Origin of the sequence: Pedobacter nanyangensis, assembly GCF_003313505.1 — a bacterium.
Lineage (GTDB): Bacteria > Bacteroidota > Bacteroidia > Sphingobacteriales > Sphingobacteriaceae > Pedobacter > Pedobacter nanyangensis.
The window spans coordinates 1-57,391 of record NZ_QMHO01000018.1; the positions used below are offsets into that span (position 1 = coordinate 1).

At 41.5% G+C, this 57,391-nt stretch carries 42 protein-coding genes; 18 read left to right on the plus strand and 24 right to left on the minus strand.

The window, feature by feature from the left end:
• The first annotated feature begins 537 nt into the window (after positions 1-537).
• Positions 538-693: a hypothetical protein gene (locus DUT71_RS20300; protein ID WP_162796123.1), complete on the plus strand. Its 156-nt coding sequence runs from the start codon at positions 538-540 to the stop codon at positions 691-693.
• Between the two features lie 698 nt (positions 694-1,391).
• Here the strand turns inward: DUT71_RS20300 and DUT71_RS18940 are convergent.
• The 4 genes from DUT71_RS18940 to DUT71_RS18955 form a co-directional block, all read right to left on the minus strand.
• Positions 1,392-1,907, minus strand: coding sequence for a transposase (locus DUT71_RS18940; protein WP_113664117.1), 516 nt, complete (start codon positions 1,905-1,907; stop codon positions 1,392-1,394).
• Between the two features lie 110 nt (positions 1,908-2,017).
• Positions 2,018-2,251, minus strand: a complete 234-nt coding sequence (locus DUT71_RS18945; RefSeq protein WP_113664118.1) for a putative signal transducing protein — start codon at positions 2,249-2,251, stop codon at positions 2,018-2,020.
• An 18-nt stretch (positions 2,252-2,269) separates the two neighbouring features.
• Positions 2,270-3,604 (minus strand): GH1 family beta-glucosidase, encoded by a 1,335-nt coding sequence (locus tag DUT71_RS18950; RefSeq protein ID WP_113664119.1) that lies wholly within the window; start codon positions 3,602-3,604, stop codon positions 2,270-2,272.
• Between the two features lie 173 nt (positions 3,605-3,777).
• Positions 3,778-5,589 carry a MutS-related protein gene (locus DUT71_RS18955; RefSeq protein ID WP_113664120.1) on the minus strand — a complete coding sequence of 604 codons (1,812 nt, stop codon included), beginning with the start codon at positions 5,587-5,589 and terminating at the stop codon, positions 3,778-3,780.
• A 108-nt stretch (positions 5,590-5,697) separates the two neighbouring features.
• Between DUT71_RS18955 and rlmH the strand changes: the two genes are divergently transcribed.
• Both rlmH and DUT71_RS20415 read left to right on the plus strand, forming a co-directional pair.
• Positions 5,698-6,171, plus strand: a complete 474-nt coding sequence (gene rlmH / locus DUT71_RS18960; protein WP_113664121.1) for a 23S rRNA (pseudouridine(1915)-N(3))-methyltransferase RlmH — start codon at positions 5,698-5,700, stop codon at positions 6,169-6,171.
• A gap of 109 nt (positions 6,172-6,280) precedes the next feature.
• Positions 6,281-6,421: a hypothetical protein gene (locus DUT71_RS20415; protein WP_205313997.1), complete on the plus strand. Its 141-nt coding sequence runs from the start codon at positions 6,281-6,283 to the stop codon at positions 6,419-6,421.
• 57 nt (positions 6,422-6,478) lie between these two features.
• Here the strand turns inward: DUT71_RS20415 and DUT71_RS18965 are convergent, their stop codons facing one another.
• The 5 genes from DUT71_RS18965 to DUT71_RS18985 form a co-directional block, all read right to left on the minus strand.
• A complete protein-coding gene (locus DUT71_RS18965; RefSeq protein ID WP_113664122.1) occupies positions 6,479-7,015 on the minus strand; it encodes a DUF5606 family protein in 537 nt (178 codons plus the stop codon).
• 74 nt (positions 7,016-7,089) lie between these two features.
• Positions 7,090-7,548 (minus strand): peptidylprolyl isomerase, encoded by a 459-nt coding sequence (locus DUT71_RS18970; RefSeq protein WP_113664151.1) that lies wholly within the window; start codon positions 7,546-7,548, stop codon positions 7,090-7,092.
• Positions 7,549-7,786: 238 nt separating this feature from the next.
• Positions 7,787-9,784, minus strand: a complete 1,998-nt coding sequence (locus DUT71_RS18975) for a glycoside hydrolase family 2 protein (protein ID WP_162796124.1) — start codon at positions 9,782-9,784, stop codon at positions 7,787-7,789.
• Between the two features lie 102 nt (positions 9,785-9,886).
• A complete protein-coding gene (locus DUT71_RS18980; protein ID WP_113664124.1) occupies positions 9,887-10,156 on the minus strand; it encodes a hypothetical protein in 270 nt (89 codons plus the stop codon).
• 108 nt (positions 10,157-10,264) lie between these two features.
• Positions 10,265-11,680, minus strand: coding sequence for a right-handed parallel beta-helix repeat-containing protein (locus tag DUT71_RS18985; RefSeq protein ID WP_113664125.1), 1,416 nt, complete (start codon positions 11,678-11,680; stop codon positions 10,265-10,267).
• 171 nt (positions 11,681-11,851) lie between these two features.
• Here DUT71_RS18985 and DUT71_RS18990 point away from each other — a divergent pair, with 171 nt between their 5' ends.
• The 6 genes from DUT71_RS18990 (at position 11,852) to DUT71_RS19015 (ending at position 21,189) form a co-directional block, all read left to right on the plus strand.
• Complete coding sequence (locus tag DUT71_RS18990) at positions 11,852-15,925, plus strand: hybrid sensor histidine kinase/response regulator transcription factor (protein WP_113664126.1); 4,074 nt, start codon at positions 11,852-11,854, stop codon at positions 15,923-15,925.
• A 276-nt stretch (positions 15,926-16,201) separates the two neighbouring features.
• On the plus strand, positions 16,202-17,386 hold the full coding sequence (locus DUT71_RS18995) for an asparagine synthetase B (RefSeq protein WP_113664152.1): 1,185 nt from the start codon (positions 16,202-16,204) through the stop codon (positions 17,384-17,386).
• Positions 17,387-17,747: 361 nt separating this feature from the next.
• Positions 17,748-19,337, plus strand: a complete 1,590-nt coding sequence (locus DUT71_RS19000) for an ABC-F family ATP-binding cassette domain-containing protein (RefSeq protein WP_113664127.1) — start codon at positions 17,748-17,750, stop codon at positions 19,335-19,337.
• A gap of 240 nt (positions 19,338-19,577) precedes the next feature.
• Positions 19,578-20,291, plus strand: a complete 714-nt coding sequence (locus DUT71_RS19005) for a porin family protein (protein ID WP_113664128.1) — start codon at positions 19,578-19,580, stop codon at positions 20,289-20,291.
• A 102-nt stretch (positions 20,292-20,393) separates the two neighbouring features.
• On the plus strand, positions 20,394-20,747 hold the full coding sequence (locus DUT71_RS19010; RefSeq protein ID WP_113664129.1) for a DUF4180 domain-containing protein: 354 nt from the start codon (positions 20,394-20,396) through the stop codon (positions 20,745-20,747).
• Positions 20,748-20,766: 19 nt separating this feature from the next.
• Entirely contained in the window at positions 20,767-21,189 is a 423-nt protein-coding gene (locus DUT71_RS19015) for a hypothetical protein (RefSeq protein WP_113664153.1), read from the plus strand.
• Positions 21,190-21,718: 529 nt separating this feature from the next.
• Here DUT71_RS19015 and DUT71_RS19020 read toward each other — a convergent pair.
• From DUT71_RS19020 to DUT71_RS19055, 8 genes are all read right to left on the minus strand, one after another.
• Complete coding sequence (locus DUT71_RS19020; RefSeq protein WP_113664130.1) at positions 21,719-23,725, minus strand: putative porin; 2,007 nt, start codon at positions 23,723-23,725, stop codon at positions 21,719-21,721.
• On the minus strand, positions 23,725-24,540 hold the full coding sequence (locus tag DUT71_RS19025; RefSeq protein ID WP_113664131.1) for a purine-nucleoside phosphorylase: 816 nt from the start codon (positions 24,538-24,540) through the stop codon (positions 23,725-23,727). The genes DUT71_RS19020 and DUT71_RS19025 overlap by 1 nt, the downstream gene beginning before the upstream one ends.
• The gene (lpxK, locus tag DUT71_RS19030; protein WP_113664132.1) at positions 24,512-25,564 is read right to left on the minus strand and encodes a tetraacyldisaccharide 4'-kinase; all 1,053 of its coding nucleotides are present in this window, start codon (positions 25,562-25,564) and stop codon (positions 24,512-24,514) included. The genes DUT71_RS19025 and lpxK overlap by 29 nt, the downstream gene beginning before the upstream one ends.
• Positions 25,565-25,588: 24 nt before the next feature.
• Positions 25,589-28,654, minus strand: a complete 3,066-nt coding sequence (locus tag DUT71_RS19035; protein WP_113664133.1) for an efflux RND transporter permease subunit — start codon at positions 28,652-28,654, stop codon at positions 25,589-25,591.
• A 31-nt stretch (positions 28,655-28,685) separates the two neighbouring features.
• A complete protein-coding gene (locus tag DUT71_RS19040) occupies positions 28,686-29,735 on the minus strand; it encodes an efflux RND transporter periplasmic adaptor subunit (protein ID WP_113664134.1) in 1,050 nt (349 codons plus the stop codon).
• 3 nt (positions 29,736-29,738) lie between these two features.
• Entirely contained in the window at positions 29,739-31,091 is a 1,353-nt protein-coding gene (locus tag DUT71_RS19045) for a TolC family protein (protein WP_113664154.1), read from the minus strand.
• A 23-nt stretch (positions 31,092-31,114) separates the two neighbouring features.
• A complete protein-coding gene (locus DUT71_RS19050; RefSeq protein ID WP_113664135.1) occupies positions 31,115-31,759 on the minus strand; it encodes a TetR/AcrR family transcriptional regulator in 645 nt (214 codons plus the stop codon).
• A 110-nt stretch (positions 31,760-31,869) separates the two neighbouring features.
• Positions 31,870-37,353 (minus strand): T9SS type A sorting domain-containing protein, encoded by a 5,484-nt coding sequence (locus DUT71_RS19055; RefSeq protein WP_113664136.1) that lies wholly within the window; start codon positions 37,351-37,353, stop codon positions 31,870-31,872.
• Positions 37,354-37,703: 350 nt separating this feature from the next.
• Between DUT71_RS19055 and pruA the strand changes: the two genes are divergently transcribed.
• Both pruA and DUT71_RS19065 read left to right on the plus strand, forming a co-directional pair.
• Entirely contained in the window at positions 37,704-39,338 is a 1,635-nt protein-coding gene (gene pruA, locus DUT71_RS19060) for an L-glutamate gamma-semialdehyde dehydrogenase (protein ID WP_113664137.1), read from the plus strand.
• A gap of 141 nt (positions 39,339-39,479) precedes the next feature.
• A complete protein-coding gene (locus DUT71_RS19065; RefSeq protein ID WP_113664138.1) occupies positions 39,480-40,889 on the plus strand; it encodes an amino acid permease in 1,410 nt (469 codons plus the stop codon).
• Positions 40,890-41,506: 617 nt separating this feature from the next.
• Here the strand turns inward: DUT71_RS19065 and DUT71_RS19070 are convergent.
• The 3 genes from DUT71_RS19070 to DUT71_RS19080 all read right to left on the minus strand — a co-directional run bounded on the left by DUT71_RS19070 (position 41,507) and on the right by DUT71_RS19080 (position 44,171).
• Complete coding sequence (locus DUT71_RS19070) at positions 41,507-42,142, minus strand: carbonic anhydrase (protein ID WP_113664139.1); 636 nt, start codon at positions 42,140-42,142, stop codon at positions 41,507-41,509.
• Positions 42,143-42,155: 13 nt separating this feature from the next.
• Positions 42,156-43,754, minus strand: coding sequence for a SulP family inorganic anion transporter (locus DUT71_RS19075; protein WP_113664140.1), 1,599 nt, complete (start codon positions 43,752-43,754; stop codon positions 42,156-42,158).
• Positions 43,755-43,832: 78 nt separating this feature from the next.
• Positions 43,833-44,171, minus strand: a complete 339-nt coding sequence (locus DUT71_RS19080) for a hypothetical protein (RefSeq protein ID WP_113664141.1) — start codon at positions 44,169-44,171, stop codon at positions 43,833-43,835.
• A gap of 182 nt (positions 44,172-44,353) precedes the next feature.
• On the opposite strand from DUT71_RS19080, the gene DUT71_RS19085 reads away from it, so the two are divergent.
• Genes DUT71_RS19085 through DUT71_RS19100 form a run of 4 tightly spaced genes read left to right on the plus strand, consistent with a single transcriptional unit; the run spans position 44,354 to position 48,761 of the window.
• The gene (locus DUT71_RS19085) at positions 44,354-45,589 is read left to right on the plus strand and encodes a porin (protein ID WP_113664142.1); all 1,236 of its coding nucleotides are present in this window, start codon (positions 44,354-44,356) and stop codon (positions 45,587-45,589) included.
• A gap of 44 nt (positions 45,590-45,633) precedes the next feature.
• Positions 45,634-47,175, plus strand: coding sequence for an acyl-CoA carboxylase subunit beta (locus DUT71_RS19090; protein ID WP_113664143.1), 1,542 nt, complete (start codon positions 45,634-45,636; stop codon positions 47,173-47,175).
• Between the two features lie 7 nt (positions 47,176-47,182).
• Entirely contained in the window at positions 47,183-48,340 is a 1,158-nt protein-coding gene (locus DUT71_RS19095) for an MFS transporter (RefSeq protein ID WP_240186989.1), read from the plus strand.
• Between the two features lie 4 nt (positions 48,341-48,344).
• Positions 48,345-48,761, plus strand: coding sequence for a GNAT family N-acetyltransferase (locus DUT71_RS19100; protein ID WP_162796125.1), 417 nt, complete (start codon positions 48,345-48,347; stop codon positions 48,759-48,761).
• Here DUT71_RS19100 and DUT71_RS19105 read toward each other — a convergent pair.
• Positions 48,751-49,152 carry a flotillin family protein gene (locus tag DUT71_RS19105; RefSeq protein ID WP_113664145.1) on the minus strand — a complete coding sequence of 134 codons (402 nt, stop codon included), beginning with the start codon at positions 49,150-49,152 and terminating at the stop codon, positions 48,751-48,753. The genes DUT71_RS19100 and DUT71_RS19105 overlap by 11 nt on opposite strands.
• Positions 49,153-49,268: 116 nt before the next feature.
• Between DUT71_RS19105 and DUT71_RS19110 the strand changes: the two genes are divergently transcribed.
• The 3 genes from DUT71_RS19110 (at position 49,269) to DUT71_RS19120 (ending at position 51,523) form a co-directional block, all read left to right on the plus strand.
• Entirely contained in the window at positions 49,269-50,387 is a 1,119-nt protein-coding gene (locus DUT71_RS19110) for a M42 family metallopeptidase (RefSeq protein WP_113649064.1), read from the plus strand.
• Between the two features lie 152 nt (positions 50,388-50,539).
• Complete coding sequence (locus tag DUT71_RS19115) at positions 50,540-51,028, plus strand: GNAT family N-acetyltransferase (RefSeq protein ID WP_113664146.1); 489 nt, start codon at positions 50,540-50,542, stop codon at positions 51,026-51,028.
• Between the two features lie 6 nt (positions 51,029-51,034).
• Entirely contained in the window at positions 51,035-51,523 is a 489-nt protein-coding gene (locus DUT71_RS19120; RefSeq protein ID WP_113664147.1) for a MarR family winged helix-turn-helix transcriptional regulator, read from the plus strand.
• 17 nt (positions 51,524-51,540) lie between these two features.
• Here the strand turns inward: DUT71_RS19120 and DUT71_RS19125 are convergent, their stop codons facing one another.
• The 3 genes from DUT71_RS19125 to DUT71_RS19135 form a co-directional block, all read right to left on the minus strand.
• On the minus strand, positions 51,541-54,429 hold the full coding sequence (locus DUT71_RS19125; protein ID WP_113664148.1) for an outer membrane beta-barrel protein: 2,889 nt from the start codon (positions 54,427-54,429) through the stop codon (positions 51,541-51,543).
• A gap of 12 nt (positions 54,430-54,441) precedes the next feature.
• Positions 54,442-55,263: a hypothetical protein gene (locus DUT71_RS19130; RefSeq protein ID WP_113664149.1), complete on the minus strand. Its 822-nt coding sequence runs from the start codon at positions 55,261-55,263 to the stop codon at positions 54,442-54,444.
• Between the two features lie 117 nt (positions 55,264-55,380).
• Positions 55,381-57,147, minus strand: coding sequence for a S8 family peptidase (locus DUT71_RS19135; RefSeq protein ID WP_113664150.1), 1,767 nt, complete (start codon positions 57,145-57,147; stop codon positions 55,381-55,383).
• Between the last annotated feature and the right edge of the window lie 244 nt (positions 57,148-57,391).

Genomic DNA, 57,391 nt, shown 5'->3' on the forward strand with positions numbered 1-57,391 from the left:
TGCATTCAAGAAAGGACGGAACAAAAGCGAACATCAGCCCGTTCCTCTTTGAACAACATACCCAATCGACATAGCCTGTTAGCCATTGCAGGGTTTGGCAGCATACCATAGTTAGCACCATGCCTTAGCTGGCAACATGCCGAATTTGGTACCCTGCCGTAGTTGGCGTCCTCGCCAACGGCAAATACTTCAATCTTGATAAATGAGAGGGCTTACAACCAGCAGTTGGCGGGGACGACAACTACAGCCAACCTATAAGCTAAAGCTGCATTCAGGAAAGGACAGAACAAAAGCGAACATCAGCCCGTTCCTCTTTGAACAACATACCCAATCGGCATAGCCTGTTAGCCATTGCCGGGTTTGGCAACATGCCATAGTTAGCAACCATGCCTTGGTTAGCAATATGCCTTAGCTGGCAACATACCATAGTTAGCACTATGCCGAATTTAGCACCATGCCTTAGCTCGCACCATGCCGGATTTGGCACCATGCCGTAGTTGGCGTCCCCGCCAACGGCAAATATTTCAATCTTGATAAATGAGAGGGCTTACAACCAGCAGTTGGCGAGGACGCCAACTACAGCCTACCTACAACTACAGCCAACCTATGAAGCTAAAGCTGCATTCAAGAAAGGACGGAACAAAAGCGAACATCAGCCCGTTCCTCTTTGCACAACATGCCCAATCGGCATAGCCTGTTAGCCATTGCAGGGTTTGGCAGCATGCCATAGTTGGCTCCATGCCTTGGTTAGCACCATGCCGTAGCTCGCACCATGCCGAATTTAGCACGATGCCGTAGTTGGCGTCCTCGCCAACGGCAAATATTTCAATCTTGATAAATGAGAGGGCTTACAACCAGCAGTTGGCGAGGACGCCAACTACAGCAGCCTATGAAGCTAAAGCTGCATTCAGGAAAGGACAGAACAAAAGCGAACATCAGCCCGTTCCTCTTTGAACAACATACCCAATCGGCATAGCCTGTCAGCCATTGCAGGGTTTGGCAGCATGCCATAGTTAGCTCAATGCCTTGGTTGACAACATGCCTTAGCTGGCAACATGCCGTAGTTGGCGTCCTCGCCAACGGCAAATACTTCAATCTTGATAAATGAGAGGGCTTACAACCAGCAGTTGGCGGGGACGACAACTACAGCCAACCTATAAGCTAAAGCTGCATTCAGGAAAGGACAGAACAAAAGCGAACATCAGCCCGTTCCTCTTTGCACAACATACCCAATCGGCATAGCCTGTTAGCCATTGCAGGGTTTGGCAGCATGCCATAGTTAGCTCAATGCCTTGGTTGGCAACATGCCTTAGCTGGCAACATGCCGGATTTAGCACCATGCTGGATTTAGCACCATGCCGTAGTTGGCGTCCTCGCCAACGGCAAATACTTCAATCTTTATAATGAGTTAAAAACTTAAAGGGGTTTTCCTTTTGCATGTAAAAAGAAGCCGAAGACCAATAATACTCTTCGGGCAATGCTGCTAAATTCCAGTGCCGCTGCAACGGATTTTGATGGATATAATCTAGTTTTTCCTCTAAAAACCATTCGCTCCAACACTCCTTCACCATACAATCCTTTTGCCAAAATTGGAAAGTCCTATCCTTTAAGTCGACACGATATGGAGCTAGGGCCTTAAGTCCAGCAGAAGACAATTCTCGCTTAAAGACATGGGCCGTATAGCTTAACAATGCGCCCTGTACCTGCGACCTTTCAAAATCATCGGAAATCTTCCATAACAGATGCAAGTGGTTGGGCATAATGACAAATCCAAATATCACGCATCTCCCGTTTGAAGTTAACCATTCCATAGTGTTTACTATCAGCATCTTAAAATTATCGTCCAAAAGATGTTTCCAGTCTAAAATGGTAGCCGTTAAAAATTCGACATGATATGAATTATTCATAACAAAATTCTGAGCATAGGTAAAACATAGAACCTGTTAAATATTTGTTGGAGGGTACTAAATATAGTCTAGCTAAATCGGCACATATAAAAACACTGGAGCGGATTCACTTACAGTCCTTCTAGAGCATCATCTTCTGTCAAGAAATGCGAAATAGCTTCAACATCTTTCTCAAAAACATGTAGCTGTATCCCGCTAATCGAAGTATCAAAAACCGGATAAACCAATGCAGCATTCTCTCCGGTAAGAAAACACTCAAACCCTGCATCCTGCAAACGAGCTCTAACAATATTTGCCTCCATAGGGCTCTCAAAAGTTTTGTAGACTACAATTTTATTTTCCATACGGATAAATATAAGGATTTACTTGGACAGAAATTCCTGCCACCAATAGCCAGACTGTTTTATGGTACGCTGCTGCGTTTTGAAATCATTATGCACCAGGCCAAATCTAGCCTGATAACCTTCGGCCCATTCAAAATTATCCATCAGGGTCCACGCCAAATAACCTGTAATATTCGCTCCTTCATTTTTAGCCTTTAATGCTGCAGCTAGATAGGCTTTAAAATAATTTATTCTCTCCACATCATCTATCTTTCCATTTACAAGCTTGTCGTGAAAAGCAGCGCCATTTTCGGTGATCATGATATGCTTCACCTGTGGGTAAGCGGCAAACTGTTTAATGATGCGATAAAAACTATCGGCATTAATTTCCCAGCCCATGGCCGTGCAGGGCACTTTCCTGCTTTTAGCTTTCACCTCCCAGGCCTGCACTACTGGGATAAAAGCATTGTACTTAACTACCAGCGGAAAATAGTTTTGGATACCGATAAAATCAAAATCAAATGCCATGCGACTTTGATGGCGCCATGTAGAATAACTGATGGCAAATTTCTCCAATACATCCCAATTACCCGTAGGGAAACCCAGGCCTAAGGCGGGCTCCAAAAAGAAGCGGTTCATCAAAACATCCGTTCTTTTTGCAATCATCATATCCTGGTCAGCGTGGCTGTAAGGTACAATTTCCGAACATGAAAAGGCGGTGCCGATCACCGCTTGCCCAACCTCGGCCCTTAAAATCCTACCTCCATCAGCCTGTGCAATAGCCGTATGTAGTGCTGCTTCAAAAAAATTGGTAACTCCAGTAAGTCCCGGGGCATGCACCCCTAGCATATATCCCAGGGAAGTAAAGCCAAAAGGTTCGTTAATTACAATCCAGTGTTTTACCTTATTACCATACTCCTTAGCACAAAAAAGCACATATTCATTAAAAGCGTGGTTAATTCCGTAGGCTGTCCATCCACCTTCTTTAGAAAGGGCTTCGGGCAAATCCCAGTGATAAAGGGTAACCATGGGGATCAGATCATTCTTCAGGCATTCATCTATTACCTTATGATAAAAGGCAACACCTTCGGCATTGAGTTTATCATCTCCCAAAGGGAAAATACGCGGCCAGGCAATAGACATCCGGAACACTTTAAAGCCCAGTGTTTTCACCAAAGCAATATCTTGTGGATAACGATGATAAAAATCGCAAGCTTCCTCAGGCTTATGTCCTTTTTTGATTTTTCCCGGCTTCTTAGAAAAAGTATCCCAAATACTGGGCCCCTTACCATATGTACTGGCCGCACCTTCTATTTGAGCAGCTGCTGTAGCTACACCCCATAAAAAATCTTTACCGAAATCGCTGCTGTACATTACCTCAAATAAAATGAATAAAATGCGAGATTATGTAAAGTTAAAGTTATTTAAATATTAAAGTAAAATTGAACGCCTAAGGCACGTAAGTTTATCTAAACGTAGTCCCCCAGAAACTAAAATGTTCGAAGGTTTCTAAGGTGGTTAAAAAATAAAATCAAACATCTAACACACTATCCTCCCAATCCAATCTGCCTCAACAAAATTGCTGCATTAAACTTGGCACAAGGCCCCTGTTTCATGAGGTAATCAAAATCCATTTCCTCACCTATCAACTGAATATCGAAATGAAAATTACGCACCGTGGCAGGATGCGCCTGTTCGAGTTCGGAGAGCTGTAGATCATGCGTGGCAAACAAAGTGGGAATCTGCAAGGCGATCAATTTCTCAATAAAGGCTTTGGAGCCATCAAACTTGTCCTTGCTGTTGGTGCCTCTTAGCATTTCATCAATCAGTACAAAGGTATTATGGTGTACCTCTACCTCTGTCAAAATCATTTTTAGCCGGTTCAGTTCAGCTTTAAACGTGGAGGTGTTTTCAATCAGGTTATCTTTAATACGCATGTAGGTAAGTAGCTTAAAAATAGAAAGTTCCATTTTCGCCGCACACACTGGTGCGCCGGCATAGGCCAATACCATATTAATTCCTACGGTACGCAGAAAAGTACTTTTACCCGCCATGTTAGAACCTGTAACAATGTCTACTGTTGGATGTTCCCGGAGCATATAATCATTGTCCACCCGTTTGTTTACCGGAATTAGCGGATGCCCTAAGGTTTGAGCCTTTAGCGAAAAACCGTCATTTATTTTGGGGAAGATCCATTGCGGCTGGTTATAATGCAAAGTGGCCATCGAGATCAGTTCCTCAAAGTACCCAATACGATCTAAGCCCAAAGCCACTTCCGCCCCAACGTTGGCAGTCCAATTCCCTAGTTTCACACAGCATTTCAGGTCCCACAACAAAAAGAAATTCAGGATGGCGTACAGCAGGAAATTCAATCTTGCATCAAACTCTACGATAATTTTCGCCAAAGCTTTAATATGTCCGCTTACCTTTTCTTGAGTATGGAACAAAGCTTTAATATAATGGCTTCTCCACTCATGCTGTTCGGTCCAGGCAATGGCCTCCGCATAGCTGCCCAATAAATTGGAACTGCCACTAAAACCGTAATAAACCTGGGTTATCTGTTTCGAATACCGATAGGTAAGCAGTGCGTTGGCAAAAGCGCCTAAACCAAAAACACCCCATATCTTGCCTCCAAAAACTAATCCTGCAAACAAAAGAACCAACATCAGGTAAGGTACAAGTTTTACATAAAGTCTTAAAAATCGGTTCGTGGTAAAAGCAACCTGCCTAACCAGTTGCTGTGTTAATTTATGCTTAATTTCCTCAATCCTGCCCAGCTCATGCCCACGTAGGTTGGCCCTGAACTCAAACGCACTATCTATATGTAGCATTAATTCGGCGATAGCCTGTTGCCGGGCCAAAATGGTTTCTTTGTTGCTTTCGGCAGCTAAATGCCGGGCCAGGGTTTCTACGCCAAGTTTACTTGCGCTTCTATTGATCAGGGCATATAATGATGATTTGCCAAAAATATCCAAATCAGAAAGGTATGGATGCTGCTCATCTTCAAACATCGATCCATCATCATAGCCATTTGGATTTCCGCGTAGCATGCCCATTTCATTTTCGTATACCCAAAGTAGGTTTTGGTGAAATTGATACTGCTTTTCAAGTTTATTTTGTTGTTTCACTACGGCCACAAATACCGCAACAGGCAATAACAGAAGGCAGCTCCAGATAGCAGTTGAGAGGTCGGTACCAGAGCTGGTTAAACCAACAAAAAAACCTACCTCAACCAACAACAATGCTACCCGTACCACCGAAAGCCTGTCGATCTGTTTCTTTAGTGCTGAAATATGCTCTTGCTGTTGTTTAGCTGAAGCTTCGTATGTTTTTAGTCTATCTTGCTCGGTATTTAACATTATCTTTGTAGAAATTTATGCATTGGGCTAATATGGACGCCCAAGCATTCAACTTGTTTCATCCATGTTATGAAAAAGTAATTTAAAGCTGTAAAGATAAAATACTAGATGAAGATTAGCCTAATAGCCATTGGCAAAACTGAAGATAAATACCTCGTTGAAGGCATCGGGAAATACCTGGGCAGGTTGAAACACTACATCAACTTTAGCTTTACGGCAATTCCCGATATCAAAAACAGCAAAAACCTCTCCGAAGCACAACAAAAAAGCAAGGAGGCCGAGCTTATTTTAAAACAGTTGACCAATAGCGATGTTGTTGTACTATTGGATGAAAAAGGCAAGAAATACAGTTCGATGCAATTTTCTCAATATATCAATAAGCAAATGGTGGGCAGTGTGCAAAACCTGGTTTTTATTATTGGTGGCCCGTATGGTTTTGACGAAAGCATTTACCAAAGGTCCAACAGCAGCATCTCCCTATCGGACATGACGTTCTCGCATCAAATGGTACGACTGTTTTTTGTAGAACAATTATACCGTGCTTTTACTATCTTGAAAAACGAGCCTTATCATCATGAATAAATTTACCCACAAATACAGTGATGGCTATAGCAGTAAATATTCGTGCATTTGTGGCAAAACATTGTGGAATATCTTTAACTAAAACATCACCTTATAAAAAGGAGGCATTATGAAGTTACCGAGCGATTATAAAAGAAACTACAAATTCAGGACAGACACTTCCAAAGAAAAAAAGTATATCAATGCCATTTTAATCATTGCCATAGCGTTGGTAGTGCTTTGGTATGTCTATAAATATTTCTTTGCATAAAAAAACACCAATCTTTAACGGATTGGTGTTTTTTATTTTAAAAATCTTCTTAGAATATCAGGCTCCTCTTTTAGCTGGCATAGTTGCCTTTTTTGCCGGAGCAGCAGTTTTTGCGGTTGGTGCTTTGGCTGTTTTTGCTTTAGGGGCCGCTTTTGGCTTAGCTTCAACCTTATCCTCTACTTTAGGTGCAGCCTCTTCAGTTCCTGGCGCTGCTTCTGTAAACAAAGGCATATCTTTCAACAAGTTGTACCAAGTTAAGATTTTCTTCATATCAGAAGCGTAAACTTTCTCTTGGTCGTGGTTCGGAGCTACTTCGTTAAAGAAGTTTCTTAAGGTATTTCCATCGGCCTTTAAATCAGGCACTGCGGTTTTAGTAGCCGCTATGTTGGCCAATACATCGGTAAGCTTCAGCTCATCATCTTCGCCATAAATGGTAATGTCTTCCAACGAAGCCAATTTAGTGTTCGAAAGGTTAGCTACAATCTTTAATTTTTGCGCATCAAGACTTTCTAAAACATAGCCAGCCTTGTTTTGCCCAATAAGTTTAAAAAGACCGGGTCTACCTGAAACAGATACAATTCCTCTTAAATTCATCTTTTTTATTTGTTAAGCGGCTAGCGTAAGGTGCAAAGCGTTTAAAAACGCCAAACGCCAAACGCCCAACGCATTTAGTCTTCAATTACTTCTACAGTTAAAATTTTATCTCCTTGGCGGATATCGTCAACAAGGTCTACATTTTCAACCACTTTACCAAAACAAGTATGGTTACGGTCTAAGTGTGCAGTATTATCTCTGCTGTGACAAATGAAAAACTGCGAACCGCCGGTGTTTCTGCCAGCGTGTGCCATCGAGAGTACCCCCCTGTCGTGGTATTGGTTGTCGCCATCTAATTCACAGTCAATTTTGTAGCCTGGCCCACCAGTTCCCGGGATACCGGCAGCTCCATCTTTAGAGTTAGGGCAGCCACCTTGCACCACAAAGTTAGGGATCACACGGTGGAAAGTTACGCCATCGTAAAATCCTTCTTTAGCTAATTTTTTAAAGTTTGCAACGGCTTTAGGAGCATCTTTTTCATAAAACTCCACGGTCATGTCGCCTTTTACCGTTTTTATAATTGCTTTACCCATTTTCATTTTTTGTTAAGAGTGCAAATTTAAACAAATAAATTAAATGTGATAAGGTGATGATATGATGATAAGATAATGGCGTTTTAAGCAAAGGCAGGCCGGTACTCATCGGCCCTGCAACTTCTCTTTATGCCGCAATCGCTTTGCGCTAGCGTACTGCTTAAATTTTACAGGTGAGCTAAGGGGCACTCCCGGTGTTAATCATTTTGGCCTACCCATAACATATAAACTACTAGAGCTACATCCTACGCCAGGAACAGGTGTCCTGCAATACCTTTCCTCCTTGTATAGATTTTACCAAGATCGTATTTTTCCCGGGTTGCAGTTCAACATTTTCCCATAAAACAGTTTTTAAGTTGTTGGTATTTTTGCTGGAATAGAATTTTCCGTTTAACCATAGCTCCACGGTTTGCATGTTGGAAAAAACCTTAATATTGGCTGTTTTTTTGCGTCGAATATTATTTCTTCGCTCCGCAATGTAAAGTATTGGCTCTGGATTCCAATTGGCTTTATAAAAATAAAAGGCATCCTTTTTAATTTTTCTATCATAGGTGACCAGGCCCTTGTCATTAATGCCATTATGGTCGCCTTCTGTACGTATCGAAGATCCAAAATCAGTTAAAACCCAGATAAATTTCCCCCAAACAAACGGGCGTTGCTTTAGTGCCGCCCAGTGCTTTTCATGGAAGGCGGTTTGCCATTCTTCGGGGTGGAAGTGTCCGGAGGGATTGGGTTTAGTCAATTCTTCGATGTGTTTAAACGGGCTGGCCCCTGCACCATATTCACTTACTGAAATTGGAACAAGGGGCATGATCTGGTGTGTTTCATCGGCCCATTTCGCAATGTCATCAAAATTTCCGCCGTACCAGCCGTAATATTTATTCCACCCCATCAGGTCAGTCAAACCGTTAAACTCTTTTTGTTTAAGATTGGAAGCTAGTGTTGTCAATCTGCCTGGATCTTCTTGTTTTACCAAAGCATCCAATTCACGAATAAAAGGTTCCGGATCGTCATAATCCAGCTTTAATTCATTAAAAATTCCCCAGAAAAAAATGGACGGATGATTATAATTCTGTCTAATTAACTCCCTGAGCATTGTCTTAATATTATCTTCAAGCACTTTATTTTTCATGTAGCCAGTACCCGTATATCCTCCTGGTCCAACAAAGGGAATTTCCGACCAAAGTATGATCCCATTTCGGTCGCACAAGTCATAAAAATATTTGTTTTGCGGGTAGTGTGTTAAGCGCATGGCTGTAGCCCCTAATTCTTTAATGAGCTCCATGTCATTGTCTTGGTCTGCATTACTCAAAGCCGAACCTTTGCTAGCCAGATCTTCATGGCGACCTGCTCCGTACAGATCAAGGTATTTTCCGTTTAAAAAAAAGCCTTTATCAGGATCGACATGAAAAAAACGTAAACCGAGCGGCTGGATTACCTTATCAATGAGCTGCTCATTTTTCCATAAGCTAACTGCTACGGTATAGAGGTAGGCATCGCTTTTTCCGTCCCATAAGTGTGGATTGTTGAGGTTTAGTTCTTGACTATACTGCGCACTATGGCTATCCATAAGATTTGCAATGGCCGAAGCGACCACATTTTTTTTCTTATCGTATATCTCGGTTCTTATTGATAAACCGGTGTTGTTAACGAGCGATAGTTTAGTTAACACCTTAATTTTTGCGGATTTTGCTGATACTTGTTGTTGGCTGATATAAATTCCAGATGAGCCATGGTCCAAAGGACTGATACAGTTCTGGCCTGTTATGATGAGGGATACCGGGCGGTGAATGCCTCCGTAAACATTAAAATCGCCATGAAGGGGAATAACATCCAGCCGATAGGCATTGCTTGCCTGTACTATAACAGTATTAGCTCCTTGCTTTACAAAATTTGTTATTTCAAAACAAAATCCGGTATATCCGCCCTTATGTTCGTTTACAAATTTGTTGTTCAGCAATACCGCTGCTACACTGTTAACCCCTTCGAAATATAGGAACAGCCTTTTGCCTTTCATCTCCTCTGTTACGTTAAGTGTATTCTCATAAATGGCCGAGGTACGGTTATAAGCAGCCACTCCTTTCAGCGTTTCCGCAGCATTCCAGGTGTGGGGAAGGTCAATTTTTTGTTTGGTGATGTTTTGCTCAAAATTATAAGCAAAATAAAACTGCCAATTTTTATTAAAGGGCAGGGTTTCCCTACCATTGCCGGCATAGCCGGATCCTACACTAAACATTAAAAAAAAGAGGGTGATAATTTTTTTATACGGCATGATAATTTTGTGTTCTCCTGTTTGATTTGTGTAATGGGTAATAGTTTTAGTATGGTTTTTCTTGTATTACCAGCCTGGATTTTGTACCAAGGCCGGACTTCTGCCAATTTCAAGGCTTGTGATCGGGATCTGTCCGCTCGCCGCTTCCATTTCAAAATTACCGTGCCGGTCCGTTAACGCGGTGGTTTCCGTTCCCTCCAAGGTGATCAAAACATCGGACAAAGGGTCGCCCTGCACATCGGTAACCTTACCCTTAAATTTCTGACTTTGCGCCATTACCGATAATGGCAGGGCCAAAAGCAGAAAAAACAATTTCATCAAGTAGTTTTTTCTCATCGTATTTTATTGATTTTTCTAAGTGGATATATAAATCGGACAGGCCATACGCTTCCTTTCGGAGTGCTTATCCCTCCGGCAATACCTTCTCAGTAGGTTTTTATTTTTCTATTGGATTTTTAAAGTTTTTAATAATCTCCAGGGATACTGGTTTTTATCTGTCAATACAGCATCGCCCGCCGTCATATTCGATAGTTTTTCTTTTCCGCTGATATTTCCCTTAAAGGAGTTGCGTCTCCAGGTCAATGCGTTATACTGTTTGGCAGATTTTGTAAATTGTCCTTTAGTTGCCCCCATAAACTGGAAAACATTGTTTTCAAATATTACATTCTTAGGAACAGCATGTTCAATGTCAATAAGTTCAACTTTAACAGAATCGTTTGAATTGTTATAAAAAACATTACCTGAGATCAGGGTGCTGTCTGTTGTCAGGGCAAAATTGAAAAGGCGCTTCCGATTATTTCCATCGTTAATGCTTAGGTTATTTCTAATGATATTATTCTTGGTCATCCAACTTTTGGCATTGATCGCATCAGAAATAACCAGCATAAAACCTCCTTCATTATCATGGCTATAATTGTTTTGTATAGTGGTATGGTTACAGTTGCCATCAATATCGAACGACTGGCCGTCATTTGAATAGTCGCGGTTCTGTGTAAAAGCTACTTCATTGTATTGGATTACGGTATGGTCGCTGCTGTGTGGCCAAATCCCAACGGCATTATCTTTGGCCCTGGTCCTGATGTAAAATAATTTATTGTGCTCCACAACAGATCCATCAAAGGCTTTAATCACAATCCCATCTCCGCCGATATCCTGAAGCTTGCAGCCCCTGATCACCAGGTTTCTGTTAGGGAACCAATTGTCCCTAAACCCAAATGTACCGTTCCCCCTGATACCGTTACGATCTACACGTTCCAACGTACAATATTCTATCAGCAGGTTTTCGATGTTGCTGTTTTTTGGCCCCTGACAATCCCAATAAATGCCGTGGCCTTCTTTGCTTCCCTTTTTATTATCGCCATTGATATCATGGATATAGAGATTGCTTAAGCGGATATTGGTAATTGTCCCAATGTTTTCGGCCATGATGCAAACACCAGTTGGCCCGGTTTTCTGCTCTTTAACAGTACTATCTTTATTAGAAATATCGAGGTCGCGTACCACAACATTGCTGATGTTCCTCAGCAAGACGGCATCTCGGAATTTACCTTCAGCGGCAATTACTGGTTTGTTGCCTTTGGCATAAGACCCAAAAACAATTGGTTTTACTTTTGAGCCGCTACCCTGGGGCACAAGCTGTCCCTTCCACACGCCACCACATTTAAAGAAAACCTGGTCGCCTGGTTTAAACACCTGTTTATTCACCCTGTCAAGACTTTTCCAGGCCATTTCCAAAGTAGTTCCCGAAGCATTATCGTCACCTTTTTCGCTATCTACATAAAAGCTACTTGCCCCATTATGCTGGGCAAATAGTCCTGTACAAAAAAGAAGCCCGGTAAAAAATAAGTAAAGCTTTTTCATAGTAACTACTTTAGGTTAAGTATTGCTGCCGCAACACCGTATTTGGTGCAAGTAAAATTGCGGCAATCTAATAAAATATAGGGATGAAAATCCTGTTTATATGGGGTGACAAATGTGTTTATTGCAATTTAAGATATATTTTATAGCTAAATTTACCTTAACCAAGAAAAAATGAAGTACATCTCAATAATACTTTCTCTTCTTTTTTTCGGGCTACATACCTGCGTGGCCCAGCCTCCTATTTTTGATCATCTGGTAGCCGAAAATGGATTGTCCCAGAATTCGGTATTTGCCATTACTCAGGATAGCAGGGGCTTTATGTGGTATGGTTCACGCTTTGGCCTTAACCGTTATGATGGAAGCAAATTTAAGCTATACAGAAGTAGTGCTTCCGATACGACAAGCATATCAGATGACTACGTTACTACGCTCTACAGTGATACCCAAAAGCGCCTTTGGGTAGGCACGGCCAACGGGCTTAACCATTTTGATCCTCAAAGAAGTACCTTCAAAAGAATTTACCTGAAAACAGGCCGTAACTATGCTGTTAATGGGATCAGGGCCGTTTATGAAGATAAACAAAAAAGATTATGGATCGGCTCAACACGAGGGCTCTATCTGCTAACCAATCCTTCTTGCTTATCATTTACCTGGGCCGGAAAATTAGGTTTGCCTTCAGAACTAGCCGGAAGCGAAATATTATGCGTGCACGAAGATCTTAAGGGATATCTATGGGTGGGCACCGCCAATAAACTGTTCCGATGCCGCTTTAACAGCAAAATATACGATATAGAGATTTTTCAGCATACCTCAAGCCCTTCGAGCATCAGCTACAATGCAGTAACCGATATTGTAGAAGACCGTAGCAAAAATCTTTGGTTCGCTACAGAAAACGGGGGATTAAACCTCTTTGATGACAAAAGCAAAACCTTCACCAGGTTTCTGCACCACAATAACAACAACAGCCTGGTTCACAACGCCATTAGAAAAATGATCCGGAAAAGCACCGGAGAGATATGGATTGGCACACAGGAAGGCCTTAGTATTTTAAACCCAGAAACCAAAACCTTTCAAACCATACAGCACCGAAAATCACGGCCTAAAAGCCTGAACCAAAATTCGATCTATAGCATTTTTGAAGACCGAAATGGATCAATGTGGGTGGGCACTTATTATGGTGGCGTAAATGTAAACTATGCATCGCCAACAAATTTTAAAACCTTACAATACAACGAGCAGCCTGAAGGTATCAGCCATAATGTAGTGAGCTCTATTATTGCCGCCAACGGCAACAACCTGTGGATTGCCACCGAAGGAGGTGGACTAAATTACTTGGACTGGCAGAGCCGAAAATGTAAACATTATTACGACAACCCCAATGATTCCCAGCATATTGGATCAGACTTGATAAAAATTCTGTATAAAGATACAGATGGCAATATATGGATTGGAACACATGGTGGAGGGCTTAATGTTATGAATCCCGAAACGGGCAAAGTTACCCATTTCTTTACCGGACAGGACAAGTTGAACGGAACGCGTTCTGAAATTGTAGCATTATTGGAAGCTGGCAATGGGACATTCTGGGTAGGCAGTCAAACTGGGCTCAGGATATTTGATAAAAAAGGAATCCAGCTAAGCCCCAACAGCTCCGTCAAAGTGCTGGCAAAATTTTCTGACAAAAACATTAAAGTGCTCTTCAAGGATGCAAACGGCAATATCTGGATCGCCGCAACTACTGGCCTTTATCGCTATGCGCCTACCACTGGGAAATTAAACCGCTATACGCTACCTAAGGGCAGCAACAGCGCCAGTCCAAACTTCAACTACATTAACTGCATACAACAAGATAGCAGAAAAAATATATGGATTGGGCTGTATTACGGCGGGCTGTCAAAGTACAACGCAAAACGCGATATGTTTTTGCAACCGTTTACGACAAAAAATGGGCTATCTAACAACAATGTACTGGGTATACTAGAAGATCAAAAACATCAGTTATGGATCAGTACCTCCAATGGCCTGTCAAAATTCAACCCCTCAAACCTGACTTTCCAAACCTATACAACCAGCGACGGGCTGGCTGGCGATGAGTTCAACTACAATTCATTTTTTATCAGCAAACGTGGTGAGTTTTTTTTTGGAGGCTACAACGGACTTACTTATTTTTTTCCAGATGAAATACAAAAGAATAACTACAAGGCACCCCTAGTATTTACCCAGCTTAAATTGTCCAATGTACCCGTAAAGATCAATGCCCCTGATGGCCTACTCCAGCAAGATATCAGCTTTACCAAAAAGCTCGTATTTAAGTATGACCAGAACATTTTTACGGTTGAATTTGCACTGCTCAATTACATCAAATCTACCAAGAATAGATATGCTTATAAATTGGAGGGCATCAACAAGCAATGGATAGAAACCACAATCCCTTCTGCTAACTATACAAATCTCCCTTCAGGTACTTATAAACTTCTTGTAAAAGGAGCCAACAACGATGGCCTTTGGAGCAGCCCTGCTAGTATACACATTGAAATTTTGCCGCCGTTTTGGAAAACATGGTGGGCATTCTGTATTTATGCTGTGCTTATTGCGATTGTTCTTTTCTTTATCACGAGGTTTTTTTACCTCAGGGAACTGCTCATCAAAGACGAAGAACTGCACCAGAATAAACTCAATTTTTTCACCAACGTATCTCATGAAATCCGCACACACCTTACGCTAATTATGGCCCCCATAGAAAGAATGCTGGATATCAGCCAACACACTCCGCAGTTTAAAAAAGAGAGCCTCAACTTAAAAAACAACGCGGAGAGGCTTTTAAGACTAGTTAGCGAACTCATGGATTTTAGGAAAGTAGAAACCAAACACCTCAAGCTCCGCATTGCGGCACATGATCTGGTTGATTTTATCAGAAATATTTTCAGTTTATTTGAAGCGCTTTCAGAAAAAAAACAAATCCATTATTCTCTGAAATATGAACAGCAGCCCATCATTGCTTATTTTGACAAGGAACAACTCGAGAAAGTTTTTTTTAACCTGATCTCTAACGCATTTAAGTTTACGCCAAAGGGCGGACATATTTCCATTGCTTTGAAAACCTTGTCCAATCAGGTTTTTGTAAGTATTACAGATACAGGAAGAGGGATAGCTCCCCAGCATCTGGACCGATTGTTCACGAATTTTTTCCAAGTAAATGATCACAACATACAAAACACCGGCTATGGTATTGGTTTAGCACTTTCCAAGCATATAGCAGAACTTCACAAAGGCAATATTACCGTAAACAGCATACCCGCCCAAAACAATCGACAGGGGTACACCAACTTTACCGTAACCCTACAATTGGGCAACAAACATTTTAATAACGCCTGTTATGAAGCCCTGCAAGATACTGTTTCAGAAAGCCATGAGATGAACACATCAACAGCACATGGCCCAATTGAAACCACGGACACCATAGAAAATAAGAAGGCGAAAAACTATACCATTTTAGTGGTAGAGGATAATGCGGCGATACAACAAATGGTTGCAGAGTCATTGGAGCAGGATTACCATATTTTAACGGCAAAAAACGGGCTATCTGGATGGACAAGGGCTACCGAAGAAGTGCCAGACCTAGTGATCAGCGATGTAATGATGCCCCAAATGGATGGCTTTACGCTGTGCAACAAATTGAAGGCCGACCAGCGGACCAGCCACATTCCCCTTATTCTTTTAACGGCAAAAAGTTCAGAAACAGACCAGATCAGTGGGCTGAGCGGCGGAGCAGATGCATACTTGACCAAGCCTTTTAGCTCCAAGATACTTCAACTTCATGTCCAGAACCTGCTCAATTGCAGGGAAACTATGCAACAAAAATTCAGCAGGCACCTGGTGTTGGAACCCCAGCAAATTGCCATAGCCCCTGTTGAGGAACAATTCCTTTCCAAGCTTATCCATATCATTGAAAACAATATGGAAAATGTGCATTTTGGTGTAGAGCACCTTGCCGAAGGCATTGGCATGAGCCAATCTGTACTCTATAAAAAGCTTAAGGCGCTAACCAATATGTCGGTAAATGATTTTGCAAAGTCCATACGTTTAAAAAGGGCCGCACAATTGCTGCTGCAAAAAAAATATACCGTGTACGAAATAGGCTATATGGTAGGTTTTAGCGATCGTAAATATTTTAGCAGAGCGTTTAAAAAGCAATTTGGGAAAACCCCCAGCGAGTATGTAGATACCCCATCCAACAAAGATTAAAATCTACGATCAACAGCAATCGGTTCCTAATAGTTCCGCTTTACGTGGCAATATTTCACAGCATGTTATTAAAAGCCCTGCAGGTTTTATATTGCGCCAACCAACGGTCGACAGCCCAAAAAGCAAACTGCAACAATCCAACATCAACTTTCACGTTAATGTGTTAAAATCGGGCTAAAAAAGTTACATTCGTATATGCAAGGTAAAAGATACATGCTATTGCTGCTATTGCTGCTGTTTCATTTAGCAGGTAAAGCGGCTTCCATTCTAATTCACATGGACGAGAACCAAAAAAACCACCTCAAGGCTTATGGAATTGCCTATTGGTGTATCAAGCAACAAGTAGAAGTTGATTGGTTGCTCAATTACCGCGGCGGCAGTTTTTTGGTCAAACAGGTGAAGGCCATTGAAGACGAATGCAAAATCAGGGGGGTATCGTATGAGGTATTGCCCGACGGAAAAGTAAATGCCATCCTTAATGAAATTAGCGATCCAGCAGTAAACATGGAAATGGTGAAACTAGAAAAAGCCCCTAAAATTGCCGTTTATTCCCCTAAAAGCAAACTCCCTTGGGATGATGCCGTTACCCTGGTACTCACCTATGCAGAAATCCCCTATGAGGTGATTTACGATGATGACATTTTAAAAGACAAACTAATTTCGTACGACTGGCTGCACCTGCATCACGAAGATTTTACGGGGCAATACGGTAGGTTTTGGTCATCTTACAGAAATGCCACCTGGTACCAGGAAGACGTGAAATATCAGGAAGCCGCTGCCAAACGCAATGGCTTTAAGAAAGTTTCCCAGATGAAACTGGCCGTAGCCAAACGTATCAAAGAGTTTTGTGTAGGTGGCGGCTTTTTGTTTGCTATGTGTTCAGGTACCGATAGTTTTGATATTGCCCTTGCTGCCGAAGGCGTAGATATTTTGGAAAGTATGTTTGACGGTGACGGCATGGATGCCAACGCCCAAGCAAAAATTGATTATGGAAAGAGCGTAGCTTTCACCAATTTTCAGCTTGACATGAACCCCTATAACTATGAGTTTTCGGATATAGATGTAACCCAAACCCGTACGGGCTTTAACAATAGCAATGATTTTTTTAGCCTGTTTGATTTCTCGGCCAAATGGGATTTAGTACCTACCATGCTTACCCAAAACCACGAAAAAGTAATTAAAGGCTTTATGGGCCAAACCACTGCTTTCCGTAAAAGCTTGGTTAAACCCAGCATTACCGTACTTGGCGAGAATAAAGCTGGCGCTGAAGTGCGTTACCTACATGGCGAAATTGGCAAGGGACAGTTCAGCTTTTATGGCGGCCACGATCCTGAAGACTACCAACATCAGGTGAACGACCCTCCTACCGATTTAAGCTTGCATCCCACCTCACCTGGTTATCGCCTAATTTTAAACAATGTACTGTTTCCTGCCGCTAAAAAGAAACCACAGAAAACTTAAATCTTTTTGACACAGGCCTTAACGCTTCCGTTTCTATGGTGAAGCAGGGGGAACAAGCAAACAAAGCAAGCCTCATGCTCAACACCTTACTAATCCTGGCCCTTTTTATGTATCGCCACAGGCTTTGCACTTTCCTTCGCAACGGCTTACATTTATGGGGAACAAAAGCAATTGGCTACTAGGTTTTGCCCCCTAAAACTGTTTTGAGCAAAAATTTCTCCTAATTAGAGTAGTTTTTACTATATTTGGGGCGTTAAAATCAAAAAACATGAGCATGTAGAATTCAATTTCTTTTCTATTTCATTAAAGACCGCAAGTACATCTGCCTTGCTATTCATTCATCTTTAAAGAAAGAAATTTCATGCTTAGTTTACAACAAATCACTTATAAACACCCCAACAAGGAATTACTGTTTAGCAATTTAAATCTTACGGTAAACCCTTATGAAAAAATAGCCTTAATTGGCAATAATGGCATAGGAAAATCGACCCTGTTCAAAATAATTACTGGCGAAGTAATTCCTAGCACAGGACATTTGCAGCTTAATGCCAAACCTTATTACATACCCCAAATTTTTGGACAGTATAACCATTGTTCAGTGGCCGAGGCCTTAGGCGTAAACCATAAACTTAATGCCCTACTGGAAATTTTAAACGGCAATGCCAATAACGAATATTTTGAAACCCTGGACAACGACTGGACTATTGAACAACGCAGCTTGGAGGCCTTGGATAGCTGGGAGCTACAGGACATAGACCTACAACAGCCCATGGCCTCCTTAAGCGGTGGACAAAAAACCAAGGTATTTTTAGCAGGAATCAATATTTATAACCCACAGTTTATTTTACTTGATGAACCCAGCAACCATTTAGATGCCAACGGCAGGCAGCTGCTATATCAGTTTATACGACGTACCAAAAGCACCTTGCTGATAACCAGCCACGATAGGCAACTGCTTAACCTTTTAAATGCTATTTACGAGCTGAGCCCGCAAGGCATTAGCGTATATGGCGGTAATTATGATTTTTATATTGCACAAAAGCAAATCGCCAAAAATGCGTTAGAACAAGACATCAACACTAAAGAAAAGGCGCTACGTAAGGCAAAAGAAAAAGAAAGGGAAGCCTTAGAGCGCCAGCAGAAGCAGGATGCCAAGGGAAAAAAGAAACAGGAAAAGGCCGGTGTAGCCCGCATTATGATGAACACCTTGCGCAACAATGCCGAAAAGAGCACTTCCAAAACGAAAGAGGTACATGCCGAAAAAGTTAGTGGGACCGCACAGGAACTGAGCACCTTACGCGGCCAATTACCTGATGCCGCCAAAATGAAGTTTGGCTTTAATGCCAGCCAATTACACCAAGGCAAGGTGCTGTTTGAAGCTAATGGCATTAATTATCGCTATGCCCAACAAATGCTTTGGAAAGAAAATCTTGACTTTCGGATTGCCAGCGGGGAGCGAGTAGCCATTAAAGGATCAAATGGTTCGGGAAAAACAACCTTAATCCATTTGCTGTTGGGAAATGCAAAAACCAGTACCGGAAAGCTACAAAGTACTGAAATCAACGCAATCTATATTGACCAGGATTATTCGTTGATCAACCCCTTGCTAAATGTTTATGAGCAAGCACAGCACTTTAATTTAGGTACCTTACAGGAGCATGAAGTAAAAACCAGGCTCACTCGTTTCCTGTTTGGTAAAGAAGACTGGGACAAACCATGTAGCAGTTTAAGTGGTGGCGAAAGAATGCGGCTGATGCTTTGTTGCTTAACCTTGGGCACCCATGCGCCAGATTTGATTGTTTTAGATGAACCCACCAACAACCTCGATATCCAAAACGTAGAAATATTGACCACCGCCATTAACGAGTACCAAGGCACTTTATTGGTGGTTTCGCATGATGCCTGTTTTTTGGAGCAGATCAACATCCAGCGAGAAATTAGATTAGGATAATTCAACGCTTTTGGCACTGCTAAAAAAGCTATTTCATCCAAAATGTTACACAACTTGTATGTTTTTGTAAACACCTTGGCACCCTTTATCTGCTTTTTGAAAAGCCGCTTAAAAACACCCATAAAGCTATGTTTGAGGGATATTTTACGTATATCCCTCCTCATTTCGAAACAGCAATTGGCATAGCTTTTGGACTTCTGCCATTGTTGAAAATGGTTTCAACCATAAAAATGAATTGCGATGAAAAGGATGATATTGTTAGGAAGCGCTCTCTTATTTTCTGCCAGTTTAGCTTTTGCACAAACCACCATGAGCGGCAGCGATGCCCGCATCGGAATTAAAGCTGGAGTAAACTTAAGCACTATCAGGTATAGTGGTTTTGAAGGCTCAAATAACTTCAACGACAATACCAAACAAAATGTAGGTTATAATTTCACCGTTTTTGGAGATTTTGGTGTAGGCAATAATTTCTTTATCCAACCTGGGATTTCCCTACAGAACAAGGGTACAAAAATTGAAGGTAGCAGCACCACCGCAGGAACAACCACTACCGGCAAAATCAAAACAGATGTGATGGCTATTGAGGTGCCAGTGAATGCGGTGCTTCGCATCCCAACAGGTACATCCGGAGCGTTCCAGATTAGTGCCGGGCCGTATATAGGCTTTAATATCGATGGTAAAACCAAAACTAATACTTCAATCACCACACCTGGCGGAACCACTACTACAACCAACGAAACCAATAACCTGAACTTTGGCAGTAAAACAGATGACGATTTATCAAGCACTGATTTTGGAGCCAACTTTGGGCTGGGATATCGTTTAAACAGCGGCTTTACCCTAGGTGCCAACTATGGCCTAGGTTTAAGCAACTTGGTTCCAAAAGACAACAGAAGCGGCGACAGCAAAGCAACCAACAGGGTTTGGGGATTTAGCGTTGGCTATTCTTTCTAATTCGTTTAAATATGAGATGATGGTGCATCCTTCTATAAAAGGATGCACTATTTTTTTTACAACACTTTGCGTTAGCCGCTCTCTCAACCCTATATTTGAACTATGGAAATCATTAATATAAATGACAGCATTGCAGAAATACGGGCCGATGAACTGGTTATCAACAATGTACAGGATGGCGTAGATTTAATTGGCAACATCTACTATCAAGGTTTTGATAAAGTTATTGTGTACGAAAAAAATATTACCCCTTTGTTTTTCGATTTAAGCACTAAAATTGCAGGTGAAATTTTACAGAAATTCTCCAATTATCGCATGAGCTTAGCCATTGTGGGCGATTTTAGTAAGTACCCCAGCAAAAGCATGGGCAATTTTATTTCAGAAAGTAACCAACATGGCCAAATCAATTTCGTAAATTCAACTTCGGAAGCCATTGATGTGCTTTCAAAACCATAAAACCAAATACTCAAACCTGATGAATCCAGTTTTAAAAAATATCCTAGCGGTAATTGCCGGCCTTGTGTTGGGCAGTATTGCAAACATGGCCGTACTCATGGCAAGCAATAATATTATTCCGCTGCCGGCTGGTGCCGATAACAGCACTCCCGAAGCACTAAAAGCCACCATACACCTATTTGAGCCTAAACACTTCATTTTCCCATTTTTGGCGCACGCCATCGGAACCTTTGTTGGCGCCTATGTTTGCGCCCGAATAGCCAGCCATAAAATGTTACTGGCCATGTTTATTGGCTTGTTTTTTTTAGCAGGTGGCATTTATATGGTAACTATTCTTCCTTCGCCAATTTGGTTTACCATTGTTGATTTGGCTGGCGCCTACTTACCGGTAGCCTATTTTGCCGGCAAAATTGCAAGCAGTAATAACCATGAAAACCCATAGTACATGTGATACCAGAGGCAACGCTCCCAAACCTGATTCCAATCGTCTTAAAAATAAGTTTCATGTACTTGAATAATGCTTTTTTTTTGAAAACCATCTGCGCTACATCTATCTCCCGAAAGCCCTTCTTTCCGCTATAGTCCAAAGCTCGTAAACTCGCCTTGGAGCTGCCGCTTCAATAAGGTTTAGCCAACAAATACCCGTAGCACTTCCGGAAAAACAATGGCCTCAATCCATCGTTCCATACCGCATTAAATATCTTGGCTAAATACCAATTTGGTTAACGTATGCTTTTTAAAAATATAGCCTTTCCATCCCTTTGTGTACTTTGCGCAACGCTTTTTTCTTTGCGTTTACCTATCTCCCGCCACAAAGAAAGTTCCCATTTGAAACAGATGAAATCTTTTGCAGGTTTCAATACTAGGGATTTATGCCACCCCCTTCAGCCTTGCGCCCCTTGCCTGATTTGCTAGAACAACATTTTGGCTTTTCCCTTTGGGCACTGCTTTTGGAAATGTTCTACAGTTTTTTAATCGTAAAAGTTCCAAGTTAGTCCCAAAAGCAACAAGCGATCAGGCATTGGATAACGATTGACCGTATAAGTACCATTGTTAAATAAACCCTGGTTGGCATACTGATATTTTGCGAAAAGATTTGCCCTACGTAGCCCCAGCTTTATCCAAGCATCCACTACAGGTTTTGAGCTAAAGGTGATGTCTCTTCCGTTGTAAAACTGACTGGCAGCAATGCTGTACGATTTGGCCAGGTAAGTATCATTGTAAAATACATCGAAACCAATTTGTGTTTTTAGCACCTTAAAAAAAGTTTGGTCTTTATATATACTGGCAAACAAGTAAATTTCTGGCGTACGCAAAATCCGTTGTTGGTCGGTTTTTTGGTAAACACCGTAAGCAGTTGCGTGAAAACTTCCCGCATCCAATTGCTTTCCTACCTTAATTTGCAGGAGGCTAATTTCGCTGCTGTTTTGCATGGGAATAATCGACTTGGCATCGGTTGGTGATTGTCCAAAGTACAAGTAATTACTAATGAGATAGTAGGCCGCACTGGCATCAAGTTTCAGGAAATCGTTAAGGTAGGAAAAAGTAAAATTGGTGGTTTTGGTGCGGGAAAGGTTGGCACGCTGGTTCCAATCATAATGGTTTCCAAAATAACGATTGTAGATTTCTTCCGGAGATTTGTTTTGGGTATAGGCGCTCATTACCAGTTTGCCCGCTTTATTGCTGAGCGCAAGGTTACTTTTGGCTTCATACAAGTAATCGCCGGCGTTAAAGCCTTGTAAAATTTGCTGTACATCTAAATTGATGTCTATTTTATTACTGAAACGATAGCCTAATGCCCCTAAAATGGTGGTGTTTTGCGCATTAAAATCGCGGGCATAGAACAAGGTTTTGTCTTGTTGCAACACTTGCTGCTTAAAGGTGTACATATCATACCTGATCCCCGCATCTATTTTCAGTTCATTTTTAATGGCCGAATTTCCTTTGGCTCTTAAAAAAAAACTGTAGATAAATTCATTTTGCAAATGTTTTACGTTAGTGGTATCGTTGGTGAACTTACTGAGATTTCGCGGTGCGGGCAGTAAACCAAAGGTATCTTCCTCATCCTTTTTAAAACTATAAGAGCTATTGGTATAGGCAAGTGTATGGGTAATTTTATTGGTAGGCAATATATTTTTGGTACTGCTGTTTTGGGTACTATCAATGCGGCCCACAAAATAACTTTGCCTAATCATGACAGAATTGTCCCGATACAGCTGACGTGCATTTCCAAACCTTACCGGCTCTGCTTCTTTGGTGGCCAAGTTATTTGCTCCGGGAGCAAAAATAATGCTGTCTTTTAAGATAGAGCCATTTTCTTCGGCCTTAAGGGTATTGAAAACGGCATCAACCCAAATGTTGTATCTTTTGTTTTTGGTGTGGTACCACGTAAAAAGCGCCCCATTAAGGTCGTCGCCACGCTGGTGCTGATAAAAACCATTTGCACCAATACGGTTAAAATTGGCCCCAAAATTCCAATTGGGCTTAATGTTTTGGGAGTGGATAATTTTTAGCAGTTGCACATTGTCGCCGGCACTGATGTAGGAAAGACTGGTAAAAGGAGTACGGGCCCGATAAAATTTAATATCATCGTGGGTAAACTTATAATAATCCAATGAATGGAAACCCGTTTCAAAGCCAATGGTTCTTGCCGGTTCAAACAACAACGAAGTGGCGGCCAAACCTATCAATCCGGTGCCCACTGTTGGCCTGCGGGGTTGGGCAATAGGGCTAAAATATTGTATACCTGTCAAGGTGGTATCTAACGGAATGGTTTGTATACTGTCTTTGGTAAGCTTACGGGTGGTGTACCTGATATACTTGGCGTTGAACACTACCGAGTCGCGTGTACTTTCTTCTTTTTTACGAAGCGAGTCGAGCTCTTTGTTTCCCGCAATGGATGTTTTGAGGTCTTGCGCAAAAGCATTGGCAATACCCAACAAAAAGAAGAAAGAAACAGCAACAAATATTTTTTGCATTACAGATTACAAATAAGCTGGCTTAAAATTTCGGTCATTTTTGGTTCCGCTTTGGCTGCAGTTTCCACAATCTCTTCCAAACTTACAGGCTTCAGATCTTCGGGGAAACCCTCATCTGTTAGTACTGAAATAGCAAAAACCGGAATGCTCATGTGGTTGGCTACAATTACTTCGGGCACGGTACTCATTCCTACGGCATCGCCACCAATGATACGTAAATATTTGTATTCGGCTTTGGTTTCTAGATTTGGCCCGGTTACCGAAACATAAACGCCCTGATGGCAGGTAATATTTTTTTCTTGGGCAATTTTTACGGCTTTTGCGATGAGGTCCTTTTGATAAGGCTGGCTCATATCGGGAAAGCGTGGTCCAAAATCACTGTTATTGATCCCTCTCAAGGGGCTCTCTGGCTGTAAATTGATATGATCGTTGATGATCATTAAATCGCCTTTTTTAAATTTGGGATTTAAGGAACCTGCGGCATTGGACACAAACAGGTATTGAATGCCCAACAGTTTCATGGCCCTAATGGGGAAAGTAATTTGCTGCATGCTATAGCCTTCGTAAAAATGCAAACGGCCCTGCATTGCCACCACCTTTTTACCTTTCAGAGTGCCAAAAATCAATTTCCCAGAATGAAACTCCAGTGTAGAAATAGGGAAATTAGGAATACTGGCATACATGATACTGTGCGCCACTTCAATTTCGTTTACCAGGCCGCCTAGTCCCGTGCCTAAAACAATACCTATTTCGGGTTCAAAATCACCTATTTTATTCTTGATGTATTTAATGGAGTCGTTTAGTGCTTGCAACATAGTCTAATATTTTTTGGTCAAAACCTATCTTGTCTTCGGCGTTAATTCCAACGGCAATAGGCAGGTAATATACGGGCAAATTTAACAGTAAATCTCTTAAATTGTTAGTTAATAAGCGTTGTCCATCTTTTTCTGTGGTCACGATTATTTTTTTTGTTGCCTGATGTTGCCGATAGGCCGTTACCAGCTGTGCAATTTCCTTTTCCGTAAAACAATGATGGTCAGGATATTCGAACGGATGAACGTTCAATTGCTTTTCTGCCAAATACTGCATTAGCGGTGCTGTATTGGCAATTCCAGTTAATAAAAACAGGTGTTGGTCTTTTTCAAATACCGTTTCTTCTGCCGTGTAAAGATGCTTTAGCTTTTGGTAGTTGATGTGCGAAAAAGCCAGTTGTTGACTGGACTGTAATTGAAGTTTGGCCAACATTTTTTTTCTCGTAGCTGATGTGATTTCAGCGGGAGATTTGGTCACCAGTACTGCTTGCGCTCTTTTAACACCCGAAAATGGCTCCCGCAAATTGCCAGCAGGCAATAGCCATTGCATTTTTTGCAGCTTTGCAAATTCAAAGAGCAGCACGTTAAACCCCGCTTTTACCTTTCGGTGCTGAAAGGCATCGTCCAGCAAAATGAGGTCGTGGTTAGCTTTTAGCCGGTTAATGCCTGCTACCCTATCTTCACAAACGGCAACGGTAACATTGCTGAATTTGTGATAATACTGCAAAGGCTCGTCGCCTATGGTTTCAGCAGTAGCGTTTGGCCCTGCTAAAATAAACCCCGAGGTTTTACGGCCGTAGCCTCTACTTAAAATAGCAATTTTGTAGTGGCTAAGCAAATGCACCAAATACTCGGTAGTGGGCGTTTTGCCTGAACCGCCCACCGCCAAATTACCTATACAGATTATTGGCAAATTGAAACTGGTGGATTTAAAAACACCCCAATCATAAAACTTATTGCGCACATATACCACCAAGGCATATACCAAATTAAAGGGCAATAATAATGGGCGCAGGTGTTTCAACATCAGTTTTCAAAAATAGCTATTAATTTACAAATCGCTATTGCTGTTTACGTTCACTTTAGGCGGCATCAACTTGTACACTACCGGCGTTACAATCCTAGAAAGCAGGGTTGAACTGATTAGCCCGCCAATCATGACTATGGCTAAAGGCGAAATTAGCGGATTGCTGGACATGGCTATGGGCAACAAACCTCCAATTGCCGTTAGTGAAGTAAGGATGATAGGCAAGAAACGTACCTCTCCTGCTTCTTCAATGGCATCGTTCAAAGGTTTGCCTTCTGCGCGCAACTGATTGGTAAAATCAACCAGTAAAATGGTATTTTTAACTTCAATGCCTGCCAGTGCCACAATCCCAATGGTGGCTACAAACGAGAGCGAGTTCCCGGTAACCAGCAAGGCCAGTACAGCACCAACTATTCCCAACGGAATTACCGACAGTACAATGAGCGTACTTTTAAAGGTTTTAAATTCCAGCACCAGTACCGCAATAAACATAAATAGCGTAACCAAAATAATGCTACCAAAGCCACCAAAGGACTGGTTACGGCTTTCAACCTCGCCGCCCATTTCGAAATGATAGCCCTCGGGCAGTTTCATTTTTTTCATTTGGGCTTCTACATCCTTAATGACCTTATCGTTTAAATAACCTTTTTGAACAAATGAATTCACCGAAATGGTACGCACCTTGTTTTGATGGTTAATGCTCAGTGCCGAAGTTTCCAGTTTCAAACTTGCCAATTGCGCCAACGGAATTGATGTCCCCTGTACATTATTGACGTACAAGTTATCAAAAACGCCCAAGCTTGGATCGGATGAATATTTAGTGGTAAGCAAAATGCTATAATCGTCGCCGCTTGATTTTGGATTTAAGTATTTGCCCACTTCGAAACCTGCAATGGCCATCCTTACGGTACGGTCAATATTCACCATAGGCACACCTAACGCCAAGGCCTTTTCTTTATTGATATCTACCTTGATGTCGGATTTTAAGTTCTTCAGTGGATTGTTGGTATAGATGGTTCCTTCGGTTTTAAGCAACAAGTTTTCCACTCTTCCAGCCAACAGGCGCAAGGTATCTAGATTTTCACCAAACACCCGTACTTCTACCGGCGAAATAATCGGCTGGCCCTGCTCAAAATCTTTCACTTCTACCTTGGCTCCTAAATACGGCGACCATTTAGCCCTGAGCTTTTCAATAAGCGCTACCTTTTTATCGGCCCTCACATCGGGATGAAGTAGCACAAAAATCTCTGCAAAATCGCTACGCTCGTTGGTTTGCAGCAAATTGTAGTAAATCCTTGGGTTGCCCTTACCTACGTTAGAGGCAAAGTATTTTACTTCTGGGATATCCTTGATTTCCTTTTCAATTTGTTTGGCAACCGAATCGGTGTATTTTAAGTTCGATTGCAAAGGCGTAGATACCGTGATGATAAATTGTGGCTTTTCCGATGAAGGGAACAAACTAAAACCAATCACAGGAATTAAAGCCAATGCCCCCAAAAAAATACCCACCCCAATCAAGATGGTTAAATAAGGCCTATGCAAAGCTTTGTCCAACAATTTGGCATAAGAGCCATGGATAATTTTCTGCAGGGTACGCAAAAAGATATTCCCATGCACATCTGCATGTGGCTTTAAAAGTTTACTTGAAAGGAACGGCACTACCGTTAAGGCCACCACCATAGAGGCAATTACCGAACATATTACGGCCACGGGCAAGCTTCTGATAAATTCTCCCGAAGCTTCGGGCATGAACATTAAGGGCATAAAGGCAATTACCAAGGTTGCGGTACAACCCAATACCGCCAATCCAATTTGCTTGGTGGCCATTAGGGTTGCCGTAAGCCGGTTGTGGCCATCCCGCATCCATCGTTCTATATTTTCTACCACTACAATACTGTCATCAACCAATAGCCCCAAAGAAACCACCAAGCCTACAATACTCAATTGGTTGAGACTAAAACCAAGCAGGTTAATCAATATAATTCCAATGGCCAAGGATAGTGGAATGGATACCATTACCACTAACGAAGCACGGGTACCTAGCGGCAATAGCGTAATGAGCACCAAACAAATAGCGATCAGGAAATCGAAGCCCAAACCGCCCAACCGGGTGTTTACGTTGTTGGCCTGATCAAACATCACCTGCTGATCGATATTGCCAGGCAAGGTCTTTTTAAAGGACTCCAACACCGGCAAATAAGCTTCTTGGGTTTTGGTGATATTGCTGCCAGCCTTTTGAGCCGCCACTACAAACACACTTCGGAAACCATTTAAACGTGTAATGTGTTTTTCTTGCGAATAGTCGAAATAAACTTTGGCCACTTCTTTTAAAGTGGTGTTCTTTCCCGCGGCACTTGCTACAATGGTATGCTTAATTTCGTCTAAACTTTGATAATTGCCACTGGTTTTAATATTGAAGGATTTATTGCCGGCATCAATGCTTCCGCCAGGGATATTGGCTACTTCGCTTTGTATGGCATTGGCCACCTGGGTAACTGGTATGCGCAACAGCGCCAGCTTTTCCAAATCCAAGTCCACTTTTACCAATTGGTCGGGCAGGCCCATAATCTCCACATTTTTAAGAGACGGTATTTTTTCGAGGCGGTCCTGTAAATCTTCAGCGGCGCTTTTGAGCTTGTCTCGAGAAGCATTTTCCGAAACCAATGCAATTTGCAGGATATTTACATCTGATGGCGTTATTTTTTGCACCTCCATGCTGTAAATTTCCTGTGGCAGGCTGGGCCTTTCACTATTCACTTCCCTTACCAGCTCCTGGTACTTGTCGTCAACATTACCGCCATATTTATATTCTACAATAATAACGGCCAAACCATCCCTGATATTGGTTTTAATGGTTTTGATATCATCCAATCCGTAAATACGTTTTTCCAATGGTTTCACCACCAGCTCTTCCATATCCTTAGGGCTTGCGCCCGGATATACCACCACTACCGGAAAGTTTGGCGGGTTCATATCAGGGTCCTCGGCCCTTGGCATGTTAAAAACGGTAGTGATTCCCAAGGCCATTACCATTAACACCATAATTAAGGTGAACTGATAATTTTTTACTGCATAATCTGAGATTTTCATTTGCTTCCAGTTTATTTTAAAGCGTAAAAAATTATTTAACCACCTTTATTTTGGAGCCATCGGTAAGATAGGCGCTGCCCGAAACAATGACCGAACTGGCCTCTTCCAGCCCCCCTGTGATGGCAATCTTATCTTTTTGCACGTTGCCCAACTGTACCTTCACTTTTTTGGCCACTTGGTTATCGTTGGTTATAAATACATAGCCTTCGTTTTCACCGCCGTCCAACAAAGCATCATAAGGAATGGTATAGGCACTTTGTTTTTTTGAAGGATAGATATTGGCCTTACCAAACATCCCCGCAGCCAAACCTTTTACCTGTTCAGTTAAAGATAACTCCAAACCAAAAGTTCCACTTTGTGGGTCAATGCTCTCTGATTTTCTGCTTACTTTGGCTTGTAATTTTTTCCCGGCCAGCGCATCAGCCGTAATTACAGCCCTATCGCCCACTTTTAAGGCCGACCATTGTTGGTCGCTCAAGCCAACCTTCAACACCCAGTTACCTTCGTTAGCGCCATTGATTTGCAACACCGGCGTACCTGGCCCAACAATCTGGCCTTCGTTGGCTAATTTTTTAAGCACGTAGCCGTTAGCCGTTGCGGTAATTGCCGTATAGCTTTCGTTAAACTTGGCCGACTGCAGCTGTTTTTTAGCAACATCGAGCATGGTTTTGGCATTTTGCAATTGCTCTAAAGTAGCTACGCTATCTTTGTAAAGCTTATCTGCACGTTCATAATCACGTAATGCTTTTTGGTAGGAAAGTTGCACTTGCTGGGCTTGTGAACTAATTTCGGTAGGGTTTACCGTAGCCAATACCTGGCCTCGGCTTACCTTGTCGCCTTCTTTTACATAAATGCGGTTAATTACACCGCCATTTTTAAAGGACAACAGGGTTTCGTCATTGGTGGTGAAATAGCCAGACGTAGCAATTTCCCCTTCCGCATTTTCGGCCAAAAGCGAAATTATTTTCACAGGAATAGTATCTTGCTGTACAATTGCGCGCTCTCTTTTGTCGGTTCCTTTACAGGCCAGCAACATGAGCAGGGCGAGACTTAAGCTGAGTGGTGTAATATGTGCTTTCATAATTTAGTTAAGGATATAAGATGCCGCTTCACGTTCGATATTGGCCATGGCCGTAAGCACCTTGTATAAGTTAATGTTCACGAGTATTTGTGCCGAAGTGTATTGGTTTCGGGCGTCGATGGTTTCTACAAAGGAATTGGCTCCCGCTAAATATCCTCTCTCTATTAAGCGCAAATAGGTAGAGGCTGCTTCAAATTGCTTTTGGGAAGATTGGTAGGTTTGATAGGCGGAGCGCAAATTGTTTTGTGCCGTTTTTGCTGACAAGCTTAATTGTTGGGCCACCAGATTGGCGTTGAGCTGCGCATTTTTTAAATCTAAATGGCTTTCTTTAATTCGGTTGTTATTTCTGTTGCCAGAAAAAATTGGAATTTCCAATTGTAGCCCCAACATATAATATCGGGTATTGGAATTGAACTTAAATCCTTCTGATTGCGTTCCCAAATCTAAAAATGCGCCTAACTTGGGCACGGCAAACTGGCTGTTCATTTTGCGCACTGTTTGATTGATCCCTACCACTTGGTTTAGCGCCTTTAGCTCTTCCCTTTGCCCAGAAATATCCAGATTAAGCAATAGGCTTTCCACTTTGGCCAAATTACCTTGATCATCTTTTTCAACCACAATTGCATGATCGGCATTTCTGTTCAACAGAAAGTTAAAGTACAGACGGGCGTTGTTTACTTTTTGTTCAGCATCAAGCAAAGTTGCCCTCACATTTTCCACTTCGCTTTGCGAACGCAGCACATAGGCTGGTAGTCCTTTTCCGTTTTCCAGCAACTTCTGATTTACCCTAAGGCCTTCGTTGGCCAACTGCAATCCCGATTGGTAAATATCAACCGCAGCAAGTGCGCTTAAATAGTTATAATAAGCGGTCTTCACCTCTTTTACCAAATCGCGTTTATAAATCTGCACCTCAAACTCCTTTAAGGCCAGCTGTTGTTCGGTAATACGCTTGTTATTGATAATATCCGTATTGATAATGGGTACCGTAGTACGGATTTTAGCATCGTGAAAATTTTTGGGAAGGAAGTTAATGGTTTGGTTTTCCAACATCGGAAAGTTATTGGCCCCTGTAATTTGGTTCAATGTGCTATATATCGGATTGAGCAAGTTGCCCAAGGGTAACGGAATGTTTCGTCCTCCATCAGCAGTTTGATACCCTGCCTGAAAAGCCGTCGAGGGAAGAAACAACCCTTTGGCTGCTTTTAGCGCATATTGCGCTTTCTCCAACGACACATTCTTTTGCTGTAACACGATATTATTCTTAAAAGCAGTGTCGATATAGCCTTGGAGCACTTGCTGTGCATTTACAGAGAAAACACCAAGTAGCAGCACCAGCATCAAACAAACATTTTTCATTTTAATTAACGGTGTTAACATCATTATTGAATACTTCTTAAAATTAATACCAAGGTATCGAAAGCCTTTTCCAAATTGAGCTGATGCTCCTTTTCAGGAAAATGGGCACTCACCACATGATCCAAATGTCCCTGCAATTTCAGGGAGCAAATTCCATGAATAGTTGCCCAAATATACAGCGACATGGCGTGCAGATCTGCCTGTTTAAAATAACCCCTGGATTTGCAGTCGGCCACGGTAACCAGCAGCGCTTCAAAAGCAGCCCCACCTTCTTCCCACTCACAAGCATAATTCTTATTCACAAATGCTATGGGCTCTCGCATAATGAACATAAGCTCATAAAAATCACGGTTTTCCAGTGCAAATTCAATATAGCTTCGCCCCATTGCCTTCAACCTTTCAAAGGGCTCATCCACATTTCTAAGCATAGCGAACTGCGTAGCCAACATCTTAAACCCCTCTTGATGCAAGGCATAAATCACGTCGCTTTTATCCTTATAGTAAAGATAAATGGTGGTTGGGCTTATCCCTATCTTGTCAGCAATTTTCCGGATGGAAATGGAGTCGTAGCCATGTTTCAGAAACAGCTCTTTAGCCACTTCCAAAATTTTTTTCCTAAGGTTTTCCTTGTGCTTGAGACGCTTGTTTTTTGTATTGGTTTCACTCATGACGAAGCAAATATAATTAACAGTGTTAATATTTTAAAATATCTAATCATTTTATACAAAAAAAGGGGAAGCTTAGCCCCCCCCTTTTTACGGTTACTGTTAATTTTGGATTAGAGTTTCACAATTTTTTTGGATACATTTCCGCTTCCTTTAATGACTTGCAGGATATAAGAACCTGGCCCTACCTCGGCCACATCAAGCTCCATAACCTGAGAGCCATCCGCATCTTTCGACTTTAAAGCCTTACCAGTCATATCAGTCAACAACAATTTAACGTGCTCCTTGGCCGAAACGCCCAAGTTCACAAAAAGCTTTGTAGTGACCGGATTAGGATAGGCAAGCACAGCAATTCCGTCATCCAAGCCTTTTACAAATCGGGTGAGCTTCTCAAAAGTGACCCGAGTTCCACCGGCATCAACTTGCGCCAACCTATAATAGGCAGATTGCCTAAAGCTAGCGTCAACCAGTTCATAGTTGGATATGGAGGTAGCATTTTCCTTGCCTGCAAGGCCACCTATCACCTGAAAGGCTTTTCCATCCAGGCTTTTTTCTATCTCAAATCTCAAGTTGTGCTGCTCTGCGCTCGTCGTCCATCTTATCAAAGCACCGTTACTGGCCGCTCTTGCCGTAAAATCAACCAAAGTAACTGGTAAAACTCCAGGTGTTTTAGCAAAAGTAAACACACCGAAATCGCTAGTTAAACCAGAACCGAGGGTTCCCACGCTCCCTGCTACAGAAAAACTGTCGTTACCTGCGCTTACCCAGGCATTGCCCCCGATATCAAATCTCGCCACTACCGCATCCAGGGTAGCAAAACTTGAAAAGCCCGAATTAGTAAAATCGTAAGTGGTTAAGCCCACCTTGGCCTGTGCATTGCCGTTAAGCCTATGGATGGTCCAGTATTCTTTATTATGAACCATGCCTAACACCAATGGATCGAAACTGGTTACATTGGCGTAAGAAACTGGAAAATATTCCAGTTCAAAATCCGAAGTTGCACCTATTACACCGATGAGCGAAGCCGCCGAAGAAACCGCACCTTTCCCAATCATCAAATGGGTAGTGGTACCATTGGCCACGTTAAGCAATTTTATTTTTCCGTTAACAAAATTTTGAGGCTTACTCAGGTTAAAATTAATGGTTTTAGCCGCATCAAGGGTTAACCCAGCCGCCGCATTGATCTTGCCTTCTGTTACCACAAAATTTCCCGCAGCCTTTACCGGCTGGTTAAAAGTGATGGTTTTGGCCAATGCTGCCAAGGTTACATCTCCAAAAACAATTTCACTGGTGGCGTTATTGTCGATGGCAAAAGTATGTGCATTGGCCAGCGTTCTATTGCCTAAAGTGGCATATATGGCCGGGTCATTTTTTAGCACTACGGTAAATCCATCAGGCACTGTTTTTAAAGCATTGTCCAAGGTAGCCAAAGTTCCAATGAAAGCTTTTTGCGGCTGAATGTTTACATACCCTGTCAAACCGTCATCTACACCATCCACAATTTTGGCTTTAACACCTACCAGGTTATCAAAATCTGTTTCTGTACCACTGTTAATGCCTCCGAACATATTATGCGATGCGTCTATATCGCCGTTAAACGGCAAGATATTAGTGGTATTAGTCCCATCTTGCGCCACATCGTAAAGAGCTCCAAGGGCGGTCGATGTCCCTGATGCTGTTCCATCTAAAAAGATGTATGTCCCCAAACTGCCCGCAAAAATATTTTTATCCACTTCTGCGCCGCCAATTCTTACATTCGAAACGGGTTTTACGGAAGCAGAGCCGTTATGGTTAAGGAAACTTATCCCAATACCGCCAGTGCCATTAAAAGTATTGCTCATTATCGACAGGTTATCCGAAGTTACCGGGCTTTGCGCTCCGGTAGTTCCCTCCTTGCTTGAAAATACAATGGAACTGAAAGCTGTTGCGCCCGCAAATGGCGTTAAGGTATTGTTCTTGATCGTTACATTGTTTGACCTTTGTACAAACACCCCAATATTTGCATAGTTAGTGATGGTATTATTTGCCACTTCGATGTTTGCGTTTGCCGTCCTGCTTCCCTTAACCTCCAACATACGCACCATTAGCCCTGCCTGAGATAAGCTTGGAATACCATAGCCGATATTGTTACTGTTTAGCTTATGATTGCCAACCTTGGCACCAACCACCGAAACCAAACCAACGGGAATATCATTGTATGAAAACTCGAAATCGTTACCCGCACCATCACCAATGCTACCACCCTGCAGGGCGTAAACAGCGGTAATATTGTTTTTATTTGCTGATGACCCACCAATTAGCCCGTGGGTGTTAAAAGCATAAACACCTCTCCCAAATAGCTCCGGAGCCAATAAATTTGAATAGGTAATTGTGTTACGCACTACATTTACAGCGTTATTGGATACGCTGCCAACAATTGTTCTTCCCAATCGCATGGCGTGGCTGTACCAGGCGTAACCATCCACCGTTTGTGCTTTTGTGCCTTTAAATATGTTATCCGAAATCTCCAGGTTATTAAAGTTATCTGTAGTAGTAGAGGCAATACCAATATAGGTTGGCTCCTGATTGATCTGGAATTCGAAGTTCTGAATTTTCACATTTGGCGCATCAATTTCAATAAGTGCATTTTTTCTATCTCCCACGGTAATTATGGGCCCCGTACTACCATTGATGATGGGCTTATCCGACAGGATTAAATTGTTGCCTCTCAATGTCAGCTGTTTATTGACCACAATTGCCGAGGTTAAGGTATAAGTTCTTTGCTCAACATTGATTACGTGTCCGTTTAGCGTGTTCGGGTGGTCAATAGCTTCTTGTATGGTAACAAAACCTTCGGTAGTATTCACGTTTCTTACCGGAAGATTCAAAATCACTTCGCCTAAGCCCACTACATCATCCTTATCGTGAATTTTCGATTTTATGGCCAAAAACGAAGCCATAGCCCTATCTGTCCTGGTGTCGTAAGTGCCATACACATTCATTTCGGCAATGATATTGGAAGAGAACGGCAAAATATTGGTAACAGCTGCAGAATTATAATAAGTAGATGACCAAATTGGATCGGCGGCTGTGGAGCTTGCCGGCCTATCATCTAGTCTTATATACTCGGTAAGGTTGTCCGAAAAGATGTTAGCCGCCGTTCCCGGGCCTCCAACAACAGCACCTGTTAATGGCGCCAAAGCCATATCGCTGTACGAATTGGCAAATTTAATACCTACGTGACCGGTCCCCAAAGGTGTAGGCGTATTAAAGGTATTTTGCTTTACAATTAGATTCGAAAATGATTTCGCCCCTGGCGTACCTGAATTTGTGGTTTTGGTATCGAAATACAATCCTACCGTATTTGAACTTCCAGAAAGCGGATTAAAAGTATTGTTAATTACACTCACATTGCTCGAGTAGAATATTGCTAAACCTAACAGCTTAAAGTCATTCAGCGTATTTCCCGACACCTCTACCGTAGCCCCGGGGCTTGTTGTAGAGATCACTTCAATGAGGGCAGGTTGTCTATCGGCACCGGTTTGTCCGTTCGCATCATCGTTTCCACCAGAGGTAATGGTATTGTTGGTGATTTTATTGCCGGGACTCACATACCCGTTCATGGCCAGTTTGCCCTGCAAGGTATTGTTGTTTACTATCAGCGCCCCGCCGCTCATATCTCCCGCCTGTATTGTAGCATAATGGGCCTTGAAATTATTATCATCTATATTTCCATTGATATTCGAAGCCCGCACCGCCCTACCTAAGGCATTATTAGAAACCGTATGCCCAACGGTATTCCTTAAGATGGTCACCTTGTCGTTCCCATTGGTATTTAAAACCCCCAAAAAAATTGCCGCACTATTAAATACATAATTTGTATTGGTGCCTTCTATCAAATTATCGGTAATGGTTAAATTATTAAAACTACCTGTTGGGCCAGATTTGATTCCATAACCAGCAGTAGTAGTGGTAGTTGCGCCATTAAAGCTGCTTTCCTGGAAACGAAGGTGCAAATTTGAAATGGTGACATTAGGCGCAGCCACATAAATTAGCGCTTTATTGGCCACATCGCCTCCTGTAATCATGGGCTTATTTGCCAAATCTCCGTTGTTCCCTACCAACGAGATACTTTTAGCAATACTGATCCCCGTGGTTAAAGTATTGGTTCCCGGAAAAACATTCACCGTATTGCCTGCCAACGTTGAAGGGGCATCTATGGCTGATTGGATAGAGCAGAAACGTACTGCGGTAGTGGTATTACTGGCTACCAGCGTCGGCGCAGCCGCAGTAGAGGTACTTGCATCGGTCACCATTCTAAAATCAGTACCATTGGCAACCAAGTTGTTACCACTCAAATATGCACAGGCATCAGCAGAGTTATCTCTGTCGAAATACAAAGTATTAGCGTCTCCGGGGTTGCTAGGGCTACTACCATCAATATTATTATAGCCAATATTGCCCTTCTGCAATTGTATCGCTACTTCTGTCCCCGTAATGGTATTTCCAATAATGGAATGTCCAGTACCCCCAGCCACAATACCAAAACCATCGCCCTGGGCAAGCGCCGACCCCTTAATATCTGAAATGATATTACCTGTAATATACGCTCCAAAAGGCTGGTCGTTAATGCTTGCATAAATATCTTTTCTTCTTAGAACAGCGATGGCGGCAAAATCCCTGGTGTCGGTGGGGACACCTGTTTGGGTAATTGTATTTTGGCTAATTACCACGGAACCACCTCCTGAATTAGCACCCGATGCCAGCACGTTTTTGACTTCAATTCCGAACCTAGAATTATTGGCTAGCGTGATCATATTTTTTGAAATGAACGTTGGAGCCGAAGAAAGATCATTTTTACCCAACCACATCCCAATACCCGAATCTCCATTTGAACTTACAGTATTCTCCATTACTTTAATACCATTGGTATATGCAGACTCAGCAAAATCAATCCCTACCAACTGGTTAAAAGACACATCATTATAACTCACTTCAACAGTCTCAAAATTTGCTGTAGAGCTTTGAAACATAATTCCTCTGGCACTACTTGGAACCGGAGTACCGCTTTTATTTCCATTATTGTTAAACGTTGAAAACCTGATGATCAAGTTGGTAACACTTTTATTGGTATAAAAACCGTATCGGTAATTTTCGCTAGCCGACACATGCGCTAAAAAAACATTAATGGCATCCACTCCTACACCTATGCCCGTCTCAAAATTAGTTACGGTAAGGTCAGAAATAAACACGTCACTTGCTGCAACCCTAAGTCCGTAATTACTGGTGGTTATGTAGTTGGCCACCGTACCATTAATAATAGTACCTGCCGTAGACGCCCCCTGAATGGTTAAAGATTTATTAATGTTGACGAAATAGCCAGCTACTGCGCCCACTGGAGAGTAGGTACCATTAGCCAGATTAACAATATCGCCCGCAGCAGCCGCATCCACAGCCGCTTGAATACTCCGCTTAGGTGCTTCTATTACCGTGCCCGCATTAGCGTCGTTCCCTACAACAGGGTCTACGTAGTAGTTTGTTTGTGCCCGCATGCCCTGTAGGGCAACTAGCAATCCAACAAAAAGCATAGGCAGTGCTCTGAGTAGAGTTTTTCTCATAATTTATCTGGTTAAAGAACTATTGATCTATGAGAGAGCTATTTAAAAACTAAAGTAAATATAATCACAATAAAAAGAGAAGTTTTACGTTACAACTTTTCTCTCTAAACGATAAATCAGCAACTGCGTTAAAAAAACGAAGATTATTTTTGTTTTTTATTCGAGGAATTTCACGAGCTCAGCCCCGCCAACCCCGCCAACCCCCAAACGAATTTCGCAACACAACACACTGAACAACAAGCTTCATCAGAACCTTTAGTAGTTATACCGTAATAATCTGCAAACCATAGCCGCTATCCTCCCGCTATCCGGAATTAAACCTCTATATTTGTGAAAATTACTTACTTATTATGCTTAAAGGATTTTTTAACGTTCCTGTTCCGGTTAATGAGCCAATTTTGGGCTACGCACCCGGAAGTAAGGAAAGAGAATTATTAAAAGCGGCATTGGCCGAGGGAAGATCTAAAGTAACGGACATTCCTATGTATATTGGTGACAAAGAAGTGTTTACCAACGAGAAAATCAAGATTACGCCGCCTCATGACCACCAGCATGTTTTAGCCACCTTTAGCAGGGGCAGCAAAACTCACGTGCAACAAGCCATTGATGCCGCATTAGCTGCAAAAGCTGACTGGGAAAATTTAGCTTGGGAACAAAGAGCTGCCATTTTCTTAAAAGCGGCTGATTTAATTGCAGGCCCATACAGATACAAATTGAATGCGGCAACCATGTTAGGCCAAAGCAAAAATGCTTTCCAGGCCGAAATAGATTCTGCCTGCGAACTGATAGATTTCTTGCGTTTTAACGTGAGCTACATGACTGAAATCTACAAGCAACAACCTCCTGTTTCTCCAAGAGGAAGCTGGAATAGAGTGGAGCAGCGCCCATTGGAAGGTTTTGTTTTTGCACTAACACCTTTTAATTTTACGGCCATTGCCGGAAACCTGCCTTCATGTGTAGCCATGATGGGCAACGTGGTGGTTTGGAAACCTGCCGACACGCAGATTTATGCAGCAAGCCTAATCATGCAGATTTTTAAAGAGGCAGGATTGCCAGACGGTGTCATCAACCTTGTTTATGTTAAAGGACCTGATGCGGGCGACGTGATTTTCTCACACCCCGATTTTGCTGGTATCCACTTCACGGGTTCCACTGGAGTTTTCCAAGATATCTGGAACACCATTGGCAGCAATATCCACAAATACAAAACTTATCCTCGTATTGTAGGTGAAACCGGTGGTAAAGATTTTATCCTAGTTCATGGCTCTGCCGATGCCGAGGTATCAAGCACGGCGATTTTAAGAGGTTCTTTCGAATACCAAGGCCAAAAATGCTCGGCGGCTTCAAGGGTGTACATTGCTAAAAGCAAATGGCCGCAAATTAAGGAGTTGCTATTGAGAGATTTGGCAACACTCAAAATGGGGCCTACCGAAGATTTCAGCAATTTCATCAACGCCGTAATCGATGAAAAATCTTTTGACAAACTTGCCAAATATATTGACGAAGCGAAAAAAGCAAAAGGTGTTGAGATTATTGCTGGTGGAAACTACGACAAGAGCAAAGGATACTTTATTGAACCCACTGTTTTAGTGGTAGATGACCCGAAATACACCACCATGTGCGAAGAGCTGTTTGGCCCCGTACTAACCGTATATGTATATGAAGACAAAGATTTCGACAAGACTTTGGAAATTATAGATACTACTTCTATTTATGCCTTAACAGGTGCGGTAATTGCCCAAGATCGTTATGCGATTGACAAAGCAACCCATGCCCTGCGCAATGCGGCCGGGAACTTTTACATCAATGATAAATGTACCGGTGCGGTAGTAGGCCAGCAACCGTTTGGTGGTGCTAGAGGTAGCGGCACCAACGATAAAGCAGGCTCAATGATCAACTTATTGCGTTGGGTTTCTCCACGTACCATCAAAGAAACCTTTGATCCTCCAAAAGATTATACTTATCCATTTTTAGCTAAAGATTAATCTTCGGTTAAAATAAAAAGTGGTTTTAGCTGATTGCTTTTTTACAACCCCACACAAAGCCCTGCACATGCGGGGCTTTCTTGTTCAAAAAGACTATTTTTGCGCCCATAATAGAATTCGATCACCTCAAAACCAACAACCTTGGAAAATACCGACAACAAAAATGACCTAAAAAGAGGTTTGCAAAACCGGCATATACAACTCATTGCGCTAGGCGGCGCAATAGGTACTGGCTTGTTTTTGGGCATTGGCCCGGCGGCCGTGCTGGCGGGGCCATCTGTTATTTTAGGCTATGCCATTGCCGGCATCATTGCATTCTTCATCATGCGCCAGCTTGGCGAAATGGTAGTTCAAGAACCTGTATCGGGCAGTTTTAGCCATTTTGCGTATAAATACTGGGGGCCTTTCCCTGGCTTTGCCTCTGGCTGGAACTATTGGATGCTTTATATTTTAGTGAGCATGTCTGAGCTTACCGCAATTGGCATTTACGTGCAGTTTTGGTGGCCCGAAATACCACTTTGGGCTTCTAGTGCATTCTTTTTTGTAGTGATCAATATGCTAAATCTTGCCTCTGTAAAAGTTTATGGCGAAGCTGAATTTTGGTTTTCTATTGTAAAAGTGGTTGCGATTATAGCCATGATTATATTCGGGAGCTACCTACTATTAAGCGGTACCGGCGGCGAACAGGCAACGATCAAAAATCTATGGAACGATGGGGGTTTCTTCCCAAAAGCCTGGCTTAGCACTAATGGAAATGGCAGTTACGAAGGCCTTTTAGCCGCCATGGCGCTCATCATGTTTTCTTTCGGCGGATTAGAACTGGTGGGCATTACTGCGGCAGAAGCAGAAAACCCAGAGAAAAACATCCCGAAAGCAACCAATCAGGTCATTTATAGGATTTTAATTTTCTACGTTGGAGCATTGATTATTTTATTTTCTTTATCTCCATGGAAAAGCATAACCGATGGCAGCAGCCCATTTGTAATGGTTTTTGAAAGGCTTAACGGGTTTCAGCTCAGCATTTTTGGACAAGACATTAACTTTACGAGGCTGATTGCCAATGTACTGAATGTTATTGTGCTTACGGCGGCGCTGTCCGTATACAATAGCAGTGTTTACAGTAACAGCCGCATGCTTTACGGATTGGCACAACAGGGCAACGCACCCCGGTTCTTATCTAAACTTAACAAAAACTACGTACCTGTGATGGCCATCCTGGTTTCTGCTGTATTTGCGGCTATTTGCATTGTCATCAACAAAATTATCCCAGAACAGGCACTAAGCATCCTCATGTCTCTAGTCGTATCGGCGCTTGTGATCAATTGGTTGATGATCAGCTACACTCACCTCAAATTTAGGAAAGCACATCAGTTGGAAAAAACAAAGTTTCCCTCGTTTTTATATCCAATTAGTAACTATATCTGCTTGTTGTTTTTAGCAGGCATACTGATGGTGATGTGGCTTACGGGCCTGAAAATATCCGTAGAGCTAATTCCAATATGGATGTTGTTTTTATATGGTTGCTACTACTTAGTTCAACGCAAAAAATAAAGAGCGCTCTTGCTTACTATTTAAGGCCTGGGAACAGGCCTCCTATGTGTCTATATGGGCTTATATTTCTCATTATAAGATTAGCGCAAAAGCTGATTAAATGAACCACACAGGCACATAGAAAACTCAATAGCGTTAACAATCATTAGGCTTAGCTTCGTTGATTATCAATTTACTTGCTTGAGTTTCATAAACGGGATTGCAGCGAAAATCCTTTTTGTGATATTACTGTCACTCTGATCCCGAGGTTTCGGGAGAAGAATTTGTAAGTTGTGGCACATCAGAAGTAGATTCCTCGTTCCTCGGAATGACAAGCAAGTGGTCAAAAAGATTGTAGCGTAAAGCCCGCCTTGCTTTAAAAGAAGCGACTGTCCCTGCTTTTCAAAAAACAACTTATTAAGCTTGGTACAACTTTGCAATGCACCGTTATGTTTCTATGTGGCAGTAATAATTAAAAAAAAAGAGGATGCCCAAACGCAAGGCACCCTCTCCAACATTATAACTACTAAACCTACAACTATTTTTTGTCCATTTTAAACAAAGTTGGAGCATCGTCAGCACTTGATGTGCTGGTGTCCAAATCTTTGATCAAACTAGCTTTAGGCATCACTAAAACACTATAACCAGCTTACAACGCCAGTTTCTACATTATAGTTAGCACCTACTATTTTAATTTTACCGTCTTTTTCCAATTGGTTTAAAGTGGCACTTTGACTGCGGATGTCTGCAATGGTTTGCTTTACATTTTGCACGTTCAATCTTTCTAACAAATCATCATTTTTAGACGAACGCTCTTCGCCTTCATTAATAATCTCCTCAATGATTGGATTAAAATGATCGACCAAATGACTAAGGTTTTCCATTCCCATTTCTCTAATTGCGGCTGCGTCTAGCCCTCCTTTTAAAGCACCGCATTTAGAGTGCCCTAAAACAACAACCAGTTTAGAACCTGCCACATTGCAGCCAAACTCCATAGATCCCAAAATATCTCGGTTCGCAAAATTCCCAGCAATTCTCACGCTAAAAATATCGCCCAATCCTTGGTCAAAAATCAATTCTGCAGAAGTACGACTGTCGATACAGCTTAATATTACGGCAAATGGCCATTGCCCTGCCCTAGTGTCGTTTACTTGTGATAGCAAATCCCTGTTGGCTTTTAAATTCTGCACAAATCTTTCATTACCTTCTTTTAGTATTTCAAGTGCCCTTTCAGGGGTAATGGTTGCTTGAGTTTCTAAAGTATGTGCCTTCATTGTATTTATATTTTTAATCTTGTTCAACAATTTTTGTATTAATTTTTGGTACCGAGTAAGTTTTCTTAATATTTTCTAAAGTAACAATAATCCCTTTGGTATAAGCATTATGTTTGTAGTTATGAATCGCTTCCAGCACGTCCGGATCGATATATCTAGAATTAGCGCCGTCAATGATCACATTGGTTTCATTTGGAATTCCAGATAATAATACCTGGATAGAAGCTTTGTTTAAGAACGATACTTCTTCGGCAAGCTTGATCCTGATATTCTTTTTGTTTCCTTCTTCTTGTACTCGGTAAAAGAAGGGATTGCGCATATTGGTTCTCAATAGATAGAAAATTGAAACCGCCATACCGATACCTACGCCTTTTAACAAATCGATACCAACTACGCCCACAATGGTAACTACAAAGGGGATAAATTGGTCCCAACCTTTATGGTACATGTGTTTAAACAGCGATATTCTGGCCAACTTATAACCTGTTACCAATAAAATTGCCGCTAAACACGAAAGTGGAATTAGGTTAATAATTGCTGGAATGAACAGTAGAGAGAGTAGCAATAACAAACCATGTGAAATTGCAGAAACTTTGGTACGTCCGCCTGCGTTCACATTAGCCGAGCTTCTTACAATTACTGCTGTCATCGGCAAACCGCCCAACATACCACTGGTAATGTTACCTACACCTTGCGCTATCAATTCGCGATTGGTTGGCGACACCCTTTTCAAAGGATCGATCTTATCAACGGCCTCCAGGCTCAACAACGTTTCCAAACTGGCAACCACAGCTATGGTTAGCGCTACCACTAAAACCTTTGAGTCAAGGAAGGTAGAGAAATCTGGCATGGTAAACAAACCAAAAAACTCTGCGGCACTGTTTACCACAGGAATTTTAACCATTTGGCTCTCTTTTAACGCACTAGAAGAACCACTGAATAAAATAGCGCCCAATATACCTAAAACAACCACCACCAATGGTGCAGGAACTACGGCTATTTTTTTGAATTTAGGCCAAAATACCAAAATCAGGATGGAAACCACACTAATCACAATTGCAGCTATACTGAAGTGCTGAAGTGCGTTTCCTAAGGCCGAAAAGGTATTTTCTCCATCTTTCTGGAAAAAGCTTTCGTCACCAAAAAAATCACTATCCACTCCTAAAGCATGGGGCAATTGCTTCATGATCAACAATATACCAATACCCGCCAACATTCCCTCAATTACACTTGAAGGGAAATAGTTGCCAATAGTACCAGCTTTAATCAGTCCTAGTACAAGTTGGAATACACCGGCCAAAACTACAGCCATCAAAAAAGCCTGATAACTTCCCAAGCTAGTTATAGAAGCTAAAACAATGGTGGTTAATCCAGCTGCTGGCCCACTTACACTCAGCTGTGAACCACTAATAGAAGCAACTACTACGCCCCCCACAATTCCAGTAAGCAAACCGGCAAACAATGGCGCACCAGAAGCCAAGGCAATCCCCAAACAAAGCGGCAAAGCCACTAAGAACACTACAATACTTGCAGGCAAATCGGCCTTTAAATTCCGTTTCTGCAAATATTTACCTATTCCGCTTCCCATAGAAGCCGAATTCGAATTTTTCATAAAGAATTATGTTAATTTCTAAAGTTTTTTATCAAATCAGTTCCGTAATAAAGCATACGGAAATAGTAACGGTAAAACTTAGCAGAAATTAGGGGGCGGTGTTGGAACCGAAGGATGGTATGGATCTACGTAGCGCCGAGAGTGTTCAATAAAACTACTAGGTACGCCACAGTCCAGGTCCAAGTGAACGTAGTTAAGATCATATTTTTGGAACATCATTTTATAGTCTACAAACTTTGCATTTGATTTTCCCTTCTCATCGCCGCTGTTTTCATTTTCCAACTGCATGATTACAGAAACCATAAAATCTTCATCCAAATGCTTGAAAAACATAGGCGCAGCAGAAATTACCATCTTCGATGCGAAAACGCACATAAACACGGCAACCACCAAAAGCTTATATTTCCTTAGCTTCATTTCTTGTCAGATCTTCTTTTTAGATTTCCCAAAAGTAATTGCGAAACCTCTAAAATTCAAAATTTTTTACGTAATATATTTGTAATATAAAGATTTTGTGGTGTGAAAATCAAAATTATTGGGCATTTTCAAACTTTATTTATTTTTGGACTTTTCTTGTACATATCGAAGCAAAAAATTTAATGAGGATTCTTTTAATTTGTTTACTAACTATATTGCCTCTCTTGGTGTTGGCGCAGAACAATAATGCGCCTTCATCCTATGATATACATGACATTAAGATTACCGGATATCTGCAAACACAGTTTCAAGTAGCACAATCTCCAGGGATATATTCATGGTCGGGAGGCGACTTTAGCCAAAACTCTGCTAGCCGTTTTATGTTGCGCCGTGGGCGTTTAAAAGTAGATCGTGTAGACAAATTTTCTTCCATTGTATTTCAATTAGATGGAACACAAGATGGCCTCCGTATCATGGATGCCTTCATCCAATTTCATAGTCCACAAGATAAATCTTTGCTTTTTACCGCAGGCTTATTCAACCGACCTTTTGGTTACTCCATTGTCTATTCATCAGGCTACAGGGATTTCCCGGAAAGGGCCCGTGTTTTCCAAACCTTAATGCCCAGAGAAAGAGATTTAGGGGCGATGATCAGTTACAAACCCAAAAAAATTCTCCCCTTTATTACCGCAGAGCTGGCAGTAGTTAACGGTAGTGGCTTAAATGCACGAGATTACGATTCAAACAAAGACATCATTGGAAACCTTAACTTTAAATTTGACAGCCTAGCCAATAAAAAATTCCATTTAGGCTTCGGCGCCTCGATCTATAAAGGCACGGTAAGAGGTAATACCGACACCTACTTAAAACCAGTTGAAAGCGGCTTTGTAAGCATTACTGACGCCTCCAATGTAGGCTACAATTTCCGGAGGGATTATTACGGAACCAATCTCCAATTGGAGTACAACAATTCTTTTGGGAGCACTACACTCAAATCTGAGTATATCCAGGGGAAACAACCGGGTGTTGCTTCCTCATCTAGCATTTCGGGACTAGCAGCTAGCCAAAGTTTTGCGGCACAACCTACTACAAACCTGTACTTGAGAAATTTCAATGGATATTTTATCTGGTTTACCCAGCAAATTGCCAACAGCAAACTAACGGCTATAGTAGGATATGATGTTTATGATCCAAATACTGATATCGAAGAATCCGAAATTGGGAAAGCTGGAAATAACACTACTGCCGGAGACATCAAATTTAGCACTTTAGGCTATGGCGTAACCTACGCCCTTAACGGCCGTTTAAAACTCACCATTTACAATGAGCATGTGCATAACGATGGCACTCAACTGCCTAACTACCAAAATGACATTAAGGACAATGTATTTACTACTCGCCTTCAATATCGCTGGTAGCTCGTGATTTTAAATTTCAACCAAATTATAAACCATATAAACCGATGAACAACAAAATCCAAATCTTAAAGGATAAAATAGAGAAAGCCCATTTGGGTGGTGGACAAGCCCGCATTGATAGCCAACATAAGAAAGGTAAACTAACCGCTCGTGAGCGCATTCATTTTTTAATGGATGAAGGTAGCTTTGAGGAAATTGGCATGTTGGTAACCCACCGCAGTACCGATTTTGGCATGGAAAGGGAAAAATACCTTGGCGATGGGGTAATTACCGGCTATGGTACGGTGAACGGCCGACTTACCTATGTTTTTTCTCAGGACTTTACCGTTTTTGGCGGGTCATTGTCAGAAACACATGCCGAGAAAATCTGTAAAATCATGGATATGGCCATGAAAAATGGTGCGCCCATGATTGGCTTGAATGACAGTGGTGGTGCCCGCATTCAAGAAGGGGTAGTTTCTTTAGGAGGGTATGCCGATATTTTTTATCGTAACGTACAAGCCTCGGGAGTAGTTCCTCAACTTTCGGCCATTATGGGACCTTGTGCTGGTGGTGCGGTATATTCGCCCGCCATTACAGATTTTATTTTAATGGTTGAAAACACCTCATATATGTTCGTAACTGGGCCAAATGTAGTTAAAACAGTTACCCACGAAGAAGTGAGCTCCGAAGAACTAGGCGGTGCCAATACGCACGCTACCAAGTCAGGGGTAACACATTTCGCCTGTGCCAATGAAATTGATGCCATTAATCACCTTAAAAAACTATTGAGCTACGTCCCTCAAAACTGCGAGGAAACGCCTCCTTCCGTAGCCTATGATTTAGGCAATGAAGAAAGATTGGGCCTAAACGACGTGCTTCCCTCAAATGCCAACCAACCTTACGACATTAGAGAGGTAATTGCGCAAGTGACCGATGACGACAGTTTTATGGAAGTGCATGCCGCATATGCCGAAAATATTGTTGTGGGCTTTGCCCGACTAGCGGGGCGCAGCATTGGTATTGTGGCCAATCAGCCAGCTTATTTAGCAGGTGTTTTAGATAATAATGCCTCGGTAAAAGCGGCCAGGTTTGTGCGTTTTTGTGATTGCTTTAATATTCCTTTGTTAGTTTTTGAAGATGTTCCTGGCTTTTTGCCTGGTACCGACCAAGAATGGAACGGCATCATCAACAACGGTGCAAAACTGTTATATGCTTTTAGCGAAGCCACCGTGCCCCGCATTACGGTAATTACCCGTAAGGCCTATGGCGGTGCCTACGACGTGATGAACTCTAAACACATTGGCGCTGATATGAACTACGCTTGGCCAAGTGCAGAAATTGCCGTGATGGGCGCTAAAGGAGCGGCTGAAATCATTTTTAAGAGAGAAATTACTGCAGCCGAAAACCCAGAAGAAAAATGGCTGGAAAAGGAAAAGTTATATTCAGATATTTTTGCCAATCCTTATCGGGCAGCTGAGCGTGGTTTTGTTGACGAGGTGATTGAACCCTCTAAAACTCGTGAAAAACTAATTAAGGCTTTCAAAATGCTCGAAAATAAAGTTGTAAATACGCCAAGAAAAAAACACGGGAATATCCCACTTTAATTAATAAATGCAAGCATTAAAACGTGCCGACGTAATTTTGATGGCCTTTTGCACAGGTCTTATTGTTGCCAACATCTATTATTGCCAACCCTTGGTGATTTTAATTGCCAAGGAATTTAAACTGGCCGAAAGCGATGCAGGAAGCATCACTTTTTTAACCCAAGCTGGATATGCCATTGGCCTGTTCCTTTTGGTGCCATTGGGCGATATGTTTGAACGCAAGAAACAGATTTTGGTCATCACCGCATTGGCAATTGTTTCTTTATTAATTGCTGGTTTTTCGCACAGCTTTTTCATACTCGAAATTGCCAGTGTTTTAATTGGTGCTTGCTCTATTGTGCCGCAACTCATTCTTCCCCTCACTGCGTCGTTAAGTGACGATGAAAGCCGAGGCCACAACATAGGCATCGTGATGAGTGGTTTATTGGTGGGTATATTAGCTTCAAGAGCCATTAGCGGAACAGTGGGTGATTTACTGGGCTGGCGTGCCATGTTTTTAATTGCCGCTGGCATTTGCACTTTGCTTTTAATGCTCATGGCGGTACGCTTTCCAACAAGCCGTTCTACGTTTACAGGCGGCTACAAAGAATTGATGCGCTCCATGTTTTCCTATATCAAAACCCAACCTGTTTTAAGGGAAGCATCTATCATCAACTTTTTTGCCTTTATTGTCATTATGGGTTTTTGGACCACCATGGTACTCTATCTTTCCAATCCACCGCATCATTTTAGTGCTTATCAAATTGGCTTATTCGGCATTGCTGGCGCAGCTGGTGCGTTAGCTGCACCATTGGTGGGCAAATTAAGCGGGGGTGGAAATCCACGAAAAAACTTGATGATAGGCTTTATATTAGAATTGATCAGTGTGGCATTATTCTATTTCACTGGCCACAGTGTATTCCTTTTTGTTGTAGGAATTATCCTGATAGATATCGGACAGCAGGCCATTCACGTAACCAATCAAACCCGTATTTATACGCTAGTTCCCGAAGCCCGAAACAGGCTAAACACTATTTTCATGTCGGTAAGCTTTGTAGGCGCAGCCTGTGGTTCAGCTTTAGGTTTATGGCTATGGTCATTAGGTGGCTGGGCCATGTTCTGTTATGGTGTTACCGCAATCATCAGCCTAAACATGTTGATTTATCAGTGGTATAAAAAAGCTTGAACTCTTGAGTGAAACGATACAAATAGAACAAATCTTTCCTTCGCTTACTTGGCGAATTAGACAACAGGCCATGTATGCCGATAAGGAAATTACAGAAATGGAATTAGCCGATGATTTTGAGGGCACCCATTTCGGTCTGTATTTCAACCATGAACTTACCGCAGTAGTGTCTTTGTTTGTAAAGGACGGCATGGCGCAATTCAGAAAACTGGCGGTGCTTCCATCCAAGCAGCGAAATGGATTAGGGAAATTACTATTGCAATATGTGATAGACTACTGTAAGCAGCAACCTGTTAAACTACTTTGGTGCAATGCCAGAGTAAGTGCCGTTGGCTTTTATGAAAAATTTGGTTTCGTTACGGAGGGAGAACCTTACCAACGAAACCAATTAGACTACATTAAAATGCAGCTTATTTTTTAGGCAATGCCTTATTCAAATCCATCACAGGTGTTAAACCTTCCGAGGGTACATAAATAATCTGCGGTAGGCTGCCCTTATCTGCCAATTTTTCTAGAGTTCTAATAAATAGGTATTGGTTATAAGTAGCAGATAAGGTACCGTTTTCCACTTTCATCGCCTCGGCCATTCCTTTGGCTCTTTCTATTTCGGCAGCTGCATTTAATTTCTCCGCTTCTAAACGAGCTTTGGCCTCCTCAACCAAAATCCTACGGTTTTGTTCGGCCTTGGCCATTTCGGCTTTACCCGCCATTTCCTGCTGCCAAACATTATACCTTGGCAAACCCCACATTAAAGCAACAACTACTATTAAAACAAAAAGTGCTACTGGAATAAAAATCTTGATTACGTTCATAAATATTAAGTTTTAGAGTTTGCATAATATAACGATTTTCCTGTCAAAAATCAAGAAAATGGTTCCATTATAAACCTTTAATATGTACATTTACCCGCATACAGAAATTAAAAACTATGGCAAAGAAAAAAGACGAAAATAAAAAACACGTGCCTGTAGTTACCAAAAAATCGCTACAGTTTTTCGAGAAATATATCAATAATGCTGCACCAACTGGTTACGAGTGGGAAGGTCAAAAACTTTGGCTAGAATATTTAAAACCTTATGTTGACGAGCATTTTGTAGACAATTACGGTACCGCTGTAGGGGTCATTAATCCCAAAGCCGAATATAAAGTAGTAATTGAAGCACACGCCGATGAAATTTCTTGGTATGTGAATTACATTACCAACGATGGTTTGATCTACGTAATCCGTAACGGAGGTTCTGATCACCAAATAGCCCCATCAAAACGTGTAAATATCCATACCGAAAAAGGTTATGTAAAAGCGGTTTTTGGTTGGCCAGCCATCCACACCCGTCATGGGGAAAAAGAACAAACGCCAGAGCTTAAAAACATTTTCCTGGACTGCGGATGTACTACTAAAGAAGAAGTAGAGGCCTTAGGTGTACATGTAGGTTGCGTAATTACCTATGAAGACGAATTTATGGTGTTAAATGACCGTTACTATGTGGGTCGTGCCTTAGATAACCGTGCTGGTGGTTTTATGATTGCCGAGGTAGCTCGTTTGCTAAAAGAGAACAAGAAAAAATTACCTTTTGGTTTGTACATCGTGAACTCGGTACAAGAGGAAATTGGTTTACGTGGTGCCGAAATGATCGCGGACCGTATTAAACCTAACGTTGCCATTGTAACCGATGTAACCCACGATACGACCACTCCAATGATTAACAAAATTACGCAAGGCGATTTATCGGCAGGCAAAGGGCCAGTGGTGTCATACGCTCCAGCGGTACAAACAAATTTGAATAAATTGTTAATCAAAACTGCCGAAAAAGCTGGCATTCCATTCCAACGCCAAGCTTCATCGCGTTCTACAGGAACTGATACCGATGCTTTCGCCTATTCTAATGGAGGTGTTCCTTCAGCATTAATCTCCTTACCTTTGCGTTACATGCACACTACCGTGGAAATGGTACATAAAGAAGATGTTGACAATGTCATCAGCTTAATTTACGAAAGTTTATTGGCTATTAAAGATGGACAGGATTTTAGAGAATTCTCAAAAATCTAATCAAAATACAAAAGGCCTGAAAATTATTCAGGCCTTTTTCATATAAATGAATTCCCCTACGTATCTATAGGATTAATCAAATGTTGTAGTTCATCCATACTAATTTAAAAAACATTTGAATATATGTATTCAACTACGTAGTTTTGTACATTATGAATATCAACATCGTTCCAATCTACAATAATGACAGCGAGGCTGTGATTAACATCATTTTACCGATACAGCAAAACGAGTTCAACATTGCCATTGGTATCAAAGATCAGCAAGATCTTTTAACCATCGAAGAATTTTACCATCAAGGTGGAGGTCATTTTTGGGGAGCTAAAATTGACGGCGAACTGGTAGGAACCATAGGCCTCATTAAGTGCAATGATGATTTTGGAGCCATTAGAAAGATGTTTGTGAAGAAAGAATATCGAGGCAAAGCATATGGCATTGCGCAGCTTTTATTAGAGACTTTGGTGGCCTACAGTAAAGAAATTGGCTTAAAAAGCCTATACTTGGGAACAAAAGATGTTTTACAAGCTGCGTTGCGCTTTTATGAAAAAAATGGTTTCTCGTTAATTGAAAAGGGCGAATTACCAAAAGCTTTTCCAATGATGCCTGTAGACAATGTCTTTTGCCGTTTATCACTCCAATAGATAAAAATGAATATTATCAATAGTGTAGGTGCTTTAGCTTTATCAACTCGTTTACAAGTATTAAGCGAGCAGTTACGTAAAGATGGGGCCTTGTTATACAAGGAATACGACATCAATTTTGAGCCTAAATGGTTTCCTGTGATTTATACACTTCATCAGAAAAAGGCGTTAAGCGTGGTCGAAATCGCTACCGAAATCGGCTACAGCCACCCATCAACCATTAGTTTGTTAAAGGAACTAGAAAAAGAAAAAATTGTCCAATCGGAAAAAGACAAAGCAGATGAGCGCAAACGGATCATTTCTTTAAGTACAAAAGGCGAAGAGCTGATTGTAAAAATGCTCCCTGTGTGGTCTATCATTAATAGTGCCCTGGAAGAAATCATCGATAACGAAAACCACCTATTGAAAGCCATCAACGAAGCCGAAGAGAAGATCAAGAGGTCGAGTTTCTTTCAACGAGCGCTGATCCTGAAAGAAAAAGCAGGATTAAAGTAAGCTGTAAAAGCAGTTATTTATTGATAGAAACTACCATCGCCCCTGCGCATCATTGGCCTGCCATTACGGTTTCTTGCTCCTGTCCATTTTTGCAGGCGAACATTGGCCCTCAACATAAAATACCGACTCAAGGCATTGGTACGGGTTTCCGTCTTCACCAAATCTGTGACATTGAGGTTTACAAAATTGTTCTGTTTTAAAAGGTCAAACGCTTGGAAGGTAATGGATGCCCTACGTTTCCAAAATTCTTTCTGTACGTAAGCATTAATCACCAATGGATTGCTGGTGATATTGGCGTCAATTCCGCTTACAAAATTCTTACTGGCACTGTAACCAAAAATCAGCGACTGCCACATGTAAAAACGGCCATCCACATTCAATGCCAAAGTTTTCGTATTTACCCTGTTCGTGCTAATGGTATTTTCTGATTTAGTGATGTTATACGAAACATTAGGATTTACTTCCAACCACTCGTTTGGATTGATACGAGGTCCAAAACGTTCGGTAATATTCCAAGTTCTGGTAACGCTTTCCAGGTTGTTGCTCATGGAAACGCCATGATTATAATTGACGTTTCCACTTAAAGACAGATTATACTTGCGGTTGTTCAATTGCTTACTCACCGAGTAATTACCTCCAATACGATAACTGCCATTCATGTTTACGTAGTGCGTTTCGTTACGCAGCAGTTGATTATTGTTATTGAAAATCTGCACCGTGTTACTCACCACCGAGTTGTCAATAAAAGTTGCGTTTAAATTGATGGAATAATTGAGCTTTTGGTTAGCGATATAATTGTTATAATTGGTATTAACAGAATGGTTAAAGGTCACTTTCAGGTCTGGATTACCCACAATGGTATTTTGTGGATTTGAAACATCCCTAACTGGTTGTATTTGGTCAAAAGTAGGCTCTTTTGCATTACCAGAGTAATTGATTTGTATGCTATGGGTACGTGACCAAGCGTATTGAAATCTGGCAATGGGAATTAAGTTAAAACTATTTCGATGCGTAGTAGTTCCCAAACTTACCTTTGTGCCGCTTAACACCGCAGGCACTCCAGTAATTCCTACTGAAAACCTTATTTTTGAGGTATTTGACAAACCATAACGGTAGTTCAATGCAATACGAGCTTGCGTGAATGAATAATCGTAGATATTGCTCAGCGAATCTACCACTTGTTTATTATCTAAGGCATCAATATTACTCGTGATTGCCCTATTATCATAACCATTGTAATTTACCTGTCCATTAAATTCCAGCTGACTATTTGCAGCCAATGGCTCAACATAGGTTAAACTTCCGCGGTAATTATTGGTTAGATTTCTTCTTTCCACTAAGCGGTGTACCAAAGAATCGAGCACATTAATATCATCCTTGTAAAACTTGGTATTTCGTTCTTGATCTGATTCCTGATCAGAGGTGTTAAAGCTAAATTGAGCCGAGAAATTTCTGCGGGGCTTGCTAAAAATGTGTTGATAAAATACGGTTGCGCCAAGATTAGGCCTGGTATTTTTACCTAGGCTATTACCTAACTGATTTTGGGTAATTAAAGCGCCCGATTGTCCTATGCTGGATAGGCTACTATTGGTGGTGGAAGAATAGCTGATTTCTGGTGTAACCCTTAAAAAGTTATTGCTGTCGATGTTTGCTTCGAGCTCGAAATTAAAATTATGGCCTTTGGTTTTATTATCCCTTTCGCTTTCATTGGTAGAGAAAATAGTTCCGTTGGTACTGTATGTTTCGGATAAACTACTGTTCAATGAATTTACATTGCTGTAATTATAACGGTAGTTAGTATTGATCTGTATTTTTTTCCCGATTTGGTCTCTGTAAGAAAATGCGGAAGAACCTGTATTGGTGGTACCTCCACTTCCACCTCCAGAGTTTCCGTTATTGCCGCCTGATCCACCGTTAGCCCCACCGCGGCCTCCACCTGTATTCCCACCGTTTCCCCGGCCGCCGCCGCCACTACCGCCATTACTTGGCATAGCATCACCGCCTGTTGTACCTGTGCTTGCTACACCGTTTACGGTATTGTTTAACCGTAAGTTTACCGCAATATTCTGATTTGCGTTAAGCCTTGTTCCAAATACAGCGCTCTCATAACGCTCATCATTCCCTGCGCCAGCGCTGATGTTCGCCGAGTTCCCCACCGACTTATCAGTCCGGGTAACAATATTTAAGATCTTTTCGGGATCTCCATCTTTAATACCTGTTCTGGCCGCTTGGTCGCCATAATCATCCACAATCTGTATCTTGTCTACAATTTCGGCAGGCAAATTCTGTATGGCTGTACTTACTTCACCACCAGCGTAAACCTTTCCATTAATCTTTGCCTTGGTTACATTATTTCCCTGGTGTATCAAACTACCGTCTGTCCCTACCTCCATGCCTTCCATCTTTTTTAGGAGCTCATCAACCGTAGCATTTTCCCTTACAATGTAGTCGCTGGCTTTGTATTCTACCGTATCTGTTTTATAAGTAATGGAAGGCGTTCCGTTAATAACTACTTCATTTAAAGTGTTAGACATGGAACGCAAAACAATGGGATCCATCACAATTCTAGGAATAGCATCATTTTGCTTGTATTTATTGATTTGCTGCTTATACCCAAGCATCGTAAAACTCATGGTATAAGTAGCAGATTTTACATTTTTAAAAACGAAAATCCCATCCGGATTGGAACTGGTTACTAAAGTATCTTTCTGTGAGGTTAACCTAATGGTAACCCCTGGAACACCCAAATCGGTAGTGTCTTTTACAATGCCACTAATTTCTCTAACCGCTACTGGTGGCGGCACGTTTTTACCTTTGGGCGTATTCTGTGCCTGCGTTTTTAAATTGGTGACAAGCAATATGGAAAGCAACACTAGCCCACCGAGATAATTCTTAATATTTCTCATGGTTGCTAGCGGTTACTTTTGAAGAATGTATTTACCCCAAAAATCAGTAGCTGTCATTAAATCTTGGCGAGCAGCATTCGCATTTCCTCCGCCTCCAAAGTTGCCTCTAGCATTAGCCCCACCAAAAGCAGGAGCCGCATTGGCTCTCATCGCAAAATTTCCAGTATTTGGTAACCCATTAAGTTTAATTTGATAGGCGATTTCATGGCTACTACCTGCTGCAATTTCCAATAAGGATAATGGAATAGCAGCTTCGTAAATATAAGCACCTTGCTCATCCATCTTGGCTACCGCTTTAATGCCGTGTTCATTATAAATAGAGATTAAGGTATCTGTAATTTGTTTAAATCCCAATACCTTGATTTCTTTTACTCCGGCCAATTGCGTTTTACGTTGCGCTAAATTCATCGAATCTCTTTCCTTTTGACTTTGTTCCTGTCTTTCTTGGCCAGCTCTTTGCCTATTTTGTCCCATATTCCCACGGTTACCACTGGCCCTTGCAATAAGTGGATAGGTCATGATAAATGCATCCTGCTCTCTTTTTTTGCCTTTTGTATTGATTGTAAAAGAAATTCCGCCAGCCATAATTTTGGTAATGGTTTCGTTATCATTTGCTTTAATGGCCAGATAAAGATTCTTATCATCATTAGCGATGGTGTACCATAAATTGGTTCGCTTGTTTTCTGCTGCAAAAGAATCCCATTCCAGATTCTTTCCATCAATACGAACATTACTTGGTACCAAAATGCTTTTGGCTTGAACATCTGGAAGTTTTTGGGCGCTAACACCTATACTTAGCAAAAGCATTGGTAAAAGCATATAAAGTTGTTTCATAGTTGGTGGTTTACATTTGTGATGAATTTACATAGACTTCAATAAGGGAAAAAGGATTAAAACTAGAATACAAAAAAAAATCCCCAGCTGAACTGGGGATTTACAATTTCACATCAATTATTTAGCCGAAGATTTATAATTTTCTGCCAGTTTTAAGGCGTTATAGGCGTTTACAATTCCACCGCTCACACATAATTCAGAAAAGTTAACACGTACCGTTTCATCCTTATCATTTTTGTATTTCACCTTTCGTGCTACTTTCGTTACCGATTTCATGATGATATTTTTTACATCTACGGCCGTTAATTCTGGATGATAGCTCAAAATCAAAGCAGCTAAGCCGGTAACTACTGGAGCGGCCATACTGGTGCCATCAAATTCTTCATATTTTGAATTAGGTACAGTAGAATTAATCATAAAACCCGGAGCAAATACATCTACATTATATTTGCCGTAATTGGAGAAAGATGCTTTTAAATCATCATTATCTTTATAAGCGCTAGCGCCCACCTCTATCCAATTTTTAGCATGTGGAAGCTGATATTTTGCACTATCTAAAGTGGGTTTAGCAAACGGATCTTTTTTTGGAGCTGGAGCGGGCCCGCCATTCATTCGGTTAGCAGGTGTCATTGGAGGAAACATGCTTACTTGTGGTTTGTTTTTCTTCGCATAAGCCTCCGCTTCCGGGCTATCGTAATATTTATTTGGGAAATTATCGGTTACATCATTATTCTGGTTGTCGTTTCCTGCTGCATGAACCAATAGCACTCCTTTTGATTCCGCATATTTAATGGCTTCATCAACTACTTTTTTATCCCATTTGTATCCTTTTCCAAAGCTCATGTTGATTACTCTGGCTCCATTATCTACCGCATATCTAATTCCATTGGCTACATCTTTATCTCGCTCATCACCTTGGGGAACCACTCTAATCGTCATAATGCTTACGTGATTGGCTACGCCCTTAATTCCGATATCATTATTCCGATTCGCTCCGATAATTCCAGAAACATGTGTACCATGATCAGCATCTGGCCCAATCACATCCGAATTGCCGTAAATACGTTCATTAGAATTGGCGTAATCATCACCAACAAGGGCAGCTCTTTCATCATATTTTTCGTTCAGGTTGTACTTCAGCATCTGTTCGAGCTCCTTATGCCCTTTTTGGATGCTTTCGTAGAATTTTTCTATACTTCCCTCATCCTTTGATCCTTTACGTACAATCTTCTTGATGTATTCTTCCATTTCATCATCAGCTTTGTATTTCTCCATATCTTCTAATGAAGGAATTTTCTTCTGGTTAATCATGGCCACAGAGTCCATTACTTTTTTAATAGCGATATAGATAGGAAATGCAGCACTAGCCTCGTCATATTTCTTTCCAAAATCGGACACTACTCTTTTATATAGTGCATATTCTTCCTTCTCCGCACTATCTAATACCGTACTTCTGATCACAGACCTATATTTAGGCTCTAGTTTACGTTTTATTCTCACTAACTCTAAGTTATCGTGAGCCAAGTTACCATTCTTTGAACCTATAAAATTCCATCCGTGTACGTCATCAATGTAGCCATTGCCATCATCATCTATACCATTTCCTGGGATTTCCTTGGTATTGGTCCAAAGTACATCCTTTAAATCTTCATGCTTGATATCTGTGCCACCATCAATCACAGCCACCACAATTTTCTGCCTAGGCTTTCTATTCTTTAACAATTCGCTATAAGCTTTATCGGTGCTAATCCCAAAATAACCATCAGCCGTTAAATCTAAATTGAACCAATTGGGAGGTAATTTGACATTTTTATCTTGGGCATAACCCAAATTAAAAGAAACTAATAACGCAAAAGCGGCTATAATTATTCTATAAACTCTCATTTTAACTCTTTCAGTGTTTATCTTAATATACAAAAATAACCATTAAAAGAAGCTACAGTGTGGTTTAGAAAAAAACTTTAACAAAAATTAACAGAAAGAATACGTATTGACGGAGTTATTTCGCAAATATCGAAGATTTTAGAGAACCTATATTGTTTAGGTATGTTTTATGTTGCGGAACTATCGGTCACAAAAAAAGCCCCGACCATTTCTGGAGGGGGCTTGTAAGGATAGGCACCGACCT

Excerpts from the sequence above, each read along its gene's own strand:
- DUT71_RS20300 (WP_162796123.1), top strand. The coding sequence starts at position 538 with ATGAGAGGGCTTACAACCAGCAGTTGGCGAGGACGCCAACTACAGCCT.
- DUT71_RS18940 (WP_113664117.1), bottom strand. The coding sequence starts at position 1,907 with ATGAATAATTCATATCATGTCGAATTTTTAACGGCTACCATTTTAGAC.
- DUT71_RS18945 (WP_113664118.1), bottom strand. The coding sequence starts at position 2,251 with ATGGAAAATAAAATTGTAGTCTACAAAACTTTTGAGAGCCCTATGGAG.
- DUT71_RS18950 (WP_113664119.1), bottom strand. The coding sequence starts at position 3,604 with ATGTACAGCAGCGATTTCGGTAAAGATTTTTTATGGGGTGTAGCTACA.
- DUT71_RS18955 (WP_113664120.1), bottom strand. The coding sequence starts at position 5,589 with ATGTTAAATACCGAGCAAGATAGACTAAAAACATACGAAGCTTCAGCT.
- rlmH (WP_113664121.1), top strand. The coding sequence starts at position 5,698 with ATGAAGATTAGCCTAATAGCCATTGGCAAAACTGAAGATAAATACCTC.
- DUT71_RS20415 (WP_205313997.1), top strand. The coding sequence starts at position 6,281 with ATGAAGTTACCGAGCGATTATAAAAGAAACTACAAATTCAGGACAGAC.
- DUT71_RS18965 (WP_113664122.1), bottom strand. The coding sequence starts at position 7,015 with ATGAATTTAAGAGGAATTGTATCTGTTTCAGGTAGACCCGGTCTTTTT.
- DUT71_RS18970 (WP_113664151.1), bottom strand. The coding sequence starts at position 7,548 with ATGGGTAAAGCAATTATAAAAACGGTAAAAGGCGACATGACCGTGGAG.
- DUT71_RS18975 (WP_162796124.1), bottom strand. The coding sequence starts at position 9,784 with ATGTTTAGTGTAGGATCCGGCTATGCCGGCAATGGTAGGGAAACCCTG.
- DUT71_RS18980 (WP_113664124.1), bottom strand. The coding sequence starts at position 10,156 with ATGAGAAAAAACTACTTGATGAAATTGTTTTTTCTGCTTTTGGCCCTG.
- DUT71_RS18985 (WP_113664125.1), bottom strand. The coding sequence starts at position 11,680 with ATGAAAAAGCTTTACTTATTTTTTACCGGGCTTCTTTTTTGTACAGGA.
- DUT71_RS18990 (WP_113664126.1), top strand. The coding sequence starts at position 11,852 with ATGAAGTACATCTCAATAATACTTTCTCTTCTTTTTTTCGGGCTACAT.
- DUT71_RS18995 (WP_113664152.1), top strand. The coding sequence starts at position 16,202 with ATGGACGAGAACCAAAAAAACCACCTCAAGGCTTATGGAATTGCCTAT.
- DUT71_RS19000 (WP_113664127.1), top strand. The coding sequence starts at position 17,748 with ATGCTTAGTTTACAACAAATCACTTATAAACACCCCAACAAGGAATTA.
- DUT71_RS19005 (WP_113664128.1), top strand. The coding sequence starts at position 19,578 with ATGAAAAGGATGATATTGTTAGGAAGCGCTCTCTTATTTTCTGCCAGT.
- DUT71_RS19010 (WP_113664129.1), top strand. The coding sequence starts at position 20,394 with ATGGAAATCATTAATATAAATGACAGCATTGCAGAAATACGGGCCGAT.
- DUT71_RS19015 (WP_113664153.1), top strand. The coding sequence starts at position 20,767 with ATGAATCCAGTTTTAAAAAATATCCTAGCGGTAATTGCCGGCCTTGTG.
- DUT71_RS19020 (WP_113664130.1), bottom strand. The coding sequence starts at position 23,725 with ATGCAAAAAATATTTGTTGCTGTTTCTTTCTTCTTTTTGTTGGGTATT.
- DUT71_RS19025 (WP_113664131.1), bottom strand. The coding sequence starts at position 24,540 with ATGTTGCAAGCACTAAACGACTCCATTAAATACATCAAGAATAAAATA.
- lpxK (WP_113664132.1), bottom strand. The coding sequence starts at position 25,564 with ATGTTGAAACACCTGCGCCCATTATTATTGCCCTTTAATTTGGTATAT.
- DUT71_RS19035 (WP_113664133.1), bottom strand. The coding sequence starts at position 28,654 with ATGAAAATCTCAGATTATGCAGTAAAAAATTATCAGTTCACCTTAATT.
- DUT71_RS19040 (WP_113664134.1), bottom strand. The coding sequence starts at position 29,735 with ATGAAAGCACATATTACACCACTCAGCTTAAGTCTCGCCCTGCTCATG.
- DUT71_RS19045 (WP_113664154.1), bottom strand. The coding sequence starts at position 31,091 with ATGAAAAATGTTTGTTTGATGCTGGTGCTGCTACTTGGTGTTTTCTCT.
- DUT71_RS19050 (WP_113664135.1), bottom strand. The coding sequence starts at position 31,759 with ATGAGTGAAACCAATACAAAAAACAAGCGTCTCAAGCACAAGGAAAAC.
- DUT71_RS19055 (WP_113664136.1), bottom strand. The coding sequence starts at position 37,353 with ATGAGAAAAACTCTACTCAGAGCACTGCCTATGCTTTTTGTTGGATTG.
- pruA (WP_113664137.1), top strand. The coding sequence starts at position 37,704 with ATGCTTAAAGGATTTTTTAACGTTCCTGTTCCGGTTAATGAGCCAATT.
- DUT71_RS19070 (WP_113664139.1), bottom strand. The coding sequence starts at position 42,142 with ATGAAGGCACATACTTTAGAAACTCAAGCAACCATTACCCCTGAAAGG.
- DUT71_RS19075 (WP_113664140.1), bottom strand. The coding sequence starts at position 43,754 with ATGAAAAATTCGAATTCGGCTTCTATGGGAAGCGGAATAGGTAAATAT.
- DUT71_RS19080 (WP_113664141.1), bottom strand. The coding sequence starts at position 44,171 with ATGAAGCTAAGGAAATATAAGCTTTTGGTGGTTGCCGTGTTTATGTGC.
- DUT71_RS19085 (WP_113664142.1), top strand. The coding sequence starts at position 44,354 with ATGAGGATTCTTTTAATTTGTTTACTAACTATATTGCCTCTCTTGGTG.
- DUT71_RS19090 (WP_113664143.1), top strand. The coding sequence starts at position 45,634 with ATGAACAACAAAATCCAAATCTTAAAGGATAAAATAGAGAAAGCCCAT.
- DUT71_RS19095 (WP_240186989.1), top strand. The coding sequence starts at position 47,183 with ATGCAAGCATTAAAACGTGCCGACGTAATTTTGATGGCCTTTTGCACA.
- DUT71_RS19105 (WP_113664145.1), bottom strand. The coding sequence starts at position 49,152 with ATGAACGTAATCAAGATTTTTATTCCAGTAGCACTTTTTGTTTTAATA.
- DUT71_RS19110 (WP_113649064.1), top strand. The coding sequence starts at position 49,269 with ATGGCAAAGAAAAAAGACGAAAATAAAAAACACGTGCCTGTAGTTACC.
- DUT71_RS19115 (WP_113664146.1), top strand. The coding sequence starts at position 50,540 with ATGAATATCAACATCGTTCCAATCTACAATAATGACAGCGAGGCTGTG.
- DUT71_RS19120 (WP_113664147.1), top strand. The coding sequence starts at position 51,035 with ATGAATATTATCAATAGTGTAGGTGCTTTAGCTTTATCAACTCGTTTA.
- DUT71_RS19125 (WP_113664148.1), bottom strand. The coding sequence starts at position 54,429 with ATGAGAAATATTAAGAATTATCTCGGTGGGCTAGTGTTGCTTTCCATA.
- DUT71_RS19130 (WP_113664149.1), bottom strand. The coding sequence starts at position 55,263 with ATGAAACAACTTTATATGCTTTTACCAATGCTTTTGCTAAGTATAGGT.
- DUT71_RS19135 (WP_113664150.1), bottom strand. The coding sequence starts at position 57,147 with ATGAGAGTTTATAGAATAATTATAGCCGCTTTTGCGTTATTAGTTTCT.